The following is a 45,564-nucleotide window of genomic DNA, read 5'->3' as shown; positions in this document are numbered from 1 at the left end:
GCAAGCGCGCCCGCCGCCTCCACCGGCGGCGCCCCGGGCCTCTCCTGGGCCGACGCCATCGCCGAGGCCGACTCCACCGAGACCCGTCGCGAGCAGGCCCGCAAGGGGCGCCCGGCGCCCAAAAAGCCCGCCAAAGCCGCCAGCTTTGATGACGATCTGGACGCCCCCTGGCTCAAAGCCGGCGACATCCTCGATCACCCCAAACTCGGGCGCTGCCGGGTGATGAAGGTCGAAGACGAGGACTACTGCCACATTCGTCTGCCCCGCGGGAAGATCCGCAAGATGATGATGGAGGTCCTCGACATCCGCTTTGTTGGCGAGGAAGACGGTCGCAACGTCTTTGAAGCGCGAGTGCGAAGATGAGCTCGCGCTTTGCGCCAGATCGGGTGCGCCAGCGCCTGGGGGAGCTGGGCTGGGAGCCGGCGGTGCATTTTGACCGGGTGCCGGGCCTGGAGGGCCGGCCGCTGCGTCAGGCCGCCGTGCTCGCGCCGTTATGCCAGGTGGGCCAGGAGCTGCATGTGGTCTTTACCGAGCGCCCCGCCTCCATGCGTCAGCACTCCGGGGAGGTGAGCTTCCCCGGAGGCCGCCGCGATCCGGAGGACGCGCGCTTGCGCGACACCGCGCTGCGCGAGGCCTATGAGGAGATCGGGCTTTTGCCCGATGATGTGCAGCTTTACGGATCGCTTGTGCGTATGCCCACGATCAGTGGCTACGAGGTCACGACGTTTGTGGGGGAGTTCGCTCATCCCTACGAGCTGGTGACCAACCCGGCGGAGATCGAAGAGATGTTTATGGTGCCGCTTGAGCACCTGGCCGATCCGGCCTTTCAGCGCGTGGAGAAGCGCAGCTGGGACGGGGTCTCCTACGATCTGCATTTTTATGAGTTTGAGGGCCACACCATCTGGGGGGCGACCGGGTATATGGTGAGTGTGCTCCTTGATTTTCTGGCCGGTCGCCGCCTCGATGAGGGGCGGTGGACGGCGAAGTGAGGCGATTGTGGCGTTGAAGGTGGTGCTGGGCGTAAGCGGCGGGATCGCGGCCTATAAGGCCTGTGAGCTTGTGCGGGCGTTGGTCAAACGCGGCGACGAGGTGCGCGTGGTCATGACGCGCAATGCGCAGGAGTTTGTGACGCCGCTGACCTTTCAGGCGCTCACGCAGCAGCCGGTGGGGGTGGCGACCTTTGATGCGGGGTATGAGGCGCAGATCGGCCATATTGAGCTCGCGCGCTGGGCCGATGTGGTGCTGGTGGCGCCGGCCACGGCCAACACCATCGCGAAGATGGCTCAGGGCATGGCCGACGATCTGCTGACGACGGTGCTGCTCGCCACGCGCGCGCCGGTGGTGGTGGCGCCGGCGATGAACACGCAGATGTACCTGCACCCCCGGGTGCAGGCGAACCTTGAGACCCTGCGCCATACCGAACGCCACCTGGTCATTGAGCCGGATGCCGGCGAGCTGGCGTGTGGGGAGGTCGGAGCCGGGAGGTTGCCGGATCCGCCGGTGATTCTGGCGGAGCTCGATCGGGCACTCTCTCCGCAACGTCTCAAAGGCAAACGCGTGCTCGTGAGCGCCGGTCCGACCCGCGAGGCGATCGACGCGGCGAGGTTTTTGTCGAACCCCTCAAGCGGCAAGATGGGCTACGCGCTGGCCGCCGCAGCTCGCCGGCTGGGCGCCGAGGTCACGCTGGTCAGCGGCCCCACCGCGCTTGAGGCGCCCTACGGCGTGACGCGGGTCGACGTGCTCAGCGCCGCGCAGATGCACCGCGAGGTGATGGCGCGCGCCGCTGACGTGGATGTGGCGATGATGGTGGCAGCGGTCGCCGACTGGCGGCCGGCCCACCCGAGCGACACGAAGGTGCCCAAGTCGCAGATGGCTCCCACGCTTGAGCTGGAGCGCAACCCGGACATCCTGGCTGAGCTTGGCGAGCGTTATGGTCAGGGGAGCGCGGGCGAAGAGAACGCCCGCCGACCGCTGGTGGTGGGCTTTGCCGCCGAGAGCCACGATGTGATCGAGCGCGCCCGCGCCAAGCGCGAGCGCAAGGGCGCGCACGCGATCGTGGCCAATGTCATCGGCGGACCCACGAGCACGTTTGGAGCCGAGAGCGCCACGGTGCATCTTCTGGCTGGCGAGGAGGAGCCGCGCACTTTCAGCGGCACCAAAGCCGAGGTGGCCCTCGCGCTGTGGGAGGCGCTCGCTGAGCAACGTCCCCGCTGAGCGCGCGCGATGCGTTGGATGATAGGATCGAGGGCGCGGGCCGTTGTGTTCGCTGCCGGATCTATGGTTAAACGAGAGCCGTGATGACGAAACGAGCGTACGTCAAAGCCCTGGTCGGGGATCTTCGCCGCTACCTGCAATGGCAGCAGGCTCAGGGTGTGATCGGCTCCAGCCCGGCGTCGGAGGCCGACCGCGCCGCGTTTGAGGCCTTCAAGGACGCGCGGCAGGAGCGTCAGCTGGCGCAGATGCGCGCCAACCTCGGTTCGGGCTCGCAGCCCTCGGGCGCGTCGCGACCGCCGGAGCGAGCGTCTTCGCGGCCGAGCCCCGAGCGCTCGCGACCACCGACATCACCGCCAGCCGAACGATCGGCGGCGGAGCGTGGGGGCGCGGCTCCGCGGCCTTCGTTCAAGGAGCCGGCTGCGCCCGCGCAGGCGCCTTCGGCACCCACCTCCCAGAATGCTTCCGACGCCGGCGCTCCGATCTGGGCGCAGCTCGGCGCGCGCACCATGCCGACCTTCACCGCGGGAGGCGCGCGCGGGGAGCGAGGCTCACAATCCTCGCCGGACACCGCGCCGGGCGGCGGTCGCCCTTCCGAATCGAAGGCATCGGGCCCCTCCCCGAACACCTCCTCGAAGCCGACCTCGTCGCCGTCTGCACAAAAATCGACGCCGGTCTCCCTCAACGACGAGCCGCCCCCTTACGACGATTACGACGGCCCGATGTACGATGAGGTGGCCTACGAGGACTACTCCCACGAGGCCTTCGCCCCGGTCGACGCGCCCCCCTCGCGCGCTCAGCCTTCGCAGACCAGGCCTGCGCAGAAATCAGCCGCGTCGATGACGCCGGCCGAGAAGATGGACTTTTTGCAAAACTACCTGGGGAGCTGCCGCCGCTGCGGGCTCTGCGAGTCACGCACCCAGATCGTCTTTGGCCAGGGCAACCCCACCGCGCGCCTGATGTTCATCGGCGACGCGCCCGACGGCGACGACGATCGCGCCGGCCGCCCCTTCGCCGGCGCTTCAGGGGAGCTTCTGAGCGGGATGATCAAAGCGATGGGGCTCTCGCGGGAGCAGGTCTACATCACCAACGTCGTCAAATGCCGCCCCCCGGGGGACCGTCGGCCGCAGAGTGGCGAGGTCAGCGAGTGTCTGCCCTTTTTGAAAAAGCAGATCGAGGTGGTGCAGCCCGAGGTCATCGTGGCGCTGGGCGGCTTTGCCACCCTGGCGCTTCTCGGCCAGGCTGCGCGCCGCCCGGAGGTGCGCGGGAGCTGGCAGTCCTTTGAGGGCATCGCCCTCTTGCCGACCTTCCATCCCGACGACCTTCTGCGTGATACCGGCAAAAAACGCCCGGCCTGGGAGGATCTTCAGAAGGTGATGAAGCGCCTGAGTTAAGACGTTTCTTCGAGCTTAAAGTGGAATGAATTCAGTGGTTTACAGGGTGGGTGTGCGGCGGCGGTCGAGGTCGACGCCAGCCTGGCAGCCCGCCCGATACGTAAAGGAGCGAGCGTGAGCGAGCGACGTGGTCATGATCTGGGGTTGCATCGAGTCCTTGAGCCCGAAGGGGCCCTTCCGCAGGCCGCACAGCGCCTGGATGCCGAGAGTGAGGCGTTTGATAACGAGATCGTGATCGAGGTGCAGACCCTCAACATCGACTCGGCAAGTTTTCACCAGATCCTCGGCGAGCTGGGCCGCGATGAGGCGAAGGTCGCCGAGCGGGTGTGTGCGATCGTCGCCGAGCGCGGCAAGATGCAAAACCCGGTCACCGGCAGCGGCGGCATGCTGCTGGGCACGGTCAAAGCCATCGGCAAAGACTACAAAGGCCCGGTCGAGCTTAAAGTTGGCCAGCGCGTGGCCTCGCTGGTGAGCCTGACGCTCACCCCGCTCAAGATCGATCGCGTCATCAAAGTGCACCTCGACGCCGACCAGATGGACATCGAGGGCACCGCCTACCTCTGGCCCTCCTCGCCGATCGTGGCGATGCCCGACGATCTGCCCGAGCGCGTAGCGCTCTCGGCGCTCGATGTGTGCGGGGCCCCGGCGCAGACCGCGCGCCTGGTCGCCGGCAAAAAGCGCGTGCTGATCCTGGGCGCGGGCAAGTCCGGCATGCTCTGCGCGGCCACCGCCCGCGCCACCCTGGGCGATGAGGGCGAGGTCTACGCCGTCGATCTTCACGACACCAATCTCAAGCTCCTCAAAGAAGCGGGCATCGTGGACGACTTCCGCACCGCCAACGCCAAAATCCCCACCGAGGTGCTCAAGGCCGTCGAGTCGATGACCGGTGGCGAGCTGGTTGACGTGGTCATCAACACCTGCAACGTCAGCGGCACCGAGATGTCGGCGATCTTGCCGGCGCGCGACCGCGGTGTGGTCTATTTCTTCAACATGGCCACCGACTTCTCCCGCGCCGCGCTCGGCAGCGAGGGCGTGGGCAAAGACGTCGACCTGCTCATCGGCAACGGTTACGCCCACGGTCACGCCGAGCTTACCTTAAAGATGGTGCGCGAGTTTGAGGTGGTGCGCAGCCGTCTGGAGTCGTTGACCGGGGAGGGGTGAGGCTTCAAAAGCGCCGCCCCCGGCGGCGCTTGCACCCCGGCCCCGCAACATGCAGACTGCCTCGCCCAACTCGCCAGCGCCGCCTTCAGGGACTGGCCCCGACGCGTTGGGGAGTAAATCGATCTCGGCGTTCGTTTTGACGTCGTGATCGAGAGCCCACAGGTGGGCTGCCCCGAACAGAATAACGAGAGCGAGATGAAGACCACAGATTCTGAAAGCAAGGTGCGCTGCTCCTTCTGCGGCAAAGAGGCCCGCGATGTGCAGAAGCTCATCGCCGGACCCAAGGTGCATATCTGCGATGAGTGCGTCTCCCTCTGCCGCGAGATCATTGAGGAAGACCGTCACCGCGAGCCCGAGAAGAAGAAAGAGCTCAAGGAGATGCGCCCCTCCCAGATCAAGACCTTCCTCGATGAGCATATCGTCGGGCAGGACCGCGCCAAGCGCGCGCTCTCGGTTGCGGTGTACAACCACTACAAGCGCATCCGCAGCGCGGAGCTTGAGGCCGCCGGCGCCGAGCCCCACGAAGAAGATGAGGGCGTGGAACTGACCAAGGGCAACATCCTGCTCATCGGCCCCACCGGCAGCGGCAAGACCCTGATGGCGCAGTCGCTGGCCAAAAAGCTCGACGTGCCCTTTACCATCGCCGACGCCACCAGCCTCACCGAAGCCGGCTACGTGGGCGAAGACGTCGAGAACGTCGTCAAGAACCTCTGGCTCGCCGCCGACCGCGACGTCGAGCGCGCCAGCCGCGGGATCGTGTGCATCGACGAGATCGACAAGATCAGCCGTCGCGGCGACAGCCCCTCCTCCACCCGCGACGTGGGCGGTGAGGGCGTGCAGCAGGCGCTGTTGAAGATGGTGGAGTCCTCGCGCGTGATGATCACCCCGGAGGGCTCGCGCAATCGGCCCCAGCAGGAGTTCATCCAGGTCGACACCGGCAACATCCTCTTTATCGCCAGCGGCTCCTTCCAGGGCCTGACCGACATCATCGCCCGGCGCATCGGCAAGAGCCAGATGGGCTTTGGCGCCGACTTCTCCAAGCGCCTGGAGAGCAGCAACGACCTGCTGCGCCACGTGCGTCCCGAAGACGTGGTGAAGTTCGGGATGATCCCCGAGTTTGTGGGCCGCTTCCCGGTGATCGTGGCCTTCGATGAGCTCAGCGAGGACATGCTTGTCGAGATCCTCTGGAAGCCCAAGAACAGCCTGGTCAAGCAGTACCAGAAGTTGTTTGAACTCGAGAACGTCAAGCTGCGCTTCAACCAGGACGCGATGGTGGCGATTGTGCGCGAGGCCATCAAGCGCAAGACCGGCGCTCGCGGGCTGCGCGCGATCATCGAGGAGGTCATGCTCGATATCATGTACGAGCTGCCCAGCCTGGAGAACGTGCGCGAGTGCGTGATCACCGAAGAGAGCGTGCTGCATCGCGAGAAGCCGATGTTGGTCTACGAGAAGCAGAGCGCTTAAAGGATCACGGGTGATCGAGCCCTCCGAGCATTATCAGAAGATTCACGTGCCGCCCGGTGGCGTGTTCACCGGGCTGCGCGAGTACGCCTGTGACGGGGCGGTGGTGCGCGCGCGGGTCGGCGGCAGCGCCGAGGAGCCTCGCCTGGAGCACTGCGAGATCCTCGAGCTGCACGATCTCAACGTGGGCCAACGCCGCACGCGCCATGATGTGGGGGCGTTTTTACGCCGCTGCCTGCGCAGGTTGCAGCGCGACGGGCTGATTCTGGTGCTTGGCGATCAGGTGCTCACGATCCCGGGCGACCAGATCGAGGTCAACCGGGTGCGCTTTCAGCAGTTTTGCTCCCGGGCGCAGGCCTCCGGCCCCTTTACCTCGCCAGAGCCGGTGCTGTAGCCCTGCGCCAGACGATGGGCTGCGGCGTGAACCCGGCCGATGGCGACGTGGATGTTTTGAGTGAGGCGGGTGGTCCGAGATGATGAGCAGGTGGCGCGGCGATGGGTGAAGGCAACCAGTACATGTTGGGGAGTCTGGAGCGGATTCAAGAGCAGCTCCACCGCACCAGCATTTATGCGCCGGCCCTGCGGGTGGTGATTCGCGACCAGGTGCCCGAGGGCGCGCAGCCCTACGTCGAGAAGATCCTTGATGGGGAGGGCGTCTTCTGGGATGTGGCCCCGCTCAAACAAGAAAGCTGGGAGGTCTACGCGGCGCTGACCGGGTTTTACAGCCAGTTTTTGCGCCTGGTCTGCCAGGATATCGGCCTGGATGTGTGGCCGGGCTGGCAGCGCTCGCGCTGGGTGAGCCTGGACTGGTACCCGATCGCCCGCGACCTGGGCTGGAAGGTGGCCTGCCGGCCGCTGCGCGGGGTGTTTTTTCGCCACGCCCAGCCGGAGATGCCCGAGGCGGTGCGCTACCTGGCGAGCTGGCCGCATGGCTGGTTAAGTTTTGATGAGTGCGAGGCCTACGCGCCTTACCTGGCGGAGCTGCTCGTGCGCCTGGGCCGGGAGGTGGGCCTGGAGTGGAGTGAGACGCAGCTGGAGCGCCGCTTCACGCGTCCGGGCGCGATGGATCGCGAGGCGCGATTTGATCTTTTTAACACCTGCGCCGATCGCGATACCCCCCAGGTGTGGCAGCTGCTGCGCGGGTGGGCGCTGCTCGAAGCGATGCGCGAGGCCATCACCGATGGTCGCGACCTGATCTCGCTGGGGTATTAAGTCCCCAACCTCTTTGTCCCTTTCAATCAACGACGATGCGACGCCCGGCGCCTGACCCGCGCGGGGCGAAGGTATGTGTGATGGCCCGAAAGAAGCGCGATATTCGCAACGTGGAGCCGACCTTTAAGGGGTGGGCGGTGCCCGGCCCCCTGCCCGACGTGGCGAGGATGATGGACTTTGAGGCCGGTGAGGGCGAATCGCTCGACGCGCTAAGCGGCCATTTTCGCATCTTCCAGCTCAAAAAAGGCCATCGTTTCTCGACCGACGACGTGCTCACCGCCTGGTATGGAAGCTCCTGGTGCCCGAGCGCAGGCGCGGTGCTGGATTTGGGGAGCGGCGTGGGCTCGGTCGGCATGACGGCGGCCTGGCGCCTGCGCGGTGCACGCTTTGTGACCGTCGAAGCGCAGGAGGAGAGCGTGGCGCTGGCGCGTCGCTCCACCGCCTACAATGGACTCGAAGATCGCTATGAGATTCGCCAGGGCGACTTTCGCGATCCAGAGGTTCTGGCCGAGGATGAGCGTTTTGACCTGGTGCTGGGGAGTCCGCCTTACTGGCCGCTGAGCGATGGCACCCAGGGCGACCACCCCCAGAAGGTGGCGTGCCGCTTTGAGGTGCGCGGCTCGGTGGCCGACTACGCCGAGGTCGCTGCCGCACACCTCAACCCGGGCGGCGTCTTTGCCTGCGTCTTCCCCGTGGACAGGCCGCAGCAGAAGGTGCGCCCCTGGGAGGCGGCGGAAAACGCCGACATGACGATCGTGCGCTGGCGTCCGGTGATCTTCCGTGAGGGCAACCCCCCGCTGATCGGGCTCTTTGTGATGATGCGCAACGCCGATCTTCCCGAAGCGGTGCGCGGGCAGACCTGGGAGGAGCCCCCGCTGATCATTCGCGACGCCGCTGGCGAGGTTCACCCCGAATACCGGGCCGTGAAGATGAGCTTCGGGTTTTCACCGCTCGGCTAAACCGGGCGCTCGGCCGCACAACATTCAGCGTTCAGGGTCGGGACGCGGGCATAAAAAAACGTCGAAGCCGAGGGACGATGGGGACCCTCGGTCTTCGACGAAGTCACACGACGCCGGCTCTGCAGCCCGCAATGTACCGGCGTCGCGATCAGGCCCCGAAGGGCCATCTTAAGACAACTCAGACGATCTCTTCGTCGTCGTCGCCGTCATCGTCGCCTTCAGCGAGGAAGATCTCTTCGTCGTCGTCGCCGTCATCGTCGCCTTCGGCGAGGAAGATCTCTTCGTCGTCGTCGCCGTCATCGTCGCCTTCAGCGAAGGTCGAATCGTCGTCGCCGTCATCGCCGTCACAGGCGAGCTCCTCGGAGTCATCATCGTCGCCGTCGTCGTCGCCTTCGGCGAGGAAGATCTCTTCGTCGTCGTCGCCGTCATCGTCGCCTTCAGCGAAGGTCGAATCGTCGTCGCCGTCATCGCCGTCACAGGCGAGCTCCTCGGAGTCATCATCGTCGCCGTCGTCGTCGCCTTCAGCGAGTTCCTCGGAGTCGTCATCGTCGCCGTCGTCGTCGCCTTCGGCGAGCTCTTCGGAGTCGTCGTCATCGCCGGCGTCATCGCCTTCAGCGAGTTCTTCGGAGTCGTCGTCATCGCCGTCTTCTTCGGCGAAGGTGCTGTCGTCGTCACCGTCGTCGCCGTCGCAGGCGATGGTGGTGGGCGCATCGGGGGTGGCGGCGAAGGCCGAGGTGGCCGGCACAGCCAGGGCGAGGGCGCAGAGGAGGGCGGTCAGGCGGGTCGAGAGCTTGGTAGACATATTGAAATCTCCTGCTTTTCTCTAAAGGGAGCCGCGCCAGTCGGGCTCCTCACGGAAGTATGACGCGGTGGCGGCGCGAGGACGTTCGGGAACACATCGGAAATTTTCAGCGCGCCGCCACCGGCGCATGGTGTCGGAAAGGGTCTGGGAAGAACCTTTCACTACCTGTTTTGCCAGCGGGGGAACCCACCATCGGGAGGGCACCTCGTGACTGACGGTCCTCGGTAATGCAGACGACGTGCCAGAGGTGGAAATTTTTCTAAAATTAACGGAAATGTCTTTATAAGACGTTGGTTTTTCGTTGTTTTTTGAGGTTTTTTGAGCCGCGGGGCGGCGTGGCGTCACGCGACAGAACGCGGCTCGGGATCGTCGAAAACGACCACATGTTGCAAAACGCCACACTCGGGCGTGGTGTGACACGAGGGCGTTTGCGCCAGATCGGGGGCTGGGGGAGAATGCGCGCTGTTCGGGACGCGCGCTTTCGAGGAGACCATGCGTCTTACGTTTAAGATCACGCTCTTTTTCATCGGCGGGATCTGCCTGATTATGGCCTGGCAGGGCTACTCGCGGATCGACCGCGAGTCGGGGCTCTTTGAGGCCCAGATGCGGAGGGACCACTACGCGCTGGGGCAGCCCCTGGCGGTGATGGTGCGCTACGGTCGCGAGGAGTTCGGGGAGGATTTTGCGCTGGAGCTGGTGGAGCGGTCCAACCAGGCCAGTGAGAGGTTGCGTGTGCGCTGGGTGTGGGCGCAGACCGGCACGCTGGAGCGCCTGCGGCCTGAGGCGCCCCTCGATCTCAACGTGCTGCTGGAGGAGGGCCGAGCCGTCAGCTGGATCGACCGCGACCAGATCGAGGCCGGCCGCCTCTACACCTATGTGCCCGTGGTGGTCGAAGAGGGGCGGGTGGGCGCCGTGGAACTCTCGGAGTCCTTCGCGCGCGAGCAGGCGTATGTGCGCGCCTCAAAATGGCGCATCGTCTGGACGACGCTCTTGATGCTGGTGATGGCCAGCGGCCTGGCCATGGTCACCGGGCTGCTCTTTATCGCTCGCCCTGTCGACGCGCTTGTGGCGCGCGCGCGCTCGATCGGTAAAGGCGACTTGAAAACCCCGCTGAAGCTGGAGGGGCACGGCGAGCTCAGCGTGCTCGCCATGGAGATGAACCTGATGAGCGACCAGCTCGCCGGCGCCAGCGAAAAGTTGGAGGAAGAGACGGCGGCTCGTATTCAGGCGCTTCAACAACTTCGTCACGCCGACCGCCTTAAGACGGTGGGCACGCTAGCTGCGGGTCTGGCCCATGAGCTGGGCACGCCGCTCAACGTCATCTCGATGCGCGCGGCGATGATCGAAGACAAAGAAGTTGAGGGCGACGAGGTGGAGCGCAACGCGCGCATCATTGGCGAGCAAACCTCGCGCATCACCAAAATCATCCGTCAGCTGATGGACTTTGCCCGGGTGCGACACCTGAGCAAAACGCGCATGGAGGTCGGCCCGGTGGTCGAGCAGGCCATCGAGCTGATTCGCCCGATCGCGGAGAAACGTCAGGTCACGATGGAATTGAGCGCCGAGCCGCAGGCGTTTGCCAGCGACGTGGACGCCGACCAGATCACCCAGGTGCTCACAAACCTGTTGGTCAACGCGATGCACGCCTGTCAGCAGGAGGGCGGCCGGGTGGAGGTTGCGCTGCGCGCGGTGCGCCGGCCGCACCCTGAAGATGATGAGGGCTGCGAGCGCGACTTTGTGCTGGTGGAGGTGAAGGATGATGGCGTGGGCATGAGTGAGGAGGCGCTGGAGCAGATCTTTGAGCCCTTCTTCACCACCAAGGCCGTCGGTGAGGGCAGCGGGCTTGGGCTCTCGGTTTCGTACGGGATCGTGCGCGAACACGGCGGCTGGATCGACGTGACGAGTGAAGAAGGTCAGGGAAGCACCTTCGGGGTGTACCTGCCGATTGAGGAGCGTGAATGAGCAAGTACGATGTGGTGATCGTCGATGATGACGCGAGCATGGCCGAGGTGCTCGGGGAGCGGCTGAACAAGCGCGGGTACAACGCGCGCTTTTACACCAGCGCCGAGGAGGCCTTTGCCGGGCTGGAGGCGCAGGATGCCGGGGTGGTCATCACCGACTTGAACATGCCCGGAGTTAACGGCATCGAGTTTTGCCGGCGGCTGGTCGACCATCGGCCCAACCTACCGGTGATCGTGATCACGGCCTTTGGCACCCTGGAGACGGCGGTGGCGGCGATCCGCGCCGGCGCCTACGACTTTTTGACCAAGCCGGTGGATATTGAGGCGCTGACTATTGCTCTGGACCGGGCCCTGGAGCACCGGGAGCTGCGCGAGGAGGTCAAACGCCTGCGCGAGCAGGTCGACTCGGAGGGCGCCGGCGGCGGCGCGGCGATGATTGGCGAGAGCGCCCCGATGCGCGAGCTCTTTGGCATGATCGATCGCGTGGCGCGCTCGCCGGCCTCGGTGCTGATCACCGGCGAAAGCGGCACGGGCAAAGAGCTTGTGGCCGGCGCGCTGCATAAGCGCAGCGACCGCGGTGAGAAGCCCTTTGTGGCCGTGAACTGCGCCGCGCTCCCCGGGAGTCTGCTGGAGAGCGAGCTCTTCGGGCATGTGAAAGGGGCCTTTACCGACGCGCGCGAAGATAAAGAGGGGCTCTTTGTGCGCGCCCACGGCGGCACGCTCTTTCTCGATGAGGTCGGCGATCTTCCGCTCTCCTTGCAGCCGAAGTTATTGCGGGTACTGGAGGAGCGGCGCGTGCGCCCGGTGGGAGGAAGCCAGGAGGTGGAGGTCGATGTGCGCCTGGTGGCCGCGACTCACCGCAACCTGGAGGCCCAGGTGAAAGAGGGGGAGTTTCGCGAAGATCTGTATTTTCGCTTCAACGTCATTGAGCTCAGCCTGCCGCCTTTGCGCGAGCGGGGCAAAGATGTGCTGCTCCTGGCTCAGCATTTCATCGAGCGCTTTGCCGAGCGCTCCGACAAGGCCATCCGCGGGCTGTCGGCGGAGGCCGGACGCGCGCTGATGCAGTACCACTGGCCGGGCAACGTGCGCGAACTTCGCAACTACATTGAGCGCGCGGTGGTATTGGCGCTGCAGGAGGAGATCTCGCCAGAAGATCTTCCCCCCCGGGTGCGCGGCGCCGGCGGCGACGGTCGCGACGTGCCGTATCTGGACATGCTCACCTGGCAGTCGATCCTGGGGCTCGACGGGCTGCCCACGCTCGAAGAGCTGGAGATCCGCTACGTCGGCTATGTGCTCGGACGCACCGGCGGCAACAAGTCGCGGGCGGCCGAGATCTTAGGGATGGACCGCACCACGCTCTACCGCAAGATCGAGCGCCATGAGATCGCGCCCGAAGACGCCGGGGAGAGCTGATGCGCTTGAGGTGGAGCATGGTCGCGGCGCTGGTGGTGCTGGCCGCCGGCTGCCAGTCGGAGTGGCAGCCCGAGGCGCAGACGCTGGAGACCTATCCGGTGGTCGCTCAGACCGAACCGGCGCCGGAGGCGCCCGGGGTGGAGGGCTGGGAGCGCTTTTTGCCGGGTGGGTATCTGGCGCGCAGCGAGGCGCAATGCGCCACGGTGCTCAAAGAGATCGCGTTCTGCAGCGAGGAGGACGTCTTTCTGGCCACGCTTGGCCAGACCGAGGCGCTCTCCGATGAGGCGGCGCGCGGGGCGTTTCTGGCGCAGGTGGAGCGCTGGTATACGCCCGGAAACGCGCGGGAGGATTGCCGGCGTATCGTCGAAGCCACCCGTTTTCCGGGGGCCGTGGCGAGGCAGACGTGGAGGGCAGCTGCCGAAGGCAGCGCCCGGGTGTGCGCGGAGTTCGGTCAGGTGCTCGTTCAGAGCGGCTTTCTGGAGCGGATGGGCGAGTCGATCTGGGGCGCGCGTTGATTTATCGGGTTGATTGGCCTATGAGGCCTGCGGAATTCCCGCTCGACTCGCCAGCGATCCCAGGCTTCTAAGGCCACCTCGCCGCGTCGAGCGCACCACCTTTAAGAAGAGCCGGACATGGTTAAAAAAGTTCATATGATCTCGCTGGGTTGCCCCAAGAACCGGGTCGACTCCGAGGTGATGGTCGGCATGATCCAGGGCGACGGCGCCTTTGAGATGGTCGCCGATGTCGAAGACGCCGAGATCGTGGTCGTCAACACCTGCGGGTTCATCGACGCGGCCAAAGAAGAGTCGGTCGACACGATCATGGAGATGGTCGACCTGAAAAAACGCGGCCGCCTGGGCAAGGTCGTGGTCACCGGGTGCCTCTCGCAGCGCTACTCCGGCGAGCTGGAGACGGAGATCCCGGAGGTCGACGCGATCCTGGGCACTCAGACGTTCACCTCCATCAATGAGGCGCTTCACGGCCGGCTCTCGCAGAAGACCTACATCCAGCCCGGCAGCTTCATCATGGATCACGAGGTCGCCCGCACCAACACGGTGCGCGGGGGCACGGCCTACCTGAAGATCGCCGAGGGGTGTTCGCGCTCGTGCAGCTTCTGCATCATCCCCACGATCCGCGGCACCCAGAAGAGCCGCTCGATCGACGACGTGGTCGCCGAGGCCCGCAAGCTGGGGCGCGCCGGCGTCAACGAGGTCATCCTGGTCGCTCAGGATATGACGAGCTACGGCATCGACCTCGACCCCAGACATAACCGCGACTACCTGCTGCGCCTGCTTCGCCGCCTCGACGAAGAGGCCGACGAGATCAGCTGGGTGCGCCTGCTTTATATGTACCCCTGGAACTTCACCGACGACCTGGTGGAGTTTTTCCAGACCTCCGACAAACTCGTGCCTTATGTGGATATGCCGCTGCAGCACATCAACCGGCGCATCCTCAAGTCGATGAAGCGCAACATCCAGCGCGACGCCCAGGCGCGGCTCATCGATAAGCTGCGGGGCATCGACGATCTGGTCCTGCGCACCAGCCTGATCGCCGGCTACCCCGGTGAGACCGACGCGGAGTTCCGCGAGCTCTACGACTGGGTCAAAGAGGTGGAGTTCGACCGGGTGGGCGTCTTTGTCTACAGCCCCGAAGAAGGCACCGTGGCCGGCGCGATGGACGACCAGGTCGAGGAGCACGTCAAGATCGAGCGTCGTGACGCGCTGATGGAGCTTCAGCAGGGCATCAGCGAGCGCAAAAACGCCGAGTGGGTCGGCCAGACCACCGAGGTGATCGTCGATGGCGTCAGCGAAGAGCATGAGCTCGTGCTCGAAGGCCGCCACTACGGCCAGGCCCCCGACATTGACGGGGTGGTCTACCTCTCCTTTGATTACGGCGGCGACGTGCCGGTGCCTGGCGAGTTTGTGGAGGTGGAGATTCAGCAGGCCGGCGCGTATGATCTGACCGGTGTGGTGATCCCCAGAGATCCGCTGGGGCTGGGTGATGGCGAGCTGAATCTGCGCAGCTAAAGCCCGACCGAACGCTTTGACTTCGATACGACGACGGAGGAGATGATGAAAGAGCTGAGCTATAAAGAGTTCGCCGCGCGTCGCGAGGCTGAGAACCTGCGACTGATCGATGTGCGCGAGAAAGATGAGTTTGCCGAGGTTCACGTCAAGGGCGCCGAGCTCTTTCCCCTCTCCGAGATTCGCGCCGGTGAGCTTCCGAAGGAAGACGATCGGGAGATCGCGGTGATCTGCCGCTCCGGCGCGCGCAGCGCGGCGGCCGCTCAGGTGTTTGAGTCGGCCGGTTTCAAAGAGTGCATCAACGTGGCCGGCGGCACTCTGGCGGCGATTGAGGCTGGTGAAGATCACGTTGAACGCCGCTGACGCCGTGTAAGTGATTGAACATGAAGACAAAAGGGCCGGCGCGAGAGTGTCGGCCTTTTGTCGTCTGGCGGGTTGCTCCGAGGGTTGGCGAGCTCCGGGGCAACCTGGTGATGGGAAGGTGAGAAGGGATGAGGGCAGCCTGGCGAGCGGTCATCGCGATGGCGGTGGTGATGCTGATCGGGGGAGGGGCGCCCGGCGTGGCGCAGGCCCGCGGGGGCTGCGGCGCCAACGCTGCCATCGACTTCGGGGTGGCGGGCTTTTGCCAGCGCGCCGTGTTGATGAGCGCGCTTGAGAGCGGCCTGAGTATGGGGAGCTACAACGGGGCGGGGCGCTTTGAGGCCGAGGGGCTACGGCCGGGCCTGAGCACCCTGCGCGTGGGCGGTGGGCTGCGCCTTGCTGGCGAGCGGCTGCACCGGCTGCAACTTCACGCCGACGGCGGGCTGCTCCTGGGCGGGGACACCTCGAGCCGCGTGCCCCTCGGAGCCCTCGGTTTGAAGGGACGCGCCGGCGTGCGTTGGATGGTGCTCGAAGATCTGAAGCTGGGCTTTGATCGCAGCCTTCGCGCCAGCCGCCGTCCTTATCTGGAGGTCGTCGCGCATCTTCGCCACGCATCGCCCGAAGCGTCGCAAACGTTGGAGCCTTCGCCGGTGGCGATGTTGCTGGCGAGCGCCGGGGTGCACGCGCTCAAATACATGACCTACCGCGACGTGGTGAGTCTGCGGCTGGAAGGGGGCTACGGGAGCGTCGGCCCCGAGGCGAGCCTCGGGGTCAGCTGGACGCGGGTGGAGGCGATGCGGTGGGCGGCCGGGCTTGAGGCCGGTGTGCGCCTTCGCAGCCGGGGCCCCCAACTTCGCGCCAACGTCGGGATCTTCTCCACATGGACGCTGGGCTCGCCGCATTGGGCGCTCAGCGCGCACCTGCGCTCCGACTGGGTGGGGCCTGTGGGCGCCTATCGCGTCGGGAGGGTGGGGCCGCGGCTGGGCGTGAGCCTGCAGCGCAACTTCTTGTAAGGCTGCCTTAAGAGGGCTGGAAAGACGTCGGTCGGTGCGCAGGTTTGCCCTCCCGTTCACTGTGTAAATGATGATGGAGCTACATGATGACCCGCTCGGCAGAACAACTGGCAGAAGCATTGGAGAAGGCCCTCGACACCACCTTTGACGTCTCGGTGGTCGATGGGGCTGTGAGTGTCGACTACGTGCAGGCGCGGCGTCGGCTGGCCGAAGTTCGTCCCGAGTCGTCGGCGTTGCGGGTGGCGCTCGGCGCGGAGTTCGCCGATCGCCCCGAGCTTGATGGCGAGGCGTTGAAAGCCGCCGGCAAGGAGGAGCTGGACGAGGAGATCGCGGCGTTTCGGGAGCGCGGCTACCGCGTCGATGAGGCCGAGCAGAAACCCGCCGCCTCCACCGAGCCCGAGTCCGAGGAGACGCCGGTCTACGTGCAAATGATGACGCGCAGCTACGCCTCGGTCGATGAGCTCATCGAGGAGCTCGGCTGGCTGGCCGAGCGCGCGCAGAGCAAACGATGAGACGTGTGGCCGTCTTCCTTGCTGTGGTGGGGCTGATGGGTGCGGCTCTGACGGCCTGCACCACCCCTGATCCTCCTCTTCCCGACGAGGTGGGCAGCATCGCCGAACTTCCCGATGAGGTGCATCAGCGCGCCTCGCCCGAGTTCTGGGAGCAGTGGGGAGATGGGCGCGGTGAGGTCAGCGTGTACCGCGGCCAGATCGCGCGTTATGGCGAGCTGCGAGAGGCACAGGCGACGCTCATTTTTGTGACCGAGCCGCATGACCGCCGCACCTGGATTAAAGATGACGCGGTGGAAGACGAGCATCGCGTTGAGGTGCTTAAGCTCAACCACCTGCTCGATTTTCAGACCGGCGTGTATCCCTACCGCGTCATGAGCAGCGTCTTTGCCCCCGTCGATCATTGGGACGCCGAACGCGAGCGACACGCCCCGGTCAAGATCACGATGGGCGTTCAGGAGTGGTGCGGGCAGGTCTTTCACGCGCTGTGGCCCGGGCGCTCGCTGTATTTAAGCCGGCTCTCGTCCTATTTTAACTCCGAAGGCGATCAGGAAGAGCTCGTGGAGATTGAGATGGGCGCGCTCTACGCCGACGCGCTCCCCCTGCACGTGCGCGAGCTCGACGGTCCTTTTCTGGAGGGGGCTACCACCTGGACCGGCCCCATGGTGGTGCCGCTGTGGCAGGCTCGCGTCGAGCATCAGCCGCTGAGCGTGGTGCTGGCCACCATCACCCGCTCTACGGTGGAGCGGGACGGGCAGGCGTTGACGCGTTTTGATGTGACCTGGCCCGGTGGCGCCCGTTTTTTTGAAGTGGAGCGCGAGGCACCGCGAGGCATCGTGCGCTTTGGCGCCGGCGACGGCAGTACCTTTGAGCGCGTAAGTCACCGGCGGCTCCCCTACTGGCAGCTCAATGGCAGCGGCGACGAGCGTGTACGCCAGGAGCTGGGGCTTCCTGTGGAGGTCGTCGAGCCTCTCCCCGAGCCTCGCCAGGCACCGGAACCGGTAGCGCCTGAGTCGGAAACCGAGGCGCCGGAGACGCCGGGCTCCAACCTCCCCTGAACCCTCCTTTACATCCAAAACGTTTGCGCTGGCCCCGTGTTTGCAACATGGTGCGGGTGTAACCCGGGCGCTGCGCTGCCCTGGTCGCTTGCCTTTGCGCGCTGAGCGCGCTGCAAGACGCCTTCGCTGGCATCTAACGTCAGGGCAGGTCACCTGGCCGCGGCGCGATCGGAGTAGGTTTTGACCGCGAGCGGAGTAAAACTTGCGGAGACAGCCGGTGGCCCGGGAGGTCACCCCACGTTCCTGAAGTTCTTTTTGAAGTGAGGTTCGTATGAAGTCGATGTGGAAACGAGGCATGGTTCTGGGTGGGATGGTCGCCATCGGCGCGATGAGCAGCGCTTGCGGCGTGGCCATTGAGGGCGAAGAAGGTAACCTGCGTTTTGAGTACGACAACAGCGCGTTCTCCGGCGCCTTCAGTGAAGATCTGGCGGTCGGGTCGATGATCGACGTCAAAGTCCGCGAGACCTCCGAGAGCGAGTTTTTGCCGATCGCCTCGGCGACGAGCTCTTCCGAAGAGGTCATCGCGGTCAGCGAGACAAGCGGCCAGGTCGTCAGCCTGCGCGCGGAGAGCGAAGGCGTGGCGCGCATCTCGGTGAGCGCCACCGCTGAAAGTGGAAGCCTCAGCGACAGCGTGGAGCTGCGCGCAGCCGAGGTCGACAGCATCGAGATCGAGGCCATCTGCGATGAGAGCAGCGTTTACGCCGTCAACAGCGCCCCGGAGTTCCGCTACCGGATGCGCGACGCGATGAGCAACTCGCTCAACGGCTACGGTTACTACCCGGTGGCCGTGGAGCCGGAGACCGGCGGGGAGATCAACGGCGCGTTTAGCAGCCTGGGCCGCATCCAGGTGATGACCGGCGAAGAGGCCGGCGCGATCAGCCTGACCTCCGACCTTCTGGAGGAGCCCTTTGCGATGACGCTTGTCGCCGCGGCCGACATCACCGAACTCGATGTCGCCAACCAGGTCGATGGCGAGACGATCACCACCATCGCCACGGGCGAAGAGGCGCCGATCTCGATCTTCGCCATGGCCGGCCCGGCCGGTGAGACGGTGTGCGGCGATGCCGAGGGCATCATCGAGCTGGTCTCGGAGACTCCGGAGGTCTGCGAGCCCTACTACACCTACGGGCTGGGGGTGCATGTGGTGAACGTGCAGGGCTTGAGCGCGGGCGCCTGTGAGATCAGCGTGAGCGTGCCGGGCACCGACCTTGCCGAGACCTTGCAGGTCGAGATCAGCGGGTGAGCGTTGAAGGATGGTGTTGTGTAAGAACGCTGGATGACTGATGCAAGTGCAATGAATGGTTTGTTGTGTAACTGGTTGAAATGAAAAAGAAAAGGGCGCCCTTGTCGGGGCGCCCTTTTTTGTTGCTGGAGCCGTCCGGGTGTGTGTCGCTACCCGCCCCTCGGAGGCCTCAGGGGGTAAAGACCTCGCGGCCGGTGGCCCCTTCGACGACGGCGTCGGGCTCAAAGCGAAGCGGCAGCGCCTGGTCGCCCAGCCAGAGTTTGGCCTGGTCGTCAAAATGCTCGGAGTCGATCAGGCCGGACTGGCCCCCGGGGATGATGGTGCGGCCCTCTACGCGATCGCCCCCCAGGCTGACGACCAGGCGGTTGACCGGGCCGGATCCGTAGGTAAAGGAGCGCCCGGAGATGCCCGGGTTGGCCGCGTCGACGTTGTACTGGTCGCCGTCGCGGGGGAACCACTGAATACCGCGGCGCGGATCGTTGCGATCCAGGTCCTCGGCCAGGGGCAGGCGCCGCGCGGTGATCGAGAAGCGGTCGGCCAGAGGCGCGAAGGCCGGCTGGTCGCGCAGGAAGTCGGCCAGCAGGCTCTCAAACTTCGCGTGGTGACGAAGCCCCCAGAGGTAGGTGTCGAAGTCTTCGCTGCCAAAGCCGCCGACGCCGGCCGCGGTGGGCTCGGAGGCCAGGAAGTCGAGGGCGCTGGCGAGCGCGGCGATGAGGATCTCTTCGCTGCGCTCAAGCTCGGCGCTCTCGCGCACGTCGAAGAAGACCGACTCGCCACTCTCCTCATTGTAGCTCGCGAGAGCCGCCGGGTTGCCCTCGCCACGGCCCTCCAGCATCGAGGAGAGCAGGCGAATGCGTCCTCCGGTCCCGCCGCTCTGCCAGAGCCCGGGCAGCCCCTCATCGTCGAAGACCGCGCGCTGGAAGTCGCCAAACCACACGTTGAAGAGGGTGGTGGCCACCGCGTCGAGGCGGTCCTCGTCGGTGGGCGTGTTGTAGAAGGTCTCCACGCCGCTGCGGGCCCAGAAGCCGCGCTGGCCCCAGGCTTCCAGGCGCGCCTGCACATCGAGCGCCTTGTCGCGGATGGGCGCGTAGCTTGCCAGCGCGCGGCTCTCCCAGTCATCGAGCTCCGTCGGGTCGAGCGCGCGCAGGGCCTCCATCGTGTCGATGGCCTCGATCATCGCCGGCGAGAAGTGCTCACCCAGGGCCGACTGGGTGTTGGCCTGAAGGGCGGCCATCGCGTCGATGTCGGCGCTGTTCTCCGCGATGTAGCGGGTGAGCTCGCGGCTGATGCGGTCGGCGCGGAAGCCCACATCCCAGGGGCCGCCGATGTAGCGCTGGCCGTTAAAGAGGTTGCCGTCGAGCGAGACGCCCACCGGGTCGTTGTTGGCCGTGGCCACAAACCCTTGAGGCGGGTTGGCCAGCGCCGGGCTCTCATCAAGCGGGATCACGCAGCGGTAGGGATCATCCTGATGGGAGCTGTCGATGACCCCGTCGATAAGCGGAATCTGGAAGTTGCCGTAGGTCGTGCCATCCAGGAGCATCGCCGGGTGCGCGCCCTCGCCCCAGACGCCGTCTTCGGAGCGGGGGAGGTAGTCGCGGCAGGGCACGGCCTGGTGGCCGGAGAAGAGCACGCTGCCCTCAGAGTCGCTGACCACGAAGTTGAGCGAGGTCGCGATCATCCCGCGCGTGGCCTGGCGGAAGTCTTCGATGTTGCCGGCGCGCGCCATGCGATCGAAGGTCCCGATGATGTCGCCGATCTGCAGGCCCACGTAGGCGAAGCTGATGGCGTCGATGACGCCGTCTTCGTTAACGTCCGCCGGGATCACCCAGCCGGAGTGGGTGCGCACAAGCGAGGTGCCGGCTTCAAGTTCGTCGTCGGGATCGGCCGGGACGCCCTCGATGTCGATGATCCAGCGATCGTCGAAGGTCTGGTAGCGGGCGATGGTCTCGGTGCGGCCCTCGCTATCCAGGGTGGGGACGTCGGCGATCTCGTAGACCTCGTCGATGCGTGTGGTCGCGCGCCATTCCCCCTCAAAGAAGGTCTCGGCGGGCTGGCCGTCTTCATCGAGGCGGATCTGCTCGGAGTACCAGTCGGTGATGTCGCCGGAGAGCTGGGTGAAGCTCCAGGCGACCTGCCCGTTGGTGCCCACCGGCACCACGGGCATCCCGGGGATGGCCAGGCCAAACTGGTGGGGGCGGTCGGTGCCACCGAAGACGGTGGTGTCGAGCCCGACGTGGTAGAGGATCGAGGGGATGCCCAGCGAGAGGTGCCCGTCGGCCGCAAAGAGGCTTGTGCCGGTGGCCGAGGCCTCGGCGCTCACGGCCCAGGCGTTGGAGCCAAAGCCCTTCTCGTGGCTGCGCAGCCCGCGCCGCTCCTGAAAGTCGTGCAGGCTCGCGGTGAGGCGCGCCATCAGACCGCTCTCAACGCGCGGGCTCGTGCCGGCTTGCGGGGTCAGCGTCAGCCCGGTTGAGGGCGTGGTGTCAGGCGGACCCCAGGTGCCGGCGGCCAGCGGCTTGACCGGGCGGGCGTTGAGCCAGATGTCTTCCAGCGCGCCGGCGCGGCGAAGTTCCGCATAGGCGTCGCCTTCAAAGAGCGTCTCAAGCTGCGCATAGGCCGCAGCCCGGCCCATATCACCGGTCTCGTAGCTGGACTCGTAGATGAAGGTCGCAAAGAGCCCCGCGATATCCCGGGCCTCAAAGGGGTGCATCGCGTCGACCGGGTCGCTGGCGCCGAGGATGCCGCCCAGAAGTTCGAGCTCACTGGGGGCCGGGAGGTTTCCAGCCTCGACCTGGGCGATGTAGGCGTTGACGCCCTCGGCGTAGGCTTCCATCACCTGGCGCATCTCGGGGGGGGCCTGCTCAAAGATGCGTTCGGCGACATGGCGCGAGCCGTTGAGCCGCGTCTCAAGGTCCATGCTCAGCGCCGCGTCACCCAGCAGCGCGCTGACCTCGCCAAGCCCCAGTCGTCGGGTGAGATCCATCATAAAGTAGCGGTCGCGGGCAGTCACAAAGCCCTGGACGCGCGCGGCGTCGACATCATTCTCCGCATAGATGTGCGGGATGTTTCCCTCGGTGCGGATCACGTGCACCGGCGCGCTGAGCTCGGGGAGCTCCCAGCGCTCGACCTCATCAACCTCGAGCAGGGCGCGCTGCTCCTCGCTGAGATCGTCGGCGTCGACGTCGGCGCCGGCGTCGATGGGCACATCGGTGCCGGTGTCAGCCTCGGTGGTGGGGGTATCATCCTGGCAGGCCACGGGGCCCAGCAGGGCGGCGCCCAGCAACATGGCGAGCGCAGGGGTGCGGAGGGTAGGCATAACGAACTCCCGGTCAGTAAAGAGCAAGCATCAGGCTCAAAAGGTTCGCCGGGAGCATAGCGCTATGAGAGCGGTCTTAGAAGAGGCCGCCGATCGTAAGGGGGGCGCCTCGAATCAGGCCGTGGCCGCCAAAATCGCCCTGCGAAAGCGGGCGCTATCAAAGGGCGCATCGCCCACCGGGTTGAGCGTCACCTGCACCAGCGCGCCGCCCAGCGGGGAGGTGCCGATGGTGACGTCTCCCTCGTGGCTGGAGGCGCAGGCGCGCACCGAGATCAGCCCCAGCCCGTTTCCCTCGGCCTTGGTGGAGACGAAGGCGTCGAACATCGTCTCGCGCAGATCTTCGGGGATGCCCGGGCCGTTATCATGAACTTCGATGATGACCTGATCCCCTTCGCTACGGGCAATGACCTCCACGACGCCGTCTTTGACGTCGGCGGCGTCGATGGCCTCGGCGGCGTTGAGCACCAGGTTGATGACGATCTGGTGAATGAGGATCGGAAAGGTCTTCAGCGAGAGCTCGTCGGGGAGGGTGCGCCGAAGGTCGACGTTGCGCAGCTTCGTGTGGGTGCGCAGCGCGGTCGTGGCCTGGTGGATGAGCTCGCTGATGTTGGCCTGCTGCGAGCTGTTGCCGATGCTGCTGCGAAAGTTCATCACCAGGCGGTCGGTGAGCGCTTCGAGGCGCTCCAGGGCCAGGACCTGGTCGTTGTAGAGATCCTCGAGATCTTCGGGGGAGAGGTCGGGATTTCGCACCAGCACCTGGTGGTTGCTCTTGAGCACGGCCAGCTCGTTGCGCGCGTCGTGAGCCACCGAGGCTGAAAGCAGCGCGGTGGTGGCGCGTCGCTCCGCGCTGAGCAGCGCCTCGCGCAGCCGCTGGCTGTCGGACTGACGGCGCTGCACCAGGTTGAGCATCCAGTACGAGAGCGCCCCGATGAGCAGCGCGCTCACCAGCACAAAGAGCGAGCCCTTGAGCATCTCAATGTTGGCCGCGGCCTTCGGGTCGGTGGCGACCTCCGAGGTCAATGTGGAGGACGCGAAGATGTAGAGCAGGGAGGGGAGGAGGTATCCCAGAGAGAGCATCGTCGCGATGCGTGCGGGTCGCAAGATCGCGTTGAGAGAAGAAGGCATCAAAGCTGGCTCAGGCGCAGGCAAACAAACGTCTGGAGGTACGGCCCGAGGGTCACCTCACTGGCGAGGGGGTGGGCGGCGTACCCGGAAAGCTATAAGTATGCCGATAGGTTACCCCAGGTGAGGCCCGAAGCGAAGTGATTTCAAGCCATCATCAGGTGCGAGCACAAAAAAAACCGCCCCCGATTGGGGGCGGTCGTGACTCTCCCTGAGTTCGGCGTCGGCGGTGGCGACCCCGGCGACGCGGTGGGAGAGATTCGGGGAAGGCGATGAAGTTTAAATGGCTTCGAGAAACTCCAGCTCCACCGTCTCACCGAGGTTTTCGAAGAGGAAGTTGCGGAACTCCTCGCGGATCTGCACCTCGACCTGACGGATGCGCTCCTTCGACACATCCCACTCACCGCCCAGGGTGACCAGCGTCTTGGGATCTTCGGCGATCATGCGCTCAAACCAGATGGCGCGCTTGCGGTCGGTGTCGATCTGCTGGCCGAAGGCGTCGATGGCGCCGCGCAGACGGGTGGCCAGGTCGCGGTCGCTGGCGAGCTCCTCGGGGGTGGCCGCGTCCGACTCCATGCGCTCGCCGATGGTGGTGGCTTCAAAGCCGGGCGCTTCGGCATCGAGACGCACCGGAGGAGCGTCGAGCTGAGCGGCCACGCGCACCACCTCGCTCTCATCCACATCCAGGTACTCGGCGATCAGCGCCGGGGAGGGCTTCTCGTAGCCCTCTTTGATCAGGGCGCGGCGCGCTTTCTTGAGGTTGTAGAAGAGCTTACGGCCGGCGCGCGAGCTGCCGATCTTGACCGGGTGCACGTGATTCATCAGGTAGTTGAGGATCATCGCGCGGATCCAGTACTGCGCGTAGCTGGTGAACTTGACGCCGCGGTACGGGTCATAACGTTTGAGCGCCTCAGCCAGCCCGACGTTCCCTTCCTGAATGAGATCGAGCAGGTTGGACCAGCGGCGCGAGTATTCGCGCGCCAGCTTCACGACCAGGCGCAGGTTGGTCAGGATGAGCATGCGTCCTGCCTCCCCGTCGCCCTCGTTGACGTAGCGCTCGGCGAGCTGCTGCTGCTCGTCGGCGGGCAGCGGCTCGATGTAGTTAAGGCGCATCAGATAAGCGCTGGTCGCGTCGGTATCGGCGCTGATGTTGAGCTTGCTCTCCGAGAGCATCGGCAGGCTCAGGTCTCCGGAGAGGTGGGCCAGGTTGGAGGGCTGACGTTCAGTGACGTTCGATTCGATGTTCATGTGCAAGATCCCGTTCTTAAAAGAAGTAGTTGGGTGCGAAAACGTCGTGGTCACTGCGCTTACGTCATCATGGTGGGTGTCCGAGGTTGAGCGTTCTGCGAAATTTGAAAGCCTTATGAACAGGCCCTGTTCCCGATGTCCTGTTCAGAACATACTCAAAGCTCGCGCATATTCCCAGCGAAGATCGAAAGATTCTCCCCCATTACCCCCGTTACCGCAGGGGTTTGATGTCTTAAGGTGTTGAAAATGCTTGTCTTTAGCCGATGTTGTAAAATTTAGACACGATGCGTCATTTGCCTAATCGTTTTAAAAAATAGCGATCTCCAGGGGTGTTCAAACGCGATTTGTTGCGTTTTGAAGAGGTTTATGAACAGGTCTGATAGGTACTATGCAGGCGATGCAGGGGTCTTGAACAGGTCTGGAGCGTGGTGAACAGGGTGGCGAGGAGGGGTGATGAAGCGAGTAGGAGGTGAACATGGCGAGCGGCGAGTGGGGCGGGGGGCGATCCTGGCGCTGATCGTGGTGATCGCGGGGTGTGTGAGCGCCCCGGAGCGCTACGCACGTCAGGTGCGCGATCAGACCTACCAGGCGCATCTTGAACAGGGGGTACGCGCAATGGTGTATCCGCTGGGATGCAGCGCGCTTCTGCCCTGGGCCGAGCAGCACCTCTGGGAGGCGGGGTTTGAGGGCGTGAGCATCGATCTGAGCGCGCTGGAGGTGCGCACCGGCTGGCGCTCGCGCGGCCCCTCGATGGAGGAGCGCTACACGGTGTACGGGCGGGCGGCCGGCGCGCAGCGTTGCGCCTGGCAGTTTATGCGCTCGGAGCGCGGCGGGGAGGCTACCCGGGAGGTGCGGGATGTGGAGATGGAGATGCACCTGCTCGAACGCATCTCTCCGCAAAAGGCGCGGGAGGTGCGCTTAAAGGCGCAGGCCGCCGCCGAGCGCGCCTACGATGAGACCCGTCAGATGATCGAGGAGGATCAGGCCCGTTGAGCCCGGGGCCGCGATGGAAAGGGGCCTGTTCAGAAGTTGAACAGGGTGGAGTTCAGGCCGAGCTTTTAAGGCTGATCACCACTGACTTGGAGGCCGGCGTGCGGCTCTTGCGCGCGTATTGCCCCAGGGGCACCAGCGCGTTGGCTTCGGGGAAGTAGGTCGCCGCACACCCGCGCGGGATGTCGTAGGCGATGACCTCAAAACCATCGGCGCGGCGCTCCTCCCCTTCAAAATGGCTGAAGAGGTCGACGTTTTGCCCCACCTTCAGCCCCCGGCTCGCGATGTCGTCGGGGTGGAGCAGGACCACGCGGCGTTTGTTGCTGATGCCGCGGTAGCGGTCGTTCAGATCATACACGGTGGTGTTGTACTGATCGTGGGAGCGGATCGTCATCATGATGAGCTGATCCTCGTCGAGCGCGATCGACTCGATAGGGCTCACCACGAAGTTGGCGCGGCCGGTGCTGGTCTTGAAGTCGCGCTCGCGCGCGCCGTTGGGCAGCAAAAAGCCCGTGGGGTATTTGCGGATGCGGCGGTTGAAGTTCTCAAAGCCGGGGATCACCGCGGCGATGGCGTCGCGGATGGGATCGTAGGGGCCATCGAAGAGGTTCCAGTCTACCGGCGAGGTGTCGGCGTCGAAGGTGGCCTGCGCGATGCCCAGGACGATGCGGGGCTCGCTTAAGAGCGCGTCGCTGGCCGGGGGAAGATGCCCGCGAGAGGCGCGCACCACGCTCATGGAGTCTTCGACCGTCACAAACTGCGGGCGGCCGGCCTGCATATCGCGCTCGGTGCGGCCCAGGCAGGGAAGAATCAGCCCGGTGCCTCCGGTGCGCAGGTGCGAGCGGTTGAGCTTGGTGGAGATCTGCACGGTCAGCTCGCAGCGCTCCATCGCCCGGGCGGTGCGCTCGGTGTCGGGGGCGGCCATCACGAAGTTGCCGCCCATGGCCACAAAGACGCGGGTTTTGCCCTCTTCCATCGCCTCAATGGCGGCGATGGTATCAAACCCGTGCTCGCGCGGAGGCTCAAAGCCAAAGCGTGCGCTCAGGCGATCGAGGAAGGCCTCGGTGGGTTTTTCCCAGATCCCCATCGTGCGGTCGCCCTGCACGTTGGAGTGGCCGCGCACCGGGCAGGCGCCGGAGCCGGGGCGGCCCATAAAGCCGCGCATCAACAGAAAGTTGACGACCTGCTGGATGTTGGCCACCCCGTGTTTGTGCTGCGTGAGCCCCATCGCCCAGCAGGCGATGAGGCTTTTGGCTTCGATGGCCACCTGTGCGGCGGCTTCGATCTCGGCGCGCTCAAGTCCAGTCTCCTCAACGATCGTCGCCCAGGAGGTGGCCTCCAGATCGGCGCGGTGAGCCTCAAAGCCCGAGGTCTGACTGGCGATGAAGTCGTGATCGAGGACCTCGCCGGGGCGCTCCTCTTCAGCGGCGAGCATGCACTTCATCAGGCCTTTTAAAAGCGCGATGTCGCTGCCGGTACGAAGTTGCAGGTAGTGATCGGCAAGATCGGTGGGGCGGCGGTAGAGCTCTTTGGGGTGCTGAAAGGCCACAAGCCCCGGCTCTTTGAGCGGGTTGATGGCCACGATGGTGGCGCCGCGCCGTTTGGCGGCCTGCAGGGCGCTGAGCATGCGCGGGTGGTTGGTGCCCGGGTTTTGCCCGAAGATAAAGAGAGCGTCGGTGGTCTCGACATCTTCGAGTGAGACGGTGCCTTTGCCCACGCCCAGCGACTCATTCATGCCCGTGCCGCTGGACTCGTGGCACATATTCGAGCAGTCCGGCAGGTTGTTGGTGCCCAGCTGACGGGCCAGAAGCTGGTAGAGGAAGGCGGCCTCATTGGAGGTGCGCCCCGAGGTGTAGAAGATGGCCTGGTCGGGGTGATCGAGCTCGCGCAGAGCGTCGCCGATCAGCGAAAACGCCTCGTCCCATGCGATGGGTTCATAATGATCGGAGCCCTCGCGGCGCACCATCGGGTGGGTGATGCGGCCCTGCTTGTTGAGCCAGTGATCGGATTTCTCGCGAAGATCACGGATGCTGTGTGTTTCGAAAAACGCCGGGTCGACCTTAAAGCGCGTGGCCTCGTCGGCGACGGCTTTGGCGCCGTTTTCGCAGAACTCAAAGGTGGAGCGATCGTCGGGGTCGGGCCAGGCGCAGCCCGGGCAGTCGAAGCCCTCGGTCTGGTTGAGGCTGGCCAGCGCGCGGGTGCCGCGGATGAGGCCCGGCTGCTCCAGGACATGGCGGGTGGTGGAGATGAGCGCGTCGAGACCGCCGGCGGCTTTTTTGTAGTCGGTAAGATCGTCCGACGTGGTCGGGGCCGGCAGGTTTTTGGACGTGGAGTCGTCGCTCATCGTGCTGCTCTCGCTCGGTGTCATTTCGTCTTCAAGAAGATCAGATCAGGCGCGCCGGGTGGGTGTAGATGTTAAAGCGGGCGTCGCGCAGAAAGCCGACCAGGGTCTGAGCGTAGGTTTCTGAGAGGTCGACGGCAAGGGAGGAGGGCGCGCCGACGGCGGCCACAAGCCCGATGCCTGCGACCAGCGACTTTTGAATCAGCTCAAAGCTCGCGCGGCCGCTCAAGACAAGCACGCGATCGCCCAACGGCAACTCGCCGCGGCGCAGCGCGCGGCCCAGGAGTTTGTCGAGGGCGTTGTGGCGGCCGACATCTTCGGCGAGGTCGAGAAGTTCGCCCTCAGCGTTGAAGAGGGCGCAGGCGTGCAGGCCGCCGGTGCGATCGAAGGTGGCCTGGGCCTGGCGCAGCCGGTCGGGAAGTTGCAGAAGTTGATCCGCGGCGATCGTGGGGCCTGAGGCGACCGGCATCACCCCCTGGTGATGAAGCGCATCGAGCGAGGCTTTGCCGCAGACCCCGCAGCTCGACGTGCTGTAGAAGTTGCGCTGCAGCTTGCCCGGATCGAAGGTGCAGCTCGACGCCAGCGTGGCTCGCCAGATGTTGGGGCTCTCTTCGCCCTGGCCGTCGGTGCAGCGCTTGAGGCTTACGAGGTCGGCCTCCGAGGCGATGATGCCTTCGGTGAGCAAGAATCCCCGCGCCAGATCTTCATCATCGCCGGGGGTGCGCATCGTGATCGCCAGGCTGCGCGAGGCGCGTTTGCCGGCGAGCTCGTAGTCGATACGCAGCTCCATCGGCTCTTCGATGACGAGGAGGTCGTCGAGCTGGCGGCGTCGCTGTTGATCGTCGCGGCGTAGCACCCGCTCGATGGCGTAGGTGCGGGTGGTGGGGTCGGTGGCCATGAGGCCTCGGTGGTGGGGGGAGTGCGGCGCGGCAAAGGGTTGCCGGGCGTAAAAGATTAGATCGTCCCGATGGAGATGCCGGGCAAACACAGCATAAACGCAATGATCAGCCCGGCGAAGAGGGGGCGCTCTACGGCGCGATCGTCGGTGGCGAGCGCCAGGTGCACGGCCGTGGGGAGGGTCCAGGCGAAGGTCACCGCAGCAAAGGCCGCCGGTACCTGCAAAAAGGGCCAGGCCAGCGCGGGGAGTGCAGCGAGCAGGTACCAGGCCGGGTGGCGCGAGGCGTAGCGTATGGCGAGCAGGGCGGCGCCCAGCGCGCAGGCCAGAAGCAAGATCTCGGGGGTGGCGGGCAGGCTCAGCGCGCCCACGTCGCGCCAGGCCGCGTCGCCATGAAGATGGCGCAGCTGGCCGGTGTGCCAGGCCACGGCCATCCAGCCGGCGAAGGCCAGCGGCGGCACCGCCGCGCCCAGCCAGGGGGTGTCTTGAGGATCTTTTCCGGGGCGATAGGCCTTAAAGCCGGCGATCATCATCGCCGGCCACATCACAATAAACTCCAGGCGCAGTCCCATCGCGACCAGCGCCGCAAAGGCTCCGCGGCGCGGCGCGTACGTGACCATCGAGGCGATGGCGCCGGCGCCCAGGGCTGCGGCCATCGAGGTGGTCCAGTCGGTGGCGTTGAGCGCGAGCAGGGGATTAAAACACCAGAGCCACACCGCCCGCTCAGCGACCTGGGGGAGCTCGGTGTTGCGGGCAAAGCGGTAGACGCTCAGCGCGGCCCAGAGCGTGGCGAGCTCCAGCAGCACCCAGGGGGCGAGCGTGAGCGCGGCGGTGCCCGCGCCGGCCGGCGCGGTCTGCAGCGCCACCTCGAAGATGTGGCTTAACACCCCGGAGAGGGGCGCCGACTCCGAGAGGCGCAGCGACTCCCAGGTGCCCGTATGCAAGAGCGCCGCCCACAACGCCGCCCTGCTTGTCAGCCAGGCCAGGAGCGCGGTGCGAAGGGCCGGATGGATATGTGCGAGTAAAGGATGCATGGCCCCGCCAGCGTACCGGGAGATGGGCGGGGGGCAAGAAAATGGCCGCGCTGCAGAGCGCGCCCTTTGCCGCTTGCCGCACGTGAGCGTGGGCTTGTGGCACGGCAGTCGGAAGCGCAATCGGCGCCCGGGCGTGCCTTATCGAAGGTTGTGGACACCTTATGACTGTCCTGTGCATCCGAGGTGAGATGCACCAAAGCCCCCTGTGAGGTGCGACCATGGCAAAAAAGATCCTACTGGCGCTCGCGGGAATAGGTGCGCTGGTCGTCGCAGCCATACCGATCATTCGCTCCAGCTACGACGAGCCCGAGTTTAAGTCGGTGCACGCGTCCAACCCCTTTGAGATTCGCGCCTACGGCTCGCGTATCGTGGCGCAGACGACGGTTCGCGCGAGCAGCCTGCGCGAGGCGACGACGCTCGGTTTTGAACGCCTCGCCGAATACATCTTCGGAGGCAATCGAGGCTCCGGCGGGGCCTCGCAGAAGATCGCGATGACCACGCCCGTCGAGTCCGTGCCCGCCGGGGAGAACGCGTACACGGTCGTGTTCACGATGCCTTCGGAGTGGACGCTGGACGAGCTACCGGAGCCCAACGATCCCAACGTGGTGGTCCGGGCGGAGGAGCCCAGGCTGGTTGCGACGGCACGCTTCAGCGGCAATGCCAGTGAGAGGGATGTCGATGAGCTCTCCCGGGAGCTGATGGTGTACATTGAAGAGCAGGGTTATGTGGCCGACTCTGAGGTGACGATCGCTCAGTACGACCCGCCGTGGACGCCGGGCATCATGCGGCGAAACGAGATGATGGTGGAGCTCGCTGAGCCCCGGGCGCCCGGCACCGAGGCTGCGCCTGCGGAGTGAATGAAATTTTATTATCAAAGGGGCAGAGTAGGCAAGGCTAAGTAGAAAGATGACTTGTAAATATCCCCACGATCAATCTACCTGAAACAACCTTTGGAGAGCCAGGATGAAAATGAATTCGGTCGTGGGTTTTAAAAATTTTTGTGTGCCATTCACAATGAAGAGAGTGACCTTCAACAGTAATTCGACGCTCTTCCCATGCACTTCTATTCTTACGTGTGTTAGGCGATTCAGGTGATATAATAATGTTGGTATGTGCTTTGAATCGCTTTTTAACGTTATCAGGTTGAAAGTTTTCGTCTTCATAGATAGAGGTGAAATGATCATTCAACGCTGAAAGGTGTTGAGTGATATGAGGTCGAATGAGCGGCCAAGAAGTTTTGAACCTGCGAACTTGTTGGGTCAACCCTTCAGCAAAATAGAGTGACGGGAACGCAAGGGTTGCAGCTTCCATATACTCCAAAATGTTATAGTTTTCGACTTCAGGGATGTAGCGAAAAAACTCTAAAAGACAACTTCTGCCGAGAATGAAATGCACATTTTGAGGCGTTCGAGATGTTGTTGTTAGCGTGCACAACCCAGATGGTTCGACACAGGTTATACAACCTACAGCTAGGTTTTTGTTTTGAGTTGTTAATTTAGTAATATATTTAAGTCCTTCCGAATTAGCTTTGCGTTTCGTATCTGGTTGGTCTAAAGTTTTATTTATCGGGGAGATTTCCATTTCCCCAAGTGTATTATGCTGTGTGTTAAAGTCAGTTGGACTAATGCGCTCAATTGAAGTCAAAAGCAACAACTGCAAGTCTCGGTCTAGCTTATCAGGCTCATACATGATTTGTAGTAACGGAGCTCCTCCAATAGTTGTGTCATATATCTTATCTGATGATTCGACTTGAAAAGATTTCTTTTGAAGATAGCTTATGGTCAAGCAAAAACGTTTCAAAGACGACTCAACTTCCGAAGCTCTTACTTGAGCGAAAGAGCTCTCATCAATCACAAACCTTGCCATAACTAATTATCTCCGAGTTTCAATAATCCGGCGGAGGTCTCGCTGACTCTGGTCAAAAAAGAGCTGAGGCCATTTTGAAAGCCCCCCTCTATCATCAACGTTAATCTCCTCAATGCTGTCGTTAGCGAAAAAGTGGATAAGTACGTCTTCGCAATTTAGTGGATGTGTTTGCTCTACTGTAGCAAGACGAATTCCGTTTAAGATGTGATCACTATGGCTCTCAATAACAATTTGCAAGCCGCCAGCTGCTAAGCGGCCTAAAAATTGACCCATTTTAGACTGGGCTCTGGGATGTAAGTGAGCTTCAGGGTTTTCTACTAACATGATTTCGCCAGGAGAGCCTAATAATCCTGCTACAATAATAGGTAAACAATATGTTAGCCCGAAACCCGTATTTGATGGCCTAGTCCAATCATGAAAGTTGCCACGAACTAAACCTCCAGTTTTAAATCGAAGATAGGCTTGATTTGTGTCCGAGTTAATCTCGGAGCGTATTTCTACATTGCCTACAAAATCACTCAACCAGGCTTCGCACTGTTTGAGAAGAGTCGTGGCGATTTTCTTACTATCGTTTTTTTCCGGGGCAAATCGAAACTCTTCCCTTATTTGTTCTCGTTCTTGGCTCGCGATAACTTGTGCTACATACTCGCCTCTAGCTCCTACCGATAAATGACCGTTCGGCGCGCTCGACAACTCCAACGTCTCGCGCGGACCGAGTCGCTCAGTATTAAGATATGTAAAGCGCTGGGCAAATACATGTCTACTTATGGAATTAATTTCCGAAACATTAGGTCTTGTTTTTATTTTTAGAAGTAGACTGTCATACGGGTCACCTTCGCTAGCATAAGTCCATTTGTAATCATCTAAATCATCATGAATCTCGATGCTTAATATATCACTTTTGGCGTTGTAAGATCTGACGTCTGCGGCATGACCTAAACGCAATCCAAACAGGTCATTTAAAGGTATGAATTTTGGTTCATTAAGTGCGCTATATCTCGCCAGTAAAAGTGCTTGGACAAGAGAGCTTTTCCCGGTGCCATTATTACCCGTTAATAGTGTTAAGGGCGCAAATGAAAATTTATAATTTTCAAAACACTTAAAGTTGGCAACTGACATTTGATTTATTCGCATGACTACTCCTGGGCTTGATTCAAAATTTGGCGAGCGGTTTCAAAACGACAAACAACTCGTGGTCCCGATCCTGTAGAGACGCTAATTGACTGGATATAATCTGTATCATTTGTCATTGCTTCTCGAGCTGCAGCAATAATTTGATCTTTATGAGGTTGTAAATGTTCCCAATGATAATCTGACAGTGCTACCGACCAACTTTCGAATAATGCGCGATTGATTGGGTTTCGTCGTGGAGTCTCCAAGGGCCACTTTCGAAAGGCTTCTTCTTGAAATAAATTATATGCATTATTCATCGCGAAAGTGAAGTCTTCATCTAAAATCTCAAGAGCTCTGTCGCTTAACAGTCCGGAGTCTACTTTGTCAGTAAAGTCAGTTAAGAACTCGCTCATTGTATTGAACTCTCGATATTGTGATAAGTCCTCAAGGGATCGAAATGCACAATAACGGAGGACAACTTCCAAGTCAGCCATGCGTCTGTGGTTTTTTAGAGCAGACCCTGTCGCTTGATGAAAAATATCCTTTTCAGAAAGCTGTTGGAGAAACGCGCGAGATCGCTCCTTACTCATCGCATGACGAATCTCCTGTGCATTGAGCGGTTGACCGCCTGTATTAATTCGTTTAAATATATTAAATTTAACCGGGCCAGGGGTCTGTGGATCAATGACATTCACTGCTAGTTGTGTTTGATAAATCCTTCGCTGCCAGAGTTGATCTAAGTCAGAAAAATTTCTTCCTCCAACATGTTTGTTTAGATATTCTAATCCATCAAGTGGAAACTTCTCTTTAACAAATTCGTACACAGAAGAAAGTCTTTGTAAGCCATCAACTACTTGCATTTGACCATGTTCGTCTGAGTCAAAATAAAATGACGGCAACGGGATTCGCAGAAGTAATGATTCAATGAGTCTTGCCTTTGTTGCGGGCTTCCATACTCTACGTCTTTGGAATTCAGGATTTAATTTGAGAGTGCCCTCGTCAATCATGTCTATAATGTTACGCAAAGAAAACATCTTAGGATCCACGCGAATCTCGCGAGGATCCCAAGGTTTCATTTCCTCAATGTCTTCACCAATATCCTCTCGTTCCAAGTCTGTGGATTGTCCATCATCATATTCAGGCTGGACTTGCTGTGTGTTTGGCGCATCATTTGTTTGGCTATCTTTCACTTGAGATCTCCTGCTAAAAAGGATTGCATTAGGATATTCACCCGGGATCATATAACAGAATCGAGATTTTTCAAGTTTTGAATAACCAACCGATTTGGCGTCCTCGAAACGCGTTTCGTGGGAGACAAACGCCATTGTCGCGCATCCATGAGCGACAAAACGTTTTGTCCGCCACATATCCCAGAATATGACGAACAACGCTCGAGGTCGCGAATCATAAAAACCCCGCCACGCTCCTAACTACCCTATTTCGGTGAGCTTGTTATTGAGGCAGGTGAGGTGCTATGACTCTGTGCTAAGTGGTTGATATAAAACGAAAAACGCCCGGGCTCTCACCCGGGCGTTTTTCGTTGCTTCATCAGGTTATGGAGGGCGCCGCCCTCAAAAAGGCGCCACCCCCACCCGGTTACGACCGCCGCGTTTGGCGTCGTAGAGGGCCTGGTCGGCCAGGCCGATGAGCTCCTCGGGGGTGCGGGCGGTGTGGTGGGGCAGGCCGGCCACGCCCAGGCTGATGGTGATGGGGATGTGCGTGCCCTCGAAGACAAAGTCGTGGCGCTCGATGACCATGCGCACGCGGTCGGCCAGGGCCTGAGCCTGATCCACCGGCGTGCCGCGGCAGACGATCGTGAACTCCTCGCCGCCGTAGCGGGCGAAGACGTCTTCGGTGCGCAGGACCCCGGAGGTGATCTCGGCCAGATTTTTAAGGATCATGTCGCCGGCTAAGTGCCCGTAGGTGTCGTTGACCGGTTTGAAGTGGTCGACGTCGAACATGACCACGCTCAAAAAGGTGCCGTGGCGCAGCGCGAAGGGCAGCTCGGTGGAGAGGTGATTGAGCAGGTAATTTTTGTTGTAGATGCCGGTGAGCCCGTCGTGCAGCGCGGCGTCGAGCATCTGCTTTTGGAAGTTCTCTTCAAGTTCGTCGTGGTAGGTGAACTTGAGGATGGTGGTGGAGCCGAGCGTGATCTTGTCGCCGTCTTTGAGCTGCTGGCGGTTCAAGAGGCGGTCACCGTTGAGGTAGGTGCCGTTGGCGCTCTGGAGATCTTCGACGAAGACGTCCTCGCCATAGGTGATGATGCGGGCGTGGTTGCGGGAGATGCCCACGTCGTTGACGTGCAGCTCCGCGCGCGAGGATCGGCCCAGGGTGGCCTGGTCCTTGTCGACTTTGAACATCTTGCCGGTATGAGGCCCGGAGATCACGATGAGGTAGGCCTGGTCGCGCCCCTGCTTTTGCCGGGCGCGGGCCTGTCGCAGCGTGTTTGCGTCGACGATCATCGTCGCCTCGGAGCTCTCCGAGAGATCGTCGTGGTCGTAGGGATGATCGTCGGTCATCAGGTCGCCGTCAGCAGCGGGTTTAAGGGGCGCGTCGGGGGTGTACAGCGCGCGAGCCCGTCAACGAGGTGGATGCGGGCGAAGATCACACATCAATAAGGGGGGACATCTTCAAGGTGAAGGATACTGAAGTTGCCCGGTGCAGGCAACCCGGTGGGCGGCGTTCTTATGCCCGTGTGAGGCCGGGCGGTCGGGGCGGCAAAGGGCGAAGCATTCCGGGAGGTTGAGGGGGCTCAGGGGATCCGGCGTGTGGGTGCGTTGCTGGTTCCCCCGATCGGGCGATTTAAGGCGCGTTGCACGGCGGGACGCGTGTCTTCGATGGCCAGCTGCTCCAGGACGGGAAGGGCGCGCTCGGGCGCGTGGCGGCGCAGAAGACCGATGGCGGTGATGCGGATCTGGATGTCGTCGCTTCGGAGCGCCTCCCGCCAGATCGCGAAGGCCTCGGGGTGATCGTGTCGGGCCAGGGCGGTGAGCGCGCGGTGGCGGGCCTGAGCGCGGGTGCGAGCCGAGGCGTCGAGCGGGTGGTTGTCGGCGCGGTGGTCGGCTGCGGCGATGGCAGCCAGCGGCGCGCGGGCCTCCTCCTGCGCATAGAGGCTGAGGAGATCGAGGGCGCGCAGGCGGATCACGGTGCGCTCTTCGGGGTTTTGCAAAAGCGCGTTGAGCCAGCCGACGACCTCGGCGGGGCTGCCGACCTGGTCGAGCTCCCGGCGATCGGGGACGTGTTCAAAGCCGGAGAGCAAAAACGCCAGCCGCTGAGCGCCCTCGGCGTGCGGGGCGTTGCCGGAGTCGCCAGGGGGCTCATCGAGGGAGGGGCGTGCGGGACGATCGTGGTCGCCGTGGGTTGGCGAGGACTGCGCGGCGGCCGGTGCAGCCAGCAGGAGCGCGCCCAGAAGAAGCATGATGGCGATCGGTGTGCGTGGTGTCGGATGCATAAATTCCCCGGAGAGGGCTGTGGGCAACGTAGAGGAGCTGCAGGGCGCGCAGGGGTAAGACCGGCTGCGCGCCCTTAAGATTCAATGGCGCGTGTCAGGGGCGCACCAGCGGGTTTCGCCTCAGCACAAAGGACTGGCCGGCGGTGGTCAGGCGCTGGTCGGGGCCAAGCGAGAAGGGGAACATGAAGTTTTCGGCGTCGTCGCAGAAATAACCCAGGTTGGGGAAGAGGCAGCTCGGCGTGTCGGTGATCGGATCCTGCGCGCTCCCCAGATGCTCGGTCGTGTGGCGAAGCCCCAGGTAATGGCCGACTTCGTGTGCGAGGATCTGACCGATGGTGGCGTTATCGTCGCCCAGGCCGGCCGTGGAGAAGACCAGGCCGGAGGCGGGGCTTGCGTGCAGGCCGGCCGCCCCCGGGAGCCCCGCCGAGATGCCCAGCAGTCCCGGCGAATCTTCGACGGCGAAATCGTCAATGAGGAAGACGTTGACCACCAGGTTTTCATCGAGCGTGGTGCCCGGGGCCTCGGAGAGCGCCACCAGATCGAAGGCGTCGTCCAGGGTGCGGACGATGCTGTAGGAGGCGGTGAGCTCGTCTGAGAGTTCTTCGTAGGCGGCGACCTCCACCTCGATGTTCATGCCATCGTAGATGGTGGCCATCGTAGCGATGGCCTCTTGAAGATCGCGGTTGGAGGCGGCGGTGGCCGCGCTCAAACCGGGCACGCCGACCAGATAGAAACGCAGCCGCAGCGTGCGCCCGGCCGAGGGTTGAGCGATGACGTAGTGGCAGGTCTCCGAGGCGTTGGAGGCCACGCCCATCTGGTAGGTTCCGCCGCCAAAGGTGCTGGCCAGGCTCGTGTCATTGGTGGCCGGGAAGAGCATCGGCGCAAGACTCGTGAGGATCGCCGGGTTGATGGCGTGAAAGGCGTAGTCGTTCGGGATGTTGAGCGTGGAGCCGTCGGGGCGGCGAAGTGTGCGCGGCTCAATGGCCAGTCCGCCCGGGTTAAAGGGGGTGAGCAAGAACCCCACGGCGCCAGCCTCGACCTCAACGTCGTAGGTTTTTTGCGATCCGCAAACCAGTTCGAGCGCCGGAGCGCCGCTGGTGTCGATCTCGGGCGGGGCGGTGGTGGAGTCGCAGAAGGAGCGGCCCTCGCGCCCTGTGCGGCAGCTGTAACCCTGGCGGCAGTCCGAATCCGTGGCGCAGCCGGCCATGCAGGTGGGCTGGTTGTTTTGCACCAGGCAGATGCCGCCGTTGCAGTCGTCGTCATCGCCGCAGTAGCGGGTGGTGCAGTAGCCGCCGGGGAAGGAGACGTCGCCGTTGTCCTTTTCGACCTCGCGGATGCAGCTTCCGCCTTTGCAGCCCAGGTTGGCGCCGCAGGGCTCACCGTCGTCGGCGCCATCGGGGTTGCGGGGGCCTTCGGGCTGCTCGTTTTCCTGGCAGTAGGCGGGTTCGCTCTCATCGTTGGCCAGGCAGCTGTAGCCAAAGCGGCAGTCCTGGTCGCTGGAGCAGCCAGCCATGCACGCAAAGACCACGTCGTCGGCCTCGGCCGCCGGGTTGAGGGTGACGCAGGCGCCATCGTCGCAGCCCTGGTCGGGGTTGCAGCCGATGCGCGCGCAATAGCCGCCGTAGAGGTTGGTCAAGCAGGTAAGGCCCTCCTCGCAGGCGACATCGCTGGTGCAGGGCGCGCCGGGCTTGCCAGGCTCGCTGCCCACAGCGAGGTCGGCCGGAAGGCAGACCGGCATATCGTCGACCAGCGTGCAGGTGTAGCCCTCGCCGGCGCGCTCGCAGGAGTTGTCGCGGTCGCAGCGCTCATAGCAGGCCGCCGCGCCACTGGAGCCCTCCAGGGGAAGCACCAGGCACTCGGAGGAGAAGCCCAGGCAGCCTTCCTCCTCACAGCTGAGCTCGGAGCAGTAGCCGCCGGGGAAGCCCCGCTCCTCCTCAAAACAATACCCGCCCAGGCACTCCAGGCCGTTCTCGCAGGGGGCGCCGGTGCTGATGGAGTCGACGAATTCGGCGACCTGCTGAAGCTGCTCGCAGGCGCTTAGAAAAAGCAGCGCGAGGAGCAGCGCCAGCACTTGCAGCGAGGTAGAGGCAGGCCGACGGGGCGCATAAAACATAGGGAAAGCTCGATCGTCGGGGGGGAGGTGTGGGGCGGGCCATGGGGACGAGAGACGTTGAGAGTACGCCTGCTATTCAAGCCGACTCGGTGCGCGGTGTCGAGGAGGAGTTAAAGCGCCGTGAATCGGAGCGGGTGCCGCGGCGGTCTTTTCAGCGTGGGGGCGATGTCGTAGAGTTTCGCCGTCCCCACAGCTGTGTGGCGGCCCAGGCCGCGTGCGATGGCGCGCGGCGCCGCTGGCAGCGTCGGGTGGGGGGCGTGGCTTCGCCATCGAAGCGCGTGTCGTCGCAGTAGAAGGTAGAGGGATATGGTGCAACGCCCCTTGTACGCCCACGACCCCGAGTCGAGTCTATTCGCCATGGCGGTGGGCTCCTCGCCGGTGCAGATCTGGAGCCCTCAGTCCGGTGCCCCCGCCGGGGATTCCCCCCGTGAGGAGGAGGCCGCCGGCGAGTTGCGCCTTGATGGGGTGGGCCAGGTCGTAGGGCTTGCGCTGGAGGGGCAGGTGCTGGTCACCGTGCTCAGCGGCGGGGAGGTTGCGGGCTGGGATCTGAGCGCGCTGCTTGAGGAGGGGAGTGAGGCGGCGGTGCGCTCGTTGTGGCGCGTCGACACCGGCTTGAGGCTGGTCTGTGCTGCCCACCACCGGGGTAACTCGAAACGCCTTCGGCTGGCCCTGGGCGCCGAGTCCGGCCAGGTGCTGCTCATGGAGCTCCGCGGAGAGAGCTCCCCGAAGTTGGCCCGCGGCGCGGTCCATCGCGACAAAATCGAGGTCTTGAGTTTTGCGCAGGACGGCACCTGCCTGGCCAGCTCCGCCCGCGATCGCCTCATCGCGATCTGGTCCGCCGAGCTCGGCGAAACGGAAGAACTCACCCTCCTGCGCGAGCTCAGCGGCTCGGGCGGCTGGCCGCTGGCGCTGGCCTTCTCCGACGACCACCGCCGCCTGGCCAGCGGGTGCATGGATAACGGCGTCTACCTCTGGGATCTGGAAGCCGAGGAGCCCCTGGAGGCCGTGCGTTTTGATCACGCCGGCTGGGTCGACGATGTGTGCTGGGCGGGCGGCGATGCGGTCATCATTAGCGCCTCCTGGGATAACTGCGTGGGCGTCTTTGGCGCCACCCCGCTCAAGCCCCGCTTTTTGATGGGCTTTCACGCCGACTACGTCGTGCGCCTGATGGCCGTGCCCCGCACAACCCTGGTGGTGGCGGCGAGCTACGACGGGCGCCTCACGGTCTGGGACTGGGCGATGGGCCAGCTTGAGGGCGTGCTCAGCGGCCACGCCGACTGGGTCACCGAGATGGTGTGGCTGGGGCGCGGGCGCCTGGCGAGCCTCTCGAGCGATCGCACCGCGCGTATCTGGTCGCTCAAGACCATGCGCTGCGAGGTGGTGCTGGGGCGTGCGCCGCTGGAGCGCTTTGAGCTGGGCGGAAGTTTTGATCTGGCCTCCTTCGGGGTGGGCGCCGAGACCACGCGCGTCGGTGCCCCGGGCGATGAAGCGGAGCTGGCCACGGCGACGGTGCGCCGCTTCGACGGTCGCGGCGAGCGCTGGCAGAGCGGCGTGCACCGCACCGCGCTGGCGATGATGGATGAGGCGATGGCCTCCGCCCGGGACATCTTCAGCGAGGTGTCGGAGGCGACCGATGCGCACGCGCCGTCGGACGTCTCGGAGCCCGCCGCACCCTCGGAGGTCTCCGAGGTGATGCCCGCGGAAGCGCCCTCCGAGGGGCGGGATGACGCCGCCAGTGAGGCGTTTTCGGAGGGTGTGGATTCGGGCTATGTGTTTGAAGATGTTGGGGAATCTGTCGCGTTTGGGGAGGGCGCCGAGAGCGATGCTCCGGTGGAGCCCGACCCGCTCGATGATCTCGATCGGGAGCTCGACGCGCTGGAGGACGCCCTCGACGCGCTCAGTGAGGTTGGGGAGGTCGGGGGGGACGACTCCTGGTTCAACACCTGGAGCAACGAGCACCCCGACAGCGGCATGTTCGATCGCCCCGCCACCTCGCCAGCGCTAAAGGAGGCGGCCTTCGGTCAGACCGACGGTCCTTCGGTGGGCGACGAGGCGCGCCCTGAGGCCGGGGTTTTTCCGCCGCCCGAAGATGGCGAGGAGATCGAGGCGAAGCCTGCATCGGCGCTCGACGTCGAGAGCGACGCGCCGGCGATGGGGCCGGGCGCGGCGATCAGCGAGAGCGATCCGCTCAGCGAGCCCGACGCCGCTGGCGAGCTGACCGAGGTGGGGCTGATCGGGGCGGGCGCCGACTCGGAGTCGACGCCTTCTCGCGCGCCGGCTGATGAGGCGGAGCCCGTTGCGGTGGAAGAGTCCGCTGTCGATGACTCCCTGGAGGAGGCCACCGGCGATCTCGAAGAGAGCGTGGAGCGGCTGGCCGCGGCCGACGCCGCCTCGCTGGCGATTCTGGAGGAACACTCCGAGTCGACCCCGGCGCCGGCTGTGCCAGCGTCGGCGCCCTCGCACGCCGAGCAGGCGGACGCGGTCGATGATCGCGATGATCGCGATGATCTCGACGAAAAAGACGTCTTCTCCTCACTCTTCGAGCCTTCCGCTGATTCGCCGCTTGTGGTGGACGCGGCGCGCGCCGGGATCAGCGATCTGGTGCGCGACGCCATCTCGGAGGTTGTGGAGGCGGCACCGGAGCCTGAAGCGGCACCGGAGCCTGAACCCGCGCCCGAGCCCGAACCCGATCCCGAACCCGCGCCAAAACCGGCCAAAAAACGCTCGCTTCGCGCGCGACTCAAAGCGGCGACGTTGAAGTTGAAACACGAGGAGGCCGAGCGCGTCGAGGCGCAGGACCAGGACGGCAGCGTGGCCGCGGCCGACTCCGAGAGCGATCCGCTGGATATTATGGGGGAGGCCTTCGACCTGCCCTCGGAGGCCGTGCGCAGCCCGGTCGTGGCTGGCGCCGACCCGGTGGAGGTGCCCAAACCCACAGGTGTGGATCCGGACTACAACCCGGTGCCGATCGCGCCGGGTGACGCCATCGCCGATCTGGTGCCGGACGATCTGGCCTTTGATGAGGTGTTCGGGGCGTTCGGGGAGGTGGAGAGTCAGGGGGCAGCGCCCGACGCCGAAGCCGTGCCGGGCGAAGTTGCTCCGAAGGCGTCCGCGAGCGATGGCCCGGAGGTTGGCCCGGAGCGCGGGGATGCGAGTGTTGAGGAGGAGGTCGAGGGGGAGGCAAACGCGGCGTCCTCGCCAGTCGAGGCCCCGGTCTCGGAGCCGGTCGTCTCGGAGCCGCGTGGCGATGAAGGTGCCGTCGAAGAGGTGGCTCCCGAGCCGGAGGTCACCTCGGACACGCCTCAGGCGTCATCCCCTGGCGACGCCGAGCGCGACGACCTCGCCGCGCCCGCAGAGCCCTCCGATGTTTCGGAGGCCGACCTGGAGGACGCGGGGGCGTTGGAACCCTCGGGCGCCGACAGCACCCATGAGCTGCGTGTGGCCGAAGTCGAAGCGCTGGCGGCCGCCTCGGAGGTGGGTGAGGACGAGGCGCCGGTGACCTCTCCCGGTATCGCCGCGCTTCGAGACGAGGAGGTCACCGGTCGCGTGGAGGTGCACCCGGAGGTGGCCGCCAGCGTCAGCGGAGAGGAGGCGGTCGGCAGCGACGCCGACCCGCTGCAGGGCGATGATGCACCCGATGCCAGCGCACCTGCCGACGGTGCAGAAGGTGGCGAAGCCCCGGGCGACGATGCGGCTGGCGTGCATGCCGACGGGGAGGAGGATGGGGCGACCGACGAGCGCCCTGGCGAGGTCTCCGGGGCGCGTACTCTGACCTCGTTTCTGGGCTCGGCGGTGCGCGATGACGAAGACGCCCCGCGCTGGCCCATCGCCGCCAGTGAGGCTCGTCTGGATGCCGCGGGTTCCACAAAAGTCGAGCAGAATCAAGAGGTTAGGGAGGGTGTTGAGGACGGGGCGACGCAGATGCTCGACGCAGACGCGCTCCCTCCGGTGGCCGGTGCGTCGCCCTGGGCCAGGGAGCGCAGCTCCCAACGCACCGCGCGCCGCGGCGCCCCGGCCCGTGAGGCATCCGAGCCGTCGGCGTTAAGCGACGGGACGGTGCCGGTCTTTGAGGGAGAGCCTTCCCGCGAGACGTCGAGCGTGGGTCAGGGAGGGGTGGCGAGTGAGGCTGAGGTCGATGAAGCCTACGGCAACTCCACCCAGATGTGGGGCGGGCTTTTTAACGCGCCGGGCGGCGTGCGGGATCCGGGGCCAGGTCGCGAGATGACGCGGGCGCAGGATCTGAGTGCTTTCGCGCGACGCGAGAAGACTCAGGGGCGCGGAGCGGGCGCCCGGGAGGAGGAGGCGACGCGTCGCAGCAGCCTGAGCGACGCGGTGCGCGGGATGTTGCGCGACGAGGAGGCGTTGCCGGAGATGACCCTGGGCGACGCCTCGACCAGCGCGCAGAGCGTGCCGGAGGCTCTGGTGGGGGCAGCCGACTCGGAGGTCTCCTCGCGCCTGCAGCCCGGGCAGGCCGCGCGCACCGATGAGCTTGTGGTGCCCGAGGTCGCCGCTGCGTCTCGCGAGGAGGGCACGCAGCGCCTGAGTCTTGGGCTCGACGAGTTCTGGGATCGCGCCACGGCGGCCGCGCCGGGCATGGCGATCTTGAAGCGTAAGGTCGGCGCGCTGGGTGACTATGCGCCCGCCCGGCAGCTGCGGGTTGAGGAGCGCGGGCCGCTGCTCCTGGCCAGTGTAGAGAGCGGTCGGCGGATGGCTCTGTACGGCGGAAGCAACGAGCTGACGCTGTGGCAGGCCCGTGGCGAGCTGGAGACGGCGTTTGAGGTGAAGGGACCGCTGGTCGCGCTCTCTTTTCTGGTCGATGAGGCCTCGATCTGCGGGGTGGCCGAGTCTGGCGAGATCTGCATGTGGATGTTGCCGCGCGCAGCGCTGGGTAAGGCGTCGCGGGTGGCCGAGGCGACGATCGCCACCGGGGATACCGCGCTGCGCTGCGCGTCGCTTCATGTTGGCGAGCGTCGCCTGCTCACCGGCAATGAGGAGGGGCGAGTGCGGCTGTGGAACCTGGAGAGCGGCCAGTGCGTGGGCAGGCTCGCGCCGCACGCGAGCCCGGTGACGGCGGTGGCGTTTGGGGCGCGCGGCGCGATCAGCGCCAGCGCCGACGGGCAGGTGCGCTTCTGGAACGCGCAGGGCTTTTTGATCGACCAGCTCGAAGGGCAGGGCCGCGTCACCGCGCTGGCCACCTTTGATGGCGAGGTCGCCTGGGTGGAGGTCAGCGGGGCGGTGCGCGTGATGCGTCAGGGTGACAGCCGGCCGCGTAAGCTCAAGGGGCACCACGGTGAGGGGCGCGCGCTGGCCTACCGCGACGATGGCTACCTGGTCACCGGCGGCGAAGACGGGCGTATGCTCATCTATGCCCCCGGGGTCACCGACCCGGTGCAGGAGGTTCAGGTGCCGGCGCCGATTCACGCGTTGAGCCTCTCGGCCCGGCGTCTGGTCTGCGCCTGTGAGGGCGGTGCGGTGTACATCTTTGAGAGGGAGCGGGGGCGACGTTGAGACTTACATCGATGCAATGGGCCAGTGGGTATGCGGGTGGGATGATGGTGGCGGGACTCGTGCTCGGGATGCCCGCGGCGCACGCCCACCAGAGCGATGAGAGCACGCATCTCGTCGAGATCGACGCCCAGAGCGGGCTTGTTGAGCAGCTTGTGAGCATCTCGGCAGGCGATCTGGCGCATCATATGGGGTGGGTGGGCCATGATGAGGAGATCCAGCGCGCCCGGCTTGAGGAGGGGGCCGAGGAGCTGGAGTCGTACATGGTGCGACGGCTGCGCGTGTGGGCCGATGAGGCGCCGTGTCGGCTGGAGAGCTCGCGTTTTGTGAACCTTCTGGGGCAGGACGGCCGGGTGCATCTGCATGTGGGCTCGCGCTGTGAGCCCGGGGCGGCGGCGATCACCCTGGAGAACCGGATCATGATGGAGGGCCCCGGGGGGTATCGGCATATGGGGCGCGCCCAGGCCGGCGACCGGGTCTGGCCGATGGTCTTTGATGTGTCCTTTCCGACCTACGTGGTGAACCTTCCGGTGGAGGAGGGCGGGGCGGTGGCGTCGAGCGACGGGGGGACCGACGAAACGAAGGCCGGGGGGGATGTGGCACCAGATGAAGGCGAAGGTGGCGTGCCGGGGTGGCTGAAGGCACTTGGTATCCTGGCGCTGATTATGGTGGGCCGCACGTGGGTGAAGCGCACGACGCGCTAACCTGGCCATGGCGAGGGGGCGATGGGGCCGCGGAGCTGCGCGGACCCGGCTGGAAGATCCGGGGGAGGGGGCGGGGTTGTGGGCAGGAGCATGCGCCAGGTGCTTAGAAACAGGCGGCTCGCCAGGCATGGTGCACAGCAGCGAGTCCTGCAAAGGTTCTATCGAGAGAGCGGCGATGAGAGTTGGTACGAGGGTTGGGGCGGTGGTGAGCGGGGCGCTGGTGGGCCTGCTAAGCGCGACGGTGTGGGCGCAGCCCGAGGCAGCGTCGGGCGACGAGGGGGAGCTCGCGCGGTGGGTCGACGCGCTGGACGAGGCCCGCTTTGAGGGGGAGGCCCTGGGGCTTGCCTACCGCCTTGAAGAGGCGCGGGGCAGGGTCTCGCCAGACCTTTATGTGGCGGAGCTTGAGCGCGGGGCGCGTGCGGCGGCGCGCTGGCCCTATGCGGCCTTTGCGATCGAGCGTGAGCTGGCTCGCGCCCGCATGGAGCAAGGGGATGCGCGGGGTGGTGAGCTGGCCAGTGAGGCCGGATGTCTGACGCGCTGGTCGCTGGTCGGGCCGCTGGAAAACCCCTCCATGGAGGGGTTTTATGAGGCGGTCGGACCGCAGCTCGACCTTCAGGGGCCTTACGACGGGCGCTTTGGGGAGGTGGCCTGGCGGGAGCTGGCGCCGGCGGACTATTTTTGTGCGTTTAGTCTGGGGAGCTTTGTGACGCCCTCGACCTCGGCGGTGGTGTTTCTCTCGAGTCAGGTCGAGCTCGATGCGCCCTGGCGCGGGGAGCTTGTGGTGGGGGCGGCGGGCGCCTACCGGGTGTGGATCGACGGGCGAGAGGTGGGGGGCGATGATGGGGAGCGGGGCGCGGGGCTCGATGTGCAGAGCTGGCCTGTGCGCCTGAGCGCCGGAGCGCATGAGGTGGTGGTCAAGCTCGGGTCGACCGGCCAGGGGAGCCTGGCGTGGTCGGCGCGTCTGCTCGACGCCGGGGGGCAGCCCCTGGCCGGGGTGACGCACCGGGCGGAGGCTCCGCAGGTGGTGCTCGGCCCGATGAGTAAGAGCGCGCCGCCGGCGCGCGCCGGCGCACTCACTGCCGTGCGCG

Annotated in this window: 35 protein-coding genes and 1 pseudogene; 23 read left to right on the top strand and 13 right to left on the bottom strand. The window is 64.4% G+C overall.

What is annotated here, in order from left to right:
- The 9 genes from FRC96_RS21625 to FRC96_RS00795 all read left to right on the top strand — a co-directional run.
- Positions 1 to 363 (top strand): hypothetical protein (locus FRC96_RS21625; RefSeq protein WP_230469701.1); only part of this gene is annotated, 363 nt, incomplete at its 5' end.
- Positions 360 to 989, top strand: coding sequence for an NUDIX hydrolase (locus FRC96_RS00830; protein WP_146972149.1), 630 nt, complete (start codon positions 360 to 362; stop codon positions 987 to 989). The genes FRC96_RS21625 and FRC96_RS00830, both read left to right, overlap by 4 nt.
- 7 nt (positions 990 to 996) lie before the next feature.
- On the top strand, positions 997 to 2,214 hold the full coding sequence (coaBC, locus tag FRC96_RS00825) for a bifunctional phosphopantothenoylcysteine decarboxylase/phosphopantothenate--cysteine ligase CoaBC (protein ID WP_230469700.1): 1,218 nt from the start codon (positions 997 to 999) through the stop codon (positions 2,212 to 2,214).
- Positions 2,215 to 2,297: 83 nt separating this feature from the next.
- Entirely contained in the window at positions 2,298 to 3,605 is a 1,308-nt protein-coding gene (locus FRC96_RS21620) for a uracil-DNA glycosylase family protein (protein ID WP_230469699.1), read from the top strand.
- Between the two features lie 114 nt (positions 3,606 to 3,719).
- On the top strand, positions 3,720 to 4,766 hold the full coding sequence (locus FRC96_RS00815) for an L-erythro-3,5-diaminohexanoate dehydrogenase (RefSeq protein ID WP_146972147.1): 1,047 nt from the start codon (positions 3,720 to 3,722) through the stop codon (positions 4,764 to 4,766).
- Positions 4,767 to 4,961: 195 nt separating this feature from the next.
- Positions 4,962 to 6,230, top strand: a complete 1,269-nt coding sequence (clpX, locus tag FRC96_RS00810; RefSeq protein ID WP_127780575.1) for an ATP-dependent Clp protease ATP-binding subunit ClpX — start codon at positions 4,962 to 4,964, stop codon at positions 6,228 to 6,230.
- Positions 6,231 to 6,240: 10 nt separating this feature from the next.
- Complete coding sequence (locus FRC96_RS00805) at positions 6,241 to 6,621, top strand: hypothetical protein (RefSeq protein ID WP_146972146.1); 381 nt, start codon at positions 6,241 to 6,243, stop codon at positions 6,619 to 6,621.
- Positions 6,622 to 6,722: 101 nt separating this feature from the next.
- The gene (locus FRC96_RS00800; protein ID WP_146972145.1) at positions 6,723 to 7,439 is read left to right on the top strand and encodes a hypothetical protein; all 717 of its coding nucleotides are present in this window, start codon (positions 6,723 to 6,725) and stop codon (positions 7,437 to 7,439) included.
- Positions 7,440 to 7,519: 80 nt separating this feature from the next.
- Positions 7,520 to 8,398, top strand: a complete 879-nt coding sequence (locus FRC96_RS00795; protein ID WP_230469698.1) for a tRNA1(Val) (adenine(37)-N6)-methyltransferase — start codon at positions 7,520 to 7,522, stop codon at positions 8,396 to 8,398.
- A 178-nt stretch (positions 8,399 to 8,576) separates the two neighbouring features.
- Here FRC96_RS00795 and FRC96_RS00790 read toward each other — a convergent pair whose 3' ends face one another.
- On the bottom strand, positions 8,577 to 9,200 hold the full coding sequence (locus tag FRC96_RS00790) for a hypothetical protein (protein WP_146972143.1): 624 nt from the start codon (positions 9,198 to 9,200) through the stop codon (positions 8,577 to 8,579).
- A gap of 492 nt (positions 9,201 to 9,692) precedes the next feature.
- On the opposite strand from FRC96_RS00790, the gene FRC96_RS00785 reads away from it, so the two are divergent.
- The 9 genes from FRC96_RS00785 to FRC96_RS00745 all read left to right on the top strand — a co-directional run bounded on the left by FRC96_RS00785 (position 9,693) and on the right by FRC96_RS00745 (position 18,781).
- Positions 9,693 to 11,162 (top strand): sensor histidine kinase, encoded by a 1,470-nt coding sequence (locus tag FRC96_RS00785; RefSeq protein ID WP_146972142.1) that lies wholly within the window; start codon positions 9,693 to 9,695, stop codon positions 11,160 to 11,162.
- Positions 11,159 to 12,574, top strand: a complete 1,416-nt coding sequence (locus FRC96_RS00780; RefSeq protein ID WP_146972141.1) for a sigma-54-dependent transcriptional regulator — start codon at positions 11,159 to 11,161, stop codon at positions 12,572 to 12,574. The genes FRC96_RS00785 and FRC96_RS00780 overlap by 4 nt, the downstream gene beginning before the upstream one ends.
- Positions 12,574 to 13,089 (top strand): hypothetical protein, encoded by a 516-nt coding sequence (locus FRC96_RS00775; RefSeq protein WP_146972140.1) that lies wholly within the window; start codon positions 12,574 to 12,576, stop codon positions 13,087 to 13,089. The genes FRC96_RS00780 and FRC96_RS00775 overlap by 1 nt, the downstream gene beginning before the upstream one ends.
- Before the next feature lie 117 nt (positions 13,090 to 13,206).
- Entirely contained in the window at positions 13,207 to 14,601 is a 1,395-nt protein-coding gene (rimO, locus tag FRC96_RS00770; RefSeq protein ID WP_146972139.1) for a 30S ribosomal protein S12 methylthiotransferase RimO, read from the top strand.
- Between the two features lie 45 nt (positions 14,602 to 14,646).
- Positions 14,647 to 14,961: a rhodanese-like domain-containing protein gene (locus FRC96_RS00765; RefSeq protein ID WP_146972138.1), complete on the top strand. Its 315-nt coding sequence runs from the start codon at positions 14,647 to 14,649 to the stop codon at positions 14,959 to 14,961.
- A gap of 128 nt (positions 14,962 to 15,089) precedes the next feature.
- Complete coding sequence (locus FRC96_RS00760; protein ID WP_146972137.1) at positions 15,090 to 15,971, top strand: hypothetical protein; 882 nt, start codon at positions 15,090 to 15,092, stop codon at positions 15,969 to 15,971.
- Positions 15,972 to 16,057: 86 nt separating this feature from the next.
- A complete protein-coding gene (locus FRC96_RS00755; RefSeq protein ID WP_146972136.1) occupies positions 16,058 to 16,483 on the top strand; it encodes a hypothetical protein in 426 nt (141 codons plus the stop codon).
- On the top strand, positions 16,480 to 17,538 hold the full coding sequence (locus tag FRC96_RS00750; RefSeq protein ID WP_146972135.1) for a hypothetical protein: 1,059 nt from the start codon (positions 16,480 to 16,482) through the stop codon (positions 17,536 to 17,538). The genes FRC96_RS00755 and FRC96_RS00750 overlap by 4 nt, the downstream gene beginning before the upstream one ends.
- A gap of 271 nt (positions 17,539 to 17,809) precedes the next feature.
- Positions 17,810 to 18,781: a hypothetical protein gene (locus FRC96_RS00745; RefSeq protein WP_146972134.1), complete on the top strand. Its 972-nt coding sequence runs from the start codon at positions 17,810 to 17,812 to the stop codon at positions 18,779 to 18,781.
- 169 nt (positions 18,782 to 18,950) lie between these two features.
- On the opposite strand, the gene FRC96_RS00740 is transcribed toward FRC96_RS00745, so the two are convergent.
- The 3 genes from FRC96_RS00740 to FRC96_RS00730 all read right to left on the bottom strand — a co-directional run bounded on the left by FRC96_RS00740 (position 18,951) and on the right by FRC96_RS00730 (position 24,464).
- Positions 18,951 to 22,094, bottom strand: coding sequence for a penicillin acylase family protein (locus FRC96_RS00740; RefSeq protein WP_146972133.1), 3,144 nt, complete (start codon positions 22,092 to 22,094; stop codon positions 18,951 to 18,953).
- A 114-nt stretch (positions 22,095 to 22,208) separates the two neighbouring features.
- The gene (locus FRC96_RS00735; RefSeq protein ID WP_146972132.1) at positions 22,209 to 23,219 is read right to left on the bottom strand and encodes a sensor histidine kinase; all 1,011 of its coding nucleotides are present in this window, start codon (positions 23,217 to 23,219) and stop codon (positions 22,209 to 22,211) included.
- 276 nt (positions 23,220 to 23,495) lie between these two features.
- Complete coding sequence (locus FRC96_RS00730) at positions 23,496 to 24,464, bottom strand: sigma-70 family RNA polymerase sigma factor (protein WP_146972131.1); 969 nt, start codon at positions 24,462 to 24,464, stop codon at positions 23,496 to 23,498.
- Between the two features lie 453 nt (positions 24,465 to 24,917).
- Between FRC96_RS00730 and FRC96_RS00725 the strand changes: the two genes are divergently transcribed.
- Entirely contained in the window at positions 24,918 to 25,457 is a 540-nt protein-coding gene (locus FRC96_RS00725) for a hypothetical protein (RefSeq protein ID WP_146972130.1), read from the top strand.
- A 52-nt stretch (positions 25,458 to 25,509) separates the two neighbouring features.
- On the opposite strand, the gene FRC96_RS00720 is transcribed toward FRC96_RS00725, so the two are convergent.
- The 3 genes from FRC96_RS00720 to FRC96_RS00710 are packed head-to-tail and all read right to left on the bottom strand — an operon-like array spanning position 25,510 to position 29,724.
- A complete protein-coding gene (locus FRC96_RS00720; RefSeq protein WP_146972129.1) occupies positions 25,510 to 27,798 on the bottom strand; it encodes an FdhF/YdeP family oxidoreductase in 2,289 nt (762 codons plus the stop codon).
- Between the two features lie 40 nt (positions 27,799 to 27,838).
- Positions 27,839 to 28,693, bottom strand: coding sequence for a formate dehydrogenase accessory sulfurtransferase FdhD (gene fdhD, locus FRC96_RS00715; RefSeq protein WP_146972128.1), 855 nt, complete (start codon positions 28,691 to 28,693; stop codon positions 27,839 to 27,841).
- A gap of 56 nt (positions 28,694 to 28,749) precedes the next feature.
- The gene (locus tag FRC96_RS00710; RefSeq protein ID WP_146972127.1) at positions 28,750 to 29,724 is read right to left on the bottom strand and encodes a hypothetical protein; all 975 of its coding nucleotides are present in this window, start codon (positions 29,722 to 29,724) and stop codon (positions 28,750 to 28,752) included.
- A 218-nt stretch (positions 29,725 to 29,942) separates the two neighbouring features.
- On the opposite strand from FRC96_RS00710, the gene FRC96_RS00705 reads away from it, so the two are divergent.
- The gene (locus FRC96_RS00705; RefSeq protein WP_146972126.1) at positions 29,943 to 30,581 is read left to right on the top strand and encodes an SOUL family heme-binding protein; all 639 of its coding nucleotides are present in this window, start codon (positions 29,943 to 29,945) and stop codon (positions 30,579 to 30,581) included.
- A 37-nt stretch (positions 30,582 to 30,618) separates the two neighbouring features.
- Here FRC96_RS00705 and FRC96_RS00700 read toward each other — a convergent pair whose 3' ends face one another.
- The 6 genes from FRC96_RS00700 to FRC96_RS00675 form a co-directional block, all read right to left on the bottom strand.
- The gene (locus tag FRC96_RS00700; protein ID WP_146972125.1) at positions 30,619 to 31,590 is read right to left on the bottom strand and encodes a hypothetical protein; all 972 of its coding nucleotides are present in this window, start codon (positions 31,588 to 31,590) and stop codon (positions 30,619 to 30,621) included.
- A gap of 6 nt (positions 31,591 to 31,596) precedes the next feature.
- Positions 31,597 to 32,724 (bottom strand): DUF3696 domain-containing protein, encoded by a 1,128-nt coding sequence (locus tag FRC96_RS00695; protein ID WP_146972124.1) that lies wholly within the window; start codon positions 32,722 to 32,724, stop codon positions 31,597 to 31,599.
- 2 nt (positions 32,725 to 32,726) lie between these two features.
- On the bottom strand, positions 32,727 to 34,028 hold the full coding sequence (locus FRC96_RS00690; protein WP_230469697.1) for a DUF262 domain-containing protein: 1,302 nt from the start codon (positions 34,026 to 34,028) through the stop codon (positions 32,727 to 32,729).
- A gap of 246 nt (positions 34,029 to 34,274) precedes the next feature.
- On the bottom strand, positions 34,275 to 35,222 hold the full coding sequence (locus FRC96_RS00685; protein ID WP_146972123.1) for a GGDEF domain-containing protein: 948 nt from the start codon (positions 35,220 to 35,222) through the stop codon (positions 34,275 to 34,277).
- A gap of 233 nt (positions 35,223 to 35,455) precedes the next feature.
- On the bottom strand, positions 35,456 to 36,154 hold the full coding sequence (locus tag FRC96_RS00680) for a HEAT repeat domain-containing protein (RefSeq protein ID WP_146972122.1): 699 nt from the start codon (positions 36,152 to 36,154) through the stop codon (positions 35,456 to 35,458).
- A gap of 94 nt (positions 36,155 to 36,248) precedes the next feature.
- Positions 36,249 to 38,267, bottom strand: a complete 2,019-nt coding sequence (locus tag FRC96_RS00675; protein WP_146972121.1) for a M43 family zinc metalloprotease — start codon at positions 38,265 to 38,267, stop codon at positions 36,249 to 36,251.
- A 309-nt stretch (positions 38,268 to 38,576) separates the two neighbouring features.
- Between FRC96_RS00675 and FRC96_RS00670 the strand changes: the two genes are divergently transcribed.
- The 3 genes and pseudogenes from FRC96_RS00670 to FRC96_RS00660 all read left to right on the top strand — a co-directional run.
- A complete protein-coding gene (locus FRC96_RS00670) occupies positions 38,577 to 43,775 on the top strand; it encodes a hypothetical protein (RefSeq protein WP_146972120.1) in 5,199 nt (1,732 codons plus the stop codon).
- Positions 43,776 to 43,786: 11 nt separating this feature from the next.
- Positions 43,787 to 44,476 carry a hypothetical protein gene (locus FRC96_RS00665; RefSeq protein ID WP_230469696.1) on the top strand — a complete coding sequence of 230 codons (690 nt, stop codon included), beginning with the start codon at positions 43,787 to 43,789 and terminating at the stop codon, positions 44,474 to 44,476.
- 175 nt (positions 44,477 to 44,651) lie between these two features.
- Positions 44,652 to 45,564 (top strand): annotated as a pseudogene (locus tag FRC96_RS00660) (hypothetical protein); the annotation flags it as partial.

It is taken from the genome of Lujinxingia vulgaris (assembly GCF_007997005.1).
Classification (GTDB): Bacteria; Myxococcota_A; Bradymonadia; order Bradymonadales; family Bradymonadaceae; genus Lujinxingia.
Note: the sequence above shows the minus strand (reverse complement) of the source record. Positions and strands in the feature narration are given on the sequence as shown.

What these genes read in the sequence shown, in the direction of transcription:
- FRC96_RS00765 (WP_146972138.1), top strand. Translation starts at nt 14,647, where the DNA reads ATGAAAGAGCTGAGCTATAAAGAGTTCGCCGCGCGTCGCGAGGCTGAG.
- FRC96_RS00795 (WP_230469698.1), top strand. Translation starts at nt 7,520, where the DNA reads ATGGCCCGAAAGAAGCGCGATATTCGCAACGTGGAGCCGACCTTTAAG.
- FRC96_RS00830 (WP_146972149.1), top strand. Translation starts at nt 360, where the DNA reads ATGAGCTCGCGCTTTGCGCCAGATCGGGTGCGCCAGCGCCTGGGGGAG.
- FRC96_RS00680 (WP_146972122.1), bottom strand. Translation starts at nt 36,154, where the DNA reads ATGCATCCGACACCACGCACACCGATCGCCATCATGCTTCTTCTGGGC.
- FRC96_RS00790 (WP_146972143.1), bottom strand. Translation starts at nt 9,200, where the DNA reads ATGTCTACCAAGCTCTCGACCCGCCTGACCGCCCTCCTCTGCGCCCTC.
- FRC96_RS00685 (WP_146972123.1), bottom strand. Translation starts at nt 35,222, where the DNA reads ATGACCGACGATCATCCCTACGACCACGACGATCTCTCGGAGAGCTCC.
- FRC96_RS00720 (WP_146972129.1), bottom strand. Translation starts at nt 27,798, where the DNA reads ATGAGCGACGACTCCACGTCCAAAAACCTGCCGGCCCCGACCACGTCG.
- FRC96_RS00740 (WP_146972133.1), bottom strand. Translation starts at nt 22,094, where the DNA reads ATGCCTACCCTCCGCACCCCTGCGCTCGCCATGTTGCTGGGCGCCGCC.
- FRC96_RS00705 (WP_146972126.1), top strand. Translation starts at nt 29,943, where the DNA reads ATGGCAAAAAAGATCCTACTGGCGCTCGCGGGAATAGGTGCGCTGGTC.
- FRC96_RS00780 (WP_146972141.1), top strand. Translation starts at nt 11,159, where the DNA reads ATGAGCAAGTACGATGTGGTGATCGTCGATGATGACGCGAGCATGGCC.
- FRC96_RS00750 (WP_146972135.1), top strand. Translation starts at nt 16,480, where the DNA reads ATGAGACGTGTGGCCGTCTTCCTTGCTGTGGTGGGGCTGATGGGTGCG.
- FRC96_RS00775 (WP_146972140.1), top strand. Translation starts at nt 12,574, where the DNA reads ATGCGCTTGAGGTGGAGCATGGTCGCGGCGCTGGTGGTGCTGGCCGCC.
- FRC96_RS00735 (WP_146972132.1), bottom strand. Translation starts at nt 23,219, where the DNA reads ATGCCTTCTTCTCTCAACGCGATCTTGCGACCCGCACGCATCGCGACG.
- FRC96_RS00725 (WP_146972130.1), top strand. Translation starts at nt 24,918, where the DNA reads ATGAAGCGAGTAGGAGGTGAACATGGCGAGCGGCGAGTGGGGCGGGGG.
- FRC96_RS00690 (WP_230469697.1), bottom strand. Translation starts at nt 34,028, where the DNA reads ATGGCGTTTGTCTCCCACGAAACGCGTTTCGAGGACGCCAAATCGGTT.
- FRC96_RS21620 (WP_230469699.1), top strand. Translation starts at nt 2,298, where the DNA reads ATGACGAAACGAGCGTACGTCAAAGCCCTGGTCGGGGATCTTCGCCGC.
- FRC96_RS00745 (WP_146972134.1), top strand. Translation starts at nt 17,810, where the DNA reads ATGAAGTCGATGTGGAAACGAGGCATGGTTCTGGGTGGGATGGTCGCC.
- FRC96_RS00710 (WP_146972127.1), bottom strand. Translation starts at nt 29,724, where the DNA reads ATGCATCCTTTACTCGCACATATCCATCCGGCCCTTCGCACCGCGCTC.
- FRC96_RS00700 (WP_146972125.1), bottom strand. Translation starts at nt 31,590, where the DNA reads ATGGCAAGGTTTGTGATTGATGAGAGCTCTTTCGCTCAAGTAAGAGCT.
- FRC96_RS00675 (WP_146972121.1), bottom strand. Translation starts at nt 38,267, where the DNA reads ATGTTTTATGCGCCCCGTCGGCCTGCCTCTACCTCGCTGCAAGTGCTG.
- FRC96_RS00695 (WP_146972124.1), bottom strand. Translation starts at nt 32,724, where the DNA reads ATGCGAATAAATCAAATGTCAGTTGCCAACTTTAAGTGTTTTGAAAAT.
- FRC96_RS00665 (WP_230469696.1), top strand. Translation starts at nt 43,787, where the DNA reads ATGCAATGGGCCAGTGGGTATGCGGGTGGGATGATGGTGGCGGGACTC.
- rimO (WP_146972139.1), top strand. Translation starts at nt 13,207, where the DNA reads ATGGTTAAAAAAGTTCATATGATCTCGCTGGGTTGCCCCAAGAACCGG.
- FRC96_RS00755 (WP_146972136.1), top strand. Translation starts at nt 16,058, where the DNA reads ATGACCCGCTCGGCAGAACAACTGGCAGAAGCATTGGAGAAGGCCCTC.
- FRC96_RS00760 (WP_146972137.1), top strand. Translation starts at nt 15,090, where the DNA reads ATGAGGGCAGCCTGGCGAGCGGTCATCGCGATGGCGGTGGTGATGCTG.
- clpX (WP_127780575.1), top strand. Translation starts at nt 4,962, where the DNA reads ATGAAGACCACAGATTCTGAAAGCAAGGTGCGCTGCTCCTTCTGCGGC.
- FRC96_RS00730 (WP_146972131.1), bottom strand. Translation starts at nt 24,464, where the DNA reads ATGAACATCGAATCGAACGTCACTGAACGTCAGCCCTCCAACCTGGCC.
- FRC96_RS00785 (WP_146972142.1), top strand. Translation starts at nt 9,693, where the DNA reads ATGCGTCTTACGTTTAAGATCACGCTCTTTTTCATCGGCGGGATCTGC.
- fdhD (WP_146972128.1), bottom strand. Translation starts at nt 28,693, where the DNA reads ATGGCCACCGACCCCACCACCCGCACCTACGCCATCGAGCGGGTGCTA.
- FRC96_RS00800 (WP_146972145.1), top strand. Translation starts at nt 6,723, where the DNA reads ATGGGTGAAGGCAACCAGTACATGTTGGGGAGTCTGGAGCGGATTCAA.